Source organism: Kitasatospora sp. NPDC048298 (assembly GCF_043201465.1).
Taxonomy (GTDB): Bacteria; Actinomycetota; Actinomycetes; order Streptomycetales; family Streptomycetaceae; genus Kitasatospora.
Map to the genome: position 1 here is coordinate 1 of NZ_JBICYZ010000034.1, position 55,384 is coordinate 55,384.

Consider the following 55,384-nt stretch of genomic DNA (forward strand, 5'->3'; position numbering starts at 1 on the left):
CACCCTCGCCATGGCCGCCCACGCCTACCTCACCGTCCTACGGGCCGGACAGCTCGAAAAGGGGCTGGACCAGATCGAACGCCAGACCTGATACCTCTGACCGTCCCCGAAATCCGCCGACTGGTCACCCACCTCACCCGCCCAGTCCGCCGCAGCATCGCCCACGTCCTGCACTGGTCCCGCTGGCGCCGCCGACGCCAGCACCAGGCCCGGATCAGCCACTACAAGAGACGAGGCCACAGCCCAAGAGCTGAGGCCTCGTCACAGTAAGGACCGTTGCAGTACTAGTACTCCAGCTGTAGATCGTGATCTTCATGGTTGTTGGGCAGCTTGTCGCTGGTAGTGGCTGGTGCGGGAGCGTGCCTGGTGTAGACGTCGCCAGGCAGACCAGCGCAGTCGGTGAGCGAGGTCGCGGACAGGCTGGGCGAGCAGGGCCGCGAACAGTCGTTGGATCTCGTTGCAAGTCAGCGGGCTGAGTTCGGTGTCCGCAGTGGTCGTGCCGCGTTCGATGGCGGCGGTGACGGCAAGGAAGGCGTGCGCGAGCATGGCCAGGGTGGTCCAGCGGTGCCAGGAGGCCCAGCGGCGGACCTGGTGCTGGTCCAGTCCGGCCAGGCCCTTGGCGGCCTGGAAGGTCTCCTCCACCGTCCAGCGGCGACCCGCCACCTTGACCAGCGTGGACAACGGGACCGGACGGGGCGAGTAGCAGCGGTAGTAGGCGAGTTCGCCGGTGCGCCGGTTGCGTCGGACGAGCAGCCATCGATGGCCCGTGCTGCCTGGCGGGTTGTCGATGTCGACCTGGGCCCAGTCGTAGAAGCGGTGGCCCTTGGCTCCGGTTCCTGCGGACAGCTGCTGCCAGGCGTTCTTCGGCAGGCCGTGTGCCAGCACGCCGGCTCGAAAGACGCCCGCGCGGGTGGTGGTCGGCCGTTTGCGTGAGACAGCGAGGACGTAGCCGATCTGACGTTGTTCCAGCTCGGCGCTCAGGCGAGGGTCTCCGCCGTAGACCTCGTCGCCGGTGACCCATCGGGCGGGAACACCGGCGTCCAGGGCCTGTCCGATCATCTCGGTGGCCAGGGCGGGCTTGGTCGCGAACCTGAGGTCGTCGGGGATGCCCGCCGCGCGGCACCGGTCGGGGTCCTGGGTCCACGAGCGCGGGACGTAGAGCCGGCGGTCGATGGCAGCGTGCCCGGCCGAAGTCGCGTAGACGAGGTAGACGGCGACCTGGGAGTTCTCGATCCGGCCCGCGGTGCCGGTGTGCTGGCGCTGGACACCGACGCTTGCGGTGCCCTTCTTCAGGTCCCCGGTCTCGTCCACGACCAGCACCGCGTTCTCGTCGCCGAGGTGGTCGACCACGAAGTCCCGTACGTCGTCACGGACCTTGTCGGCATCCCAGGAGGCCCGGCCGAGCAGGTGCTGCATACCGGCCGGACTCGCGTCACCGGCATGCTCGGCGATCGTCCAGCAGTTCTTCCTCGGCAGGTCCGCCAGCAGGCCCAGCACGAAGGCCCGCGCTCGGCGACGCGGTTCCACCCGGGCGAACCGGCCCGCCACCCGCGCCATCATGCCCTCGAATACTGACTGCCACCGGGCAGGGTCTACGCTGTGGCTCACGGCCACCGGCTGATCTTCGTTTGTCGACACAACTCACGATGATCAACGGTGGCCGCACCCGTTCCCGGACCGGCCCCGACCAGCACGATCAGGCTCTGGACCAGAGCCCCGACTCTGGAGTTTGATCGGCCGATGGAGATGCTGTCCCGAGACATCCGCATGCCCCTCAACGAGGTCGTCGCAGTCCTGCAGGACCTGAACGAGTTCGTGGTTTCCCTCGACCGACTCGGGTCCCGCCAGGCGTCCGGAACTGCCGACGAGTACACCGTCGGCAAGTTCGTCGCGGACTGGGATGTCGCTCGGCGGCTGGCTCGTGCCCGACGCGTCATCGATGACGCACTGTATGCGCAGCTGAGCGAGGAGGAGAACGCCGAGATTGACGCCCTGTGCGAACAGGGCCGCTTCTACGGCTCGGACGGCGCCAACAACCCCCATTGACCAGTCCAGCTGGGACAGCAAGCCCATCAGGCCAGCCCCACCAGGGCAGAAATCAGTTCAACCGAAACCTGACACTCGACCAAGATCACGATCTACAGCTGGAGTCAACACCGTTGAGTTTGGCTCGGCGGTGACGTGTCAAGGGGGTTGAACGACACAACGGAACCCCTGTAGATCAACTTTCGACCAAGAGAGTTGATCAAGGAGTTCCGTTGCAGGAGCATTCTGTCATCACGCGGGAGATTGCTGTAGCCAAGGGCATGTTCGCGCCGGGGCATCTCGGGGAGTTGACCCAGGTGGTGGACTTCGCGCTGGTCGACGCGGTGCTGGAGGAGACCCGGACCGTCCAGAAGCGGGTCAGGCTGCTGCCGTCGCGGGTGGTGGTGTACTTCGTCCTCGCGCTGGCGCTGTTCGAGCGGTGCAGCTACCGGGCGGTCTGGGGCAAGCTCGTCGCGAGCCTGGACGCTCTGGCCCTGGCGCGGCCGTGCACCTCCGCGCTGTGCCGGGCACGTCGTCGAGTGGGAGCCGCACCGTTCCAAGCACTGTTCGAAGTGTTGGCCGGCCCGGTGGCCCAACCGCAGACTCCCGGCGCCTTCTGGCGGGGTCTGCGGACGGTCGCCATCGACGGCACCAGCCTTCACCTGCCCGACAGCGAGCCGATCACCGCCCTGCACGCCAAGCGCAAGCGCAAAGGCGAGGACGTCCAGTTCGGCTACCCGCTGCTGCGACTGCTCACGCTCATCGAGTGCGGCACCCGCGCCGTGCTCGCCACTGCCTTCGGTCCGGAGACCGCGGGCGAGACCACATACGCAGAACGACTGCTCGACCGGGTGACGCACGGGATGCTCGTGCTGCTGGACACCGGCTTCGACGGCTGGCCTCTCCTGCTCCAACTCCGCTCCACCGGTGCCGAGTTCCTGTGCCGCTCCGGGGCCAGGCGCATCCCGCTGATCATTAGGCGGTTGCCCGACGGCTCATACCTGTCGACGTTCGGTATGGGGAAACTGCCGGTGCGGATCGTCGAGGCCTGGATCATCGTGACCTACCAGGACGGTACGGTCCGCCGCGAGCAGTGGCGCCTGGCCACCAGCCTGAGGGACCACACCCGCTATCCCGCCCGCGAACTGGTCGCTCTCTACCACGAACGATGGCAGGCCGAGACAACCTACTTCTCGATCAAGGCCACCATGCTGGACGGCCGCGTCCTGCGCTCGCACCGCCCGGAGGACATCGACCAGGAGGTGTATGCCCTGCTGACCGTCTATCAGGCGCTCGTGCGGATCACCGCCGACGCCGCGGCCAGCCGACCGGGTCTGGACTGCGACCGAATCAGCTTCACCGTTGCCCTGGAAGCCGCTCGCGACCAGGTCACCACCGCCAGTGGGGTTCTCCCACGCAAGGTCACGCTGGTGGGGACGATCGGCCGCCTCGTCCTGGAGAACCTCCTGCCCGCCCGCCGCCGCCAACGAGCCAAGGCCCGCACCCGGAAGAACCCGACCAGCAAGTACAGCAAGAACTCCCTCCAGCACCCTGCCACCGCTCAGCACTACACCCTCGAAGTCGAGGTCACGGTGATGGAAGAAGGCTTGAAGGCCAGATCAAAGCGCTAAATCAACGGTGTTGCAGCTGGAGTACTAGGGCCTGTGTGATGTTGTGATCAGTCTTCGGGTTCTGCCCTCTTCTGAGAGGGCGTTTGAAGTGAGTGGATTGCCCTTTATGTTCTAGTAGGTTCCTCGCCAGGTTGGTGTGGTCTCGTCCGTTATGCGTTTGGTGAGGTTGTCGATCGAGGCAATGTGGATCATGGCTTCGGAGCTGGCTGGCAGGGTCTCGTAGTCGCGAGCGAGACGGCGACGCAGCATGAGCCATCCCAGACTTCGTTCGACTACCCAACGTCTTTTCACGACGTGGAAGCCGCGGACGTCGGATTTTCTGGTGACGACTTCGACGTCGATTCCGAGGCCGGCGCCGTGCTCGATCATGGCGTTCTTGAAGCCGGTGTCGACCCAGCTTTTGGTGATGCTGGGGTAGGTCTTCTTGGCCTGGTTGAGGAGTTGTATGCCCAGGGCGTTCTCGGACAGGCTCGCGGCGGTGACGGCCACGGCGAGGATCAGGCCGATGGTGTCGGTGAGGATGCCGCGCTTGCGGCCGACGATCTTCTTCGCGGCGTCCGTTCCCTGGCTGGTCAGAGGAACGTTGGTGGAGGTCTTCACGCTCTGGGTGTCGATCACGGACCCGGTCGGCTCGGGCTTGCGCCCCTCCTTCACGCGGGCCAGGCCGGTCAGGTCGTAATTGAGTTCCGCGAGGATTCCCTCGTCACGCCAGGCCGCGTAGTAGGCGTAGACGGTGGAGTGGTTCGGGAAGTCATGCGGAAGGTACTTCCATGGGATTCCGGTCCGGTTGACGTAGAGGATCGCATTGAAGACGTCGCGCAGTTCGACCTGGGCCGGCTTGCCGGTGGGCCGGCGATCGAGCCGAGCTTTCCTCCAGGCCGTCAGTTTCGGTTCGATCAAGGCCCATCGGGCGTCGGACAGGTCACTGGGGTACGGCTTCCGCTGGCTCATGCCACAGTGTTGAGATGGACGCGGCGGAAGATTCGGTTCCGCTGCCACTGAGTGTTTCTATGCCATCTTTAGACCAGACGGATTTCAAAGCCCAGAAGCGGATGAGACGGACAGCTGAGTCGGCGATCGAGGGCGGAGCAATCTCCTCCTATTAGGCATAGCGTCACGAAAGTAGATAGGGATGAAAGCTGTATGTAGGAGCAGAGCTAACAAAACGCCCACTCAGAGCCTGTTTCGGAGGTCACTCTTGATCACGGAACTGTTTTGGATCGGCGTTGCCCGCCAGAATGATCGGCATGACCATCCGTGGAGTGCTGTTCGATGTCGATGGAACCCTGTACGCGTACGAGGAGGCCGAGGAGGTCGGTCTTCACGAGCACTTGGTGGCCGAAGGGCTCTCCGACCGGTTCGCGTCGCCAGCGGAGGCGCTGCGTGTGTGGCGGGAAGTCAGGGAGGACGAGTACCCGCGGTTCCTGAGCGGCGAGTTGACGTTCGCCGCCCAGAAGGCCGCACGGATACGGCGATTTCTCGCACAGGCCGAGGTGGTCGGCGCACTTGAGTTGACGGACGAGGCGGCTACGGCGTGGTTCGCGAGCTATGCGTTGCGAAGGGACGCGATCCGACGAGCGTTCGACGATGCTCAGCCGACACTGGGCGCGTTGGCGGGTCGATTCCGACTCGGTGTCGTGTCGAACTCGGTGACCGCGCACCAGCGCGCGAAGCTGGATTCGATCGGGCTGCTCGGCTACTTTACGGAGCCTTTGGTCTGCTCCCAAGAACACGGTTCCGCCAAGCCGGCGGCGAGCATCTTCCTGGCGGGCTGCGACGCCCTCGGGTTGGCGCCCGCCGAGGTGGCCTACGTGGGTGATGACTACGAAAAGGACGCGGTCGGGGCGCGGGACGCGGGGTTGCAGGCCATCTGGCTGGACCGCTCGGCTTCCGGAGACTCAGGTGCCGTGGACGCCGGTATCCGGGTGATCACCTCGCTGACGGAGCTGATGAGTTTGTGATCAGGCAGTCAGAATGAGGGATCAGAAGCAGGTACTCAACTTGTGATTTATCCAACGGGCTCGAACAGGGTGCGGATCGTTTGAAGGGAAAGGCCACGCGGGAACTGAAGCGTCAGCCCGAACGGAGGTCGGATGTCGGCTGCAGACACTAGTGTCCGTGCTCGCCGTTGATAGGAGAGCCGTGAACACGCACGTGGACTGGTCCGGAGTCCGGGAACGCGTCATTGCCATGGAGGAGGCCGAGCGTCGGGCGCGTGGCCGCGAGCCGTTGTCCCACTCGTTGTTCGAACCAGTCCTGACACTCGCTGAGATCGGCGAGGCAGAAGCGCAGTTCGGTGTCACGCTCCCCGAGGAGTACCGCACGTTCCTGGCGGAGGTCGGGGCCGGCGGCCCCGGGCCAGGCTGCCTCTCGCCGTTGTGCCGGATCGACGGGACATGGGGATGGCTCTGGGACACCGCAGGGCATCACTGGATGCTGGACCCGAGCGGGCCGTTCGTCGAGACGGACGGCTGGGCCGACCAGCAGAGAGCGACCCTTCGCGCCGCCGGGTACGAACCCACAACCCAGGACGAGGACACCGACTACCTGGACGACTACCGCGAGGCCTTCGGCGACGCCGGCGAAGAGGCCTGGCACCTGGAACGAGACCGGGGCGCGGTCCTCATCAGCGACAACGGCTGCGGGATGACCGGCTGGCTCATCATCGTCGGCCCGCACCGCGGCGAACTGCGCGACCGGGACTGCGAAACCAATCCGCCCTACGAGCCGTACCTTGACGCGAAGGGCAACCCCCACACCTTCCGCACCTGGTACCTCGAATGGCTTGAGCAACGCGAGAGTGCAGCACGGTGATCACGGGGTGGTGCCTTTGGCCCGGCTCACGCACCGCAGCTACACAAGCCTTCCCTTGAGGGGAGCTGCACCCACTCGAACAGGCGGACTCTGTGATCACTCGTCCGGGTGTTCACGAGACGCGAGAGCAGCCTTCGCGTGATCCTGAACTCGACCAAGAGACACAGGACTTGACGCGAAGGCCGTACTGGTGATTGTGGCGGAACAAGACGGGCAGTGCGATCCGTTCGCGGAACTGTCACGCTTCCGGGGCAACTTCTACGACTGACTGACCAGACGGCGCGACGCGTTGTTCGAGCTCACCGACGCGCTGCTGTGCACCGACGGCTCGGTGAAGGCCCTGGTCGGCCTGGCACTGGCGCCGGAGCACCGTCGCGGGCACGGAGCCCTCTACGGCGCGTTGAACAAGGGCGGCCTGGACGCGAGCCGACTGCGGCGCACGCTGGCGGGCCTGCCGCTGCCTCGCGCCGTCGACGGCCGCCTGGTCCTAGCGGTGGACGTCTCGCCCTGGCTGCGGCCCGACGCTGGGACCTGCCCCGACCGCTCGTTCTGCCATACCTACGGCCGCGTCGAGGCCAAGCGCCAGATGATCCCGGGCAGGCCGTACTCGTTCGTCGTCGCGCTTGAGACCGGCCGGACCTCCTGGACCGCGATCCTGGACGCAGTGCGACTGGGGCCCGGCGCCGACCTGGCTGCCGTCACCGCCGCCCAGCTCCGCGACGTGGTGAGCCGCTTGATCGAGGCCGGGCAGTGGAAGCCGGGTGACCCGCCAGTCCTCGTGGTCATGGACGCCGGGTACGACGCGCGGATCGCCCACCTGCTGGCCGGTCTGCCCGTCGAGGTCCTGGGACGGCTCCGCTCGGACCGGGTGATGCGTCGTCCGGCACCCACCCGCGCTCAGTTCGCCGCGGCCCACCCGGCTGGAGGCCGGCCACCCAAGCACGGCGGTGAGTTCGTCTTCGGCGACCCCGCGACCTGGGGTAAAGCCCAGACTTCAGCTACCCCCCGCTGACGTACACGCGATCAGCGAGAGCGATCTGCTGCCGCCCGTCTGACCCCGGGGAACGACACCGCGGTGCTCCTTGCGGCGACCTCGCTTCACCGGCGGACCGGGGTGACGCCGTTCATGCCGAAGCGGGCGGAGCACTGCTCGCTGGACTGGTTGTTCGCGTTCCGGACGCAGATCCACATCGTGTAGCCGGAGACCGGGACGAAGCTCGTCTTCGCGGCGCCCCAGGAGGCGCCGAAGGTGTAGGCCATGCCGTCGCTGCGGAAGAGTTCGGCGACACAGCTCTGGTACAGGGAGGTGTTGAGCACGCCCGCGAGCGAGCCGGAGCCGTTGTCGTCCAGCCAGGCGGAGCAGGCGGCGTCGTTGCCGAGCCAACTGGTGTCCGCCTCGGAGCCCCTGACCTGTGCCGGGTCCTCGCTGCCGTTGATGCCGCTGATCGATGACGAGGTCGGGCTGGGAAAGGCCGCCGAGGGGGTGACGGAGGCCGTGCCCGGCGGGGTGCCCGGGGGTGGGCCGGGTTTGCCGGTGGAGAGGGCCGAGGGCTTCAGGCTCGGGGAGGGTGTCCCCGTCGTGCCGGCCGGGGCGGTCGACGGCGGAGGAGAGGGCTCGGCGGTGGCGGTGGCGGTGGCGGTGGCGGAGACCGGGGCACTGGGGCTCGCGGAGGGCCCGTACGTCGTCCCGGCCAAGGGCTCGGCGCTGACCGGGACACCACCGGACACCTGCGTGTCGTGGTGCTGCGAGGAGGCGAACGGGTTGAGGACGAACGCCGCGACCGCGCCGAGGGCGATCGTCGCGGCGATCGGCAGCAGGACGAGGTGCTTGCGCCGGCGGCGAGGTGCTGCGAGGGCTGCGGTCCCGACGTCGGGTTCGGCGGCCGCGCTCGCATCCGGTGGCGGGACGGTCTCCAGCTTGCCGACCGGTGTCTCGGCGAAGGCACGTCGCGCGTCGATGCGTGACCCGACCTCGGGTGGCCAGGACGCGGTGGGGACGAGTCGGTGCGCGTGGGTCGCCAGGACGATCTCGTCGGCGGAGGGGCGTGCACAGGGGTCGGTGGCGAGACAGGGCGCGAGGAGCGCGGCGAGGTCGGCGTCCAGGGCGCGCAGCGGCTCCACGTCGGGGACGGCGCCGGGCGTGCGACCCGAGGCGGCGTGGAGCAGGAGCGCCGCGAGCGCGTAGACGTCCGCGGGCGCCGCCACGTCCTCCTCCCCGGCCTGCTGTTCCGGCGCCGAGAAGCCCGGCGTTCCGTAGCCGGCACCGCTCCGGGTGAGCCTCGCCTGGTCCGCGGCGCGCGCGATGCCGAAGTCGATCAGCTTCACGCCGTCGCGCACCAGCATGACGTTGGCGGGCTTGATGTCGCGGTGCGCGATCCCGGACGCGTGCACGGCCCGCAGTTGAGCCGCCGTTCCGGCCAGCAGCAGCCACAGCGCTTCGGCGGGCAGCGGGCCGTGCAGCCGGACCGCCTCGTCCACCGTGAGCCCGGGGACGTACTCGGTGGCGAACCACGGGCGTTCCGCGGTGGAGTCGCTCGCCAGCACCCGCGGTCCGGTGCCGAACGGCACACGGTAGAGGATGCCGAGCTCCCGTTCGAAGCGCTCGCTGGAGACCAGCCGCGGCCGGACTAGCTTGACGGCGGCGTACCCCCTGTCCGAGACCCCGAGGTAGACCTCGCCCATGCCACCGGTGCCGAGAAGGCCGATGATGCCGAAACTGCCGATCTCCTGCGGATCGCCCGGGCCGAGTGGTTCGGCGATCATGCTGTCGATCGCAGCGACTTGTCGGCGGATCGTGCTCACGGCGGGCAGGCTATCGAGCAAGTGCTCGCGGGGCAACCGGAGTTGACAGATCCTTGAGCCCGGTACAGCGCACGCCCGCAGGAGGACCGGTCCTCTCGCTGCGCTCCTACACTGGCGCGATCCGAGACGGAGGTATGTGAGATGGCGTACGGAGACTTCCCACCCCAGCTGCTGCCGCCGGGCAGCCCTTCCGACGGGGTGCCCTCGGCGCCACCCGGAACGATCTTCGTGCTCGGCCCGGAGGGCGGCTACGCCGTGCCGCCGCGCCGGTACACCCTGCTGTTCGGGCGCGACCGCGAGGACGTCCACGTACCGGTCGGCGTCGACGACCCGACCGTCAGCCGTCGGCACGGCGTCTTCACCCGCGCCGACGCGGACGGCGACTGGTGGCTAATCAACACCGGCAACCTGCCGATCGAACTGCCCGACGGCGTGCTCATGCTCACCGGCCACAAGCGCGTCATGGGGCCCGGATACACCCCACTGGTGATCAACTCGTCCAAGCGCCGGTCCCACCTCGTCGAGGTCCGCGTCGTCGACGGGGACGACCCGCAGCCCCGCTCCACGAGCGGCGCCGAGACCGCGGCCCCCGAGACGGTCTACGTGCTCTCCCTGCAGGAGCGACTGGTGCTCACCGCGCTCGCCCGGCGCTACCTGGAGGGCCAGGACGCCTTCCCGCTCCCCTCGGCCTGGGAGGAAACCGCCCGGCTGGTCAACGCCTCGCCCCACGTGACCAAGTCCTGGACCCACAAGTCGGTCGCCAACACGGTCGAGGACGTACGCGAGCGGCTGCGCCGGCGGGGCGTGCGCGGACTGACGCGCGACGAGGTCGGCGAGCCGGTCGGGTCGATGCTCAGCGTCAACCTGATCAGGGAACTGCTGAGGACGGCGACACTCAACGCCCAGGACCTGGAGTTGCTGGCCGACGACCGGGGGTGAACCGAGGACGGGACGCCTGCCCCGGTCGATCGTTCGACCGGGGCAGGCACGTGTTCGTCAGCGTTCCGCCCCGGACCCGGGCTCGGGTGCGGGTGCGGTGTTGTAGGTGACGTGCATGGTGCCGTGCTCCACCGCGAAGACGGCGGCCTGATCCTCCGCCGAGTTCTGCTGGCGCGGGCGGGGTTGCGGCTGCTCGGGGTGGTGCGTCGTGTTCGTCACGTGGTTGTTGTCGCCCATGATGAAGGTGCCGGAGACGTCTCCGGTGTGGATGTCGCCGGGGGTGGATTCCGCAGGCATGGTCGGCCTCTCTCGGTCGGTCTTGTGGGGTCAGGCTCGGCAGTGGGCTACCAGGCTGCGCCAGGCAGAGTTGTATGCCGTCGCCTGGTTCGTCGTGTCGATCGTGGCGCCGGACGGGTGGTCCCGGAACGAGCGGTACCGGCTCTCCTCCTCCTGGCGGGAAGTCAGCATGCGACTCAGGTCGGACGACACGGATCTGTCCCGCGCCTGCGACATGGCTCCCTGCAGCGTGGACTCGTGAGAGCGCAGGTCGTTGAGGACGGCATTGACGGCGGACTTCACCGCGCTGTCGTCGGGCCTGGTGGAGGTCCGTCCTGCGTTGTACGCGCGCACGGCATTGTTGTACGAGTCCATGGCGCTGGACGTGGCGGCACTGTCGGTGTTGTACTGCTGGGTCTCCCGTGCCAGGGCCGGGATCGCCGTTGCGCACACGGGATCGACGGAGCTGGTCGCGACGGCGTTGTCCGACTGTTTGGCGGCGTAGACCATGGCGCCCACGCCGAGCACGGCTGCGAGGCCCATCACGCAGGCGACGACGAGGGCCACGCCGCCCTTGGCAGCGGCCGCCCCGGCGGTGGCGACCGCCGTGTGGGATGCGCCGGTCGTGCCGGTCGTGGTGGTGTTCACGGCGTGCGTCGTCTGCGAGGCGGAGCCGTGTGCGCCCGAGAGGTCGATCTTCGGCGGCGTCGGCTGGGCGGCGGAGTTGTGCGTGCCCGAGAGGTCGATCTTCGGCGGGGTCGGCTGCGAGGCGGCATGTGCGCCGGGCATGGGGGAGGACGGCAGGGGCGGTTGGGCGGACTGGGACAGGTCGATCACGTTCGGTGTGCTCGGCGGTTGCACGGGCGTCGGGCCGACCACGGGGTGCGTGACGGGTGTCGGGCCGACCACGGGGTGCGTGACGGGCGTCGGGCCGACCACGGGGTGAGTCACCACCGGCGGGTTGACCACGGTGGGTGCCGGCGCAAGAGGAGCGACCGGCGCGGCCGACGGCACGGCGCCGGTCACCGCCGTGGCGGCGGCCTGGTGCACCGCCGAGTGCGCCTGCAGGGCGGCGAGTTCCTGCCAGAGCACCCCCGCCTCCAGGACCAGGGCCGTCGTCAGCGCCGCCCGGCCGATCGCCTTGCGGCGGGTGCGCGCCTCCCGCAGGAAGAACTCCTCGCCCGCGCTGTCCCCCGCGCTCTTCGCGGCGGCCCAGCCGGCTCCGAGGAGGGTGCCCCAGGCGTCGAACTGCCGGGAGAGCGCCAGTTTCGGCGAGGCGGCCCGGGCCAGCGCCACGCCGAGTTGTGCCTGTCCGCTCCTCTCCGCCCCCAGCACCGCGACGTCCAGGGCCTGGAAGTGGGCCGCGACCTCGTCCGGGGTGGTCTCCCGCGCCTCGACCCACGCGGTGAGCGCCCGGCAGAGCGGCGCGGCGGGGAACTGCGTCATCCGGCTGCCGAGCACGCACTGGGCGACGTCCGGCGGACACCCGTAGCCGGTTTCCGAGGCGACCAGCAGACCGTGCCGCACCAGGCCGTCGGCGAGCGCCTCGGTGTCCGTGCGGCCGAGCAGGGTGTTCAGCTGTCGTGCGGCCAACTCGGCGCCCGACAGCGAGCCGAGCAGGTGCAGCAGGTCGCGCTCCTCCGGCTTCAGCCTGTTGAGCAGCGCGGGAAGCAGTGCGGGGAGGTCGGCGATGCCCGGCAGGCCCCTGCCGGTCGCGGCCGACAAGGCGATGCGGCGCAGGCGGAGCGGATTGCCGTGCAGGGCGTCGCACAGTGCCGTCACGGTCCGTGCTTCGTCGGGCCGCAGCCCCCGGGCCAGGACGGTCTGCACCAGGTTCACCCCTGCGGGGGTCGCCAGTCCGTCGAGTCGGATCGTGTGTACGCCGGCGACCGACGACCGGTGCTGCGAGGTGAAGACGAACGTGGAGTGCTCGGCCAGGTCGAAGAGCCGGTGCAGGTCCTTCTCGTCGAGTCCCACGTCGTCCAGGTAGATCCGCAGCCGCAGGGTCTTCAGGTGCTCCTTCAGCACCTCCAGCGACGGCTTGTAGTTCGGCGCGTCGAAGCTGATGTCGAAGATCGCCTGCGCGAGGTCGTCGGCCGTCCGTCCGCCGGCCTCGATGTAGGCCGCGCCCTCGGGACCGCGCGGCAGGGTGCGGGCGAGGTGGCGCAGCAGCGCGCTCTTGCCGACCCCGGAGGTGCCCCAGATCTGCACCAACTGACGCTCGCCGACGGCCTGTTGCAGGACCCGGACCTCCCGCTCCCGGCCGATCAGCGGATCGCCGGCGGAACGCGGCAGGTGGGAGATCGGCTGACGCTTGACCGGGTCCGGCGGAGGCCCCGCGTTCACGGTGACGGACGAGCCGTTCCCGGCGGTGATGTTCAGGTTGGTCACGGTGTTCCGGTTGCCAACGATCATCGTTCCGGACACGTCGCCGGCCCGGGTCCGCACGGAGCCGTCCGGAGCACCGTTGTTCTCTGGCATCTGTTTTCCCGGTCCTCTCCAACGCTCGGGTTCCGGCACTCGGTCATGCTGGCGCCGGCCCGTCATCGAAACCCGGCGCTTTTACGTGTTTGGTGGGATCGCCGGTGAACCGGCCGGCTCGGCCGCGGCGGCGATCCGGGCGAGGTGGTCCAGGTCGAGGATGGTGATCCTGCGGTAGCCCGTGACGATCGCGCCCGACTCCCGCAGCACCCGCAGGGCCTTGTGGATCGACGACTCCGCGGCGCCGACCAGGGTGGCCATCTCCGGCTGTGACAGCGGGAGTTGGGCCTCGTTGCGGCCGGGGCGCCGGTAGGTGACGGCAAGGTGGTGCAGGATCCGGGCCAGTCGCCCGAGCACGTCGCAACCGGTGAAGTCGACGATCCGGCCGGTCGCCGTGCGCAGCTTGGCCACCACGCTCGCGTTGAGCGCGAGCCCGATGGCGGGGTGCTGCTTCGTGCACGCCACCAGTTCGGAGGGCAGGATGTAGCGGGCCAGCACCCGACCGCAGGCGGTCACGGTGCCGACGCGCGGCTGACCGTCGATCCCGGCGAGCTCCCCGACGAGGTCCCCGGCCATCCGCACGGCCAGCAACGCCTCCCGACCGTCCTGCGCGTGCGCGGTGACCTTCACCGTGCCGCCGATCAGGAGCAGCGCGAAGTCCGAGGTGTCGGCCTCGCGGATGGTGATCTGACCGGCCGGGTAGACCACGCCGTGGCCGAGCCCCAGCAGGACCCGGCGATCGGCCTCGCCGACCCGGCCGAGCAGCCCGGCGGGCGGCCAGTACGCCCCGGCCCCGCGCATCCGTGTGTTGCCCATCGGTCACCCCTCTTCCTCGTCCGGCCGAAGCCGGACAAGCCGTATTAGTAGCCGGTCTACCCGAGGACCCCTCCTCTACGGTCTCGGTAACCATCGTGTCGGCGCCGGGAATCCGGTGTCGACGGCAGCTCGGTCTTCGAACTGCCGGCCCCCGTCGTGATCGCGGAGGGAATGTGAATCCGAGGTACGAGTACCGAGCCCTGCTGGCCTGCGACATCGCGGGTTCCGCGGGCCGCGGCCAGCAGCCGCTGCAGGAGATCCGCGGTGTGCTGCGGTCCGCGCTGTTCGGCGCCCTCGGCGTCGCCGAGCTGGACCGGCGAGACTTCGCGTACGTGGACACCGGCGACGGCTGCCGGCTCGTCGCCCCGGCCGGGCTGCCCAAGGCCGGACTGCTGGTCCCGCTGCTGCCGGAGCTGTGCTCGCGGATCCGCGAGCACAACCGGCACGCCGGCCCGGTGACCCGGCTGCGGGTACGGGCCGCCGCGCACGCGGGGGAGGTCCGGCTCGATCCGGACGGCACCGTCTCCGGCACCCCGTTCGAGGCGCTCGCCCGGCTGCTCGACTCGCCCCCGCTGCGGCACGCGGCCCTGGCCGGTCCGGACGGCACCCCGGTGGCCGCGATGCTCTCGCGGCACTACTACGAGGAGACGGTCGGGCACGGCTACGAGGGGCTCGACGCCGGGGCCTTCACCGCGACCGAGGTCCGGGTCAAGGAGTACGCCGCACCGGCCTGGCTCTGGTACCCGGGCAGCCCGGTCGGGCCGCACGGCGGTCCCGGCCCGGAACCCGGCTCCCGCGAGCGGGGGGCGGAAGCCGAGCCGCGGAGCGTGGAGCAGCTCGTCCGGGCCACGGGGAACGGCACGGTCTTCGCCGTCGGCCGAGGTGGTCAACACATCCGCTACAACGAACGGGGCTGAAGCGTCGATGAACCAGGAACTCGCCGAACTGGCCGCGAGCGGAGCCACGGCTCTGGTGTCCGCGATGGGCACCGATGCGTGGAACGAGGCGAAACGACTGATGAGCGGCCTCATCGCCCGGGCCCACGGCAGCCGCCGCAGGGAACTCGCCGTCGCGCTGGAGTGGGGGTCGACGGCCACGAGGGGAGCGGTCGACCCCCAGGCCGTGGACTTCTGGACCGAGGCCCTGTTCCAGTTGCTCGACCGGGACCCGGCCCTCGCCCAGGACGTCATGGCCCTGGTGACGCTGCGGACCGCGCACCGGCCGGACGTCGCGGTCCAGGTCAACTCCGCCACCGGCTCCGGCGAGGTGTTCGCGGTGCAGCACGGTGACCAGCACTTCGCCTCCGGTCCGAGGTCCCGCGATCGTGAGGAACGGTCGTGAGCGGGGGCGACGGCCGGCGGGACGGCCTGACGGACGGCTGGGTGCGGGCGGGGCTGGTCGCGGCCGTCGTCATCGGCGCCTTTGCCGAGGTCAGCACGCCGCACCGGCACTACGGCTGGCTGGTGGAGGCGTTCGCCCTCGCGGCGGTGGGCGTGGTCGGCGCGGCGGCCGCGCTGGGGTCCGAGGCCGCCGCGGCGCCTGCCCGGCAGCGGGACCGGGCCGAACGGGAGTCCCGGCTCGTTCGGGAGCCGCGGCCCGACGCGACGGCCCCGGGCTGCCGCTTCGTCACGGCACCCGCGGCACCCGTGGCACCGGCGGCGCCGACGGCCCAACCCGGCAGGCCCCGGCCGTTCCTGCGCGAGAGGCCGACCGACCTGAGCGTGCCCCGCTTCGGCGACGGCGCGCGGGCCCAGGGCTACCCCTGGCTGCTGCCGGACCGCACCGTGCAGAACGGGATCGCCGCCGACGAAGCCACCGTCGGCGCCCTCACCCTCCGCGCGGCCTCCGTCGTCGGGCCCGGCCACCGCTGCGGACAGCCCGCCGAGCCGCGACAGGACTCCTACCGGATCGGGCGGAGCCCGGACAGCCGGTACGCGATCGTGGCCGTGGCCGACGGCCTGTCCAGCGCGGCCTGGTCCGACGTCGGAGCCACCGCGGCCTCCAGCCAGGCCGTCACCCTGCTGCGCGAGCAGATCGAGACGGTCGGCTTCGACCGGCTCGACGTCAAGGCGCTGTACCGGCGGATCGCGGAATCGATCGCCGCCCACGCGGCCGAACGCAAGGTCGGCACCTCGCACCTGGCCACGGTGCTGATCACCGCGGTGATCGCCGAACCGGACGCGAACGGCGTGGCCCGAGCATGGGTCGGATGGCTCGGTGACAGTTCGGCCTGGACGCTCGACCCGCGCGTCCCACGGTGGCAGTTCTCCGCCGGCGAAGCCAAGGACCGCGCGGCCGCGGTGGTCTCCAACGAGGTCGCCGGCCGTCTGCCGGACACACCGCACCTGGCCGTGGACCAGTACCTCACCCTGGCGGCCGGTGCCGCCCTCGCGCTGGTCACGGACGGCATCGGCGACGCCTGGGCGGACCCGACGGGCAACGTCAACGACTACTTCGCCAACGCCTGGCGCGCGCCCGTCCCGGCCACCCGGTTCACCGCCGACGTCGGATACGACGCACCGCAGTGCCTCGACGACCGCACCGCCGTCGTGGTGTGGAACGGCAGGGGGAAATGACCGACTCCGTTCCCCACGCGCGCGACGGCGCCCCGGCGGTGGACCCCCGGGGCTGGACGCTGCCGAGGACCGTGGCCCTCGCCGACCTCGGGCCGCTCGCCGACCCGATCTCCGAACACAACGGCCAGGCCATCGCCGTACGGCCGCTGACGGGCCACCCGGGCTGGCTCGCCAAGCTCTACCGGCCCGGCCTGCGCCAGGAGGACGGCCGCCGGATCGACCTGCTGATCTCGGCTCCGGACACGCTGCCCGCGGCGGAACGGGCGGCCCTGTACGCCGGAACGTGCTGGCCCGCGGCCCGGATCCACGAGCCCGGCAACCCGGCCGTCGGGTGCGTGATCCCGATGGCGCCCGAGCAGTACCGGTCCGAGCTGCGGCGCGGAAAGTTCAGCGAGCGCCGGTTCCTGGAGATCGACTGGCTGGCGAAGTCCGACGAGTCGATCCGGGGCATCGGCCTGCCGAGCCCCGGCTTCGAGGGCCGGCTGACGGCCTGCCGCCGACTGACGGAACTCGCCGCGATCCTGGAGGGCCTCGGCCTGGTCTACTCCGACTGGTCGTTCTCCAACGCCTTCTGGAGCCCGGAGGGGCGTTCCGTCTACCTGATCGACGTCGACGGCTGCCAGCCGAAGAAGATGCCCGACATCCACCAGCCGAACTGGGCCGACCCGCTCACACCACCGGGCTCCGACGCCGACCAGTACACCGACCGCTACCGGCTCGCCCTGCTCGTCGCCAAATGCCTCACCGGCCGGCGGGACGCGAGCACCTTCCACGGCGTCGCCACGTCCCAGTGGCCGAACCAGCCCGCCGTCTCCGAAGTCCTGCTGGACATGCTGCTCGCGGCGGACCGGGAACGCCGGCCCGCGGCCGCCCAGTTGAACCAGTCGCTGAACAACGGGCCCTACCTCAGGGCCGTGCCGCGTCCGACACGGACACCGCTGCCCCAACTGCCGCCGGTGCAGCCGACAATGACGTCACCTCAGCCCACGCCGTACACGGATCCGAAGTCCCCCGCCGTCACCGTCACCGCCGCCGACCGCATCGGCACGGTCGAGGAGAAGCAGAAGCCCACGACCGGCTCGTCCACCCAGTGGACCTGGGTGCTCGCCCTCGTCCTCGCCGTGGCCCTGGCCATCGCCATCGTCATCGCCTCCAACCACTAGCCCAGAGGTGCACACCATGTCACTCTGCCTGCCCACCTACGTGGTGATCGACGCCTCCTCGTCGATGAAGCCGCACGAGTCCGTGCTCAACGCGACCCTCTCGCGCCTGCACTACAACCTGGCGACCAACCCGCGCGTCTCGGAGTTCGCCAGGGTCAGCGTGATCGCCTTCTCCACCGACGTGCACGTGGTGATCCCCATGTCCGACATGGAACAGGTCCCGAGCATGCCCGAAGTGATCTGCGGCGGAGGCACCGCGTACGGCAAGGCCTTCGACCAGCTGCGGCAGAGCATCGAACAGGACGTCAGCACCCTGCGGGCGCAGCAGTACAGCGTGCTCCGGCCGGCGATCTTCTTCCTCACCGACGGCGCCCCGACCGACGTGAGGTGGCGGGACTCCTTCCGCACGCTCGTGGACCGAAACTGGCCGCGCCACCCGCACGTCATCGCCTACGGCTTCGGCGACGCCAGGCGCGAGGTGCTGAAGGAGGTGGCGACCAAGGCGCTGTTCATCGCCGACGGTTCGGACACCGAGTCGGCGCTCAGCGGGGCGATCACCGGCCTGCTCAACACCCTGATCGCCTCCTCGCAGACCGGTCAGATGCAGATCGCCACCGACGTCAAGGGCTTCGAGTACGTCCAGGTCGCCCAGGAATACGTGGACTGACCGGCCATGGACACCAACCCGCGCACCCCGGCACCCCGGGCACTGCGCGCCTCCGTCGGGCTGTCCGTACTGGCCGCGGTACTGCTCGCCTGCGGCGGCGCGCTCTCGGTGGCGGGCAACCTCCTCGGCCCCTCGACGAACGAGGGCGGAGGCGGCCCGCACCCGGCGACGTCGGCGCCGGTCCAACCGCCGGCGCCGGTCCAACCGCCCCCTGAGCTCCCGTCACCCACCGCGGCGCCGTCGCCGAGCAGCTCGCCCTCCGCCTCACCCACCCAGCCGCCCGAGCCCACGACCACCCCCACCACACCGGCGTCCTCCCCGGAGCATCGTCCAGGGCAAGGACCATCCCGGACGAGGACCCCAGCGACGAAGAACGCTGCTCCGTAGCCGCGACACCGGCGGAGTCGCCAAAAACACACACCGCGGCCCAGGTCCGGAACCCGATCCGGACCTGGGTCGCGGTGTGCGTCCCGGCGGACTCCACCGAACCGAGCACCGGATCAGCCGCCCAGATGGGTCAGCAGCAAGTCCGCCGGCGGATAGGAGCGTTCGGCGGGCAGCAGCCGCCGCGCGGCGTCCAACTCCCCGGCCCGCACACGGTCGCGCCCAGTTCCGGCCGGGTGGCTCGGCCCGCTTGTCTCGGTTGCCGGACGTTTGGTCACCTCCAACGAGCGGTAACGCAAGGATGCGCAGCCGACTTGGCACGGGAGGGCACGATGGCACTACGCTTCCACGGGATGGACCCCGAGACCCAGGGAAACGGCTCGCCAACGGTCTGGGTGGACGAGGAGAAGCGGGAGCTGGTGCTCCAGGGCTGGAAGCCGGGCGAGGAACTGCTGGCCGCCATCAGCACGACCGAGTGGGTTCCGGGTCACGCGACCGGCATCCCCGAGGGCGAGGACGTGGTCCGTCTTCCGCTCCGCATGGCGGCGATGATGAGGAAGGCGCTCGATGACGCAGAACGTTCCGGACTTCTCTGACCTGCTGAAGTCCGCTCGGCACTCGGCCGTTCACCTGGAGATGCGGGACTGGTACGGCGTGGGCGACGAATCGGCGGACTTCGCGACGTTCAAGCGGACCGGAGTCCACCCCGACCTCGACCCCGAGTCCGATGGCTGGGCCGGGTGGGCGCCGCTCGTCCGAGACGCCGTCAGCCGTGGCGTGATCATGCGCAGGGCCCGGATCGTCTCGGAGCCGGTGACCGACTACATCCGCTTCGAGCACGCCGGGACCCTCGTGAACATCGAGGCGGGTGAACAGGTTCGTTGGCTTCCACGCCGTGAGGCGTCGGACATCGCGTTGCCGGGCAATGACTTCTGGGTCTTCGACGGTCGGCTGGTCGAGTTCAACCACTTCACCGGCGTAGGGGAGTGGGCCGACCCCAGGTACGAGCTGTCCGAGGACCCGGCAGTGGTGAAGCTCTGCTCCTCGGCCTTCGAAGCGGTTTGGGAGCGCGGCATCGACCACGCGATCTACACCGTCTGACCTCCGCGATCACCGACCGGACCGACTGTTCATGCCCTCCTCGAAGGTCATGTCACGCGAATCAAGCTCCTCAAGCGCATGGCCTACGGACGAGCCAACCTCGACCTCCTACGCCAACGCGTACTCCTCGCCCCATGACCGTGCGACAGCGCACGTCCACAACACCCTTCAGATGTGGGCAGTGAGGCCGGTGACAGGGTCGTGGGAGATCAGCGTCGGCATCCCGGGGTCATACTGGACAACCTCGCCGGTCAGCAGGGCCCGTCGTTGACTGGCCGTCGCCACCTCGACCAGGAACCGCAGCACGGAGGCCACCCCCGCCCCGTCGAGAACGTCCTCGGGCCAGACGGAGAACTCGATCTCCTCCTCATCGCAGGGCAGGGCGAAGAACCACACAGCGCCCAAGCGGGCCCGGAAGGAGAAACTCGTCCCCCGGCCCTCAGGCTCGTCTGCCCAGACGCGGAAGAGGTCAGCGAAGTCCGGACGCACGGGATCGAGCCGGGGGTAGGGGTGCTCGACCTCTGTCTCGTCGGCTACAACACGCAAGCGTTCGAGGACCGCGATCCACTCGCCGCGGGTCGTGTCGAGGACCCGAATGTCCCTCAGGCTGCCGTCGACATGGAAGACATCGCACATCCACGGCTCGGGCAGGCACCGGGCGCGGGTATCGTGCTCATCGGCGTGGACGTCCTCGTGCGTCAACTCGACCTGCCGCCTCGCGTTCATCTCTCCCATGACACCAAGGTAAAACATCGCTACTGCAGGGAAGGACCTGCCCCGGCCGGTTCAGGGGTGGTGATCATATATCCCGGGTCCTGCGTCATCACAAGATCCCCGACAGAGCCCGTAATTCCCCATGGGCCACACATCACACGGTTCGCGTTGCAAGCCCTCCAGGGCTGATCACGACTACCACCAGTGCCGCCACCCAGGTGGTGATCAGCCCTGGATGGCTCCGTTTTCTGGGCCTGGGCCTCGGCCCGGGCCGGGGCGGGTGTCCCGGAGCGGCTCGCGGTCGAGGACCTCGACGTACACGATCCGCCCGTCCACGACGTCCAGGACGAGCATGCCCTCGGCCGGATCGAGCGGGACGCACCGGTGGCCCCGACCGTTCGGCCGGCCGTCCGGATGCGGATCCGTCCGGAAGCTCTGGCAGAAGTCGTCCCCGCAGCGGCACTCCGCGACCAGCCGCAGGCTCCAGGCGCGGGCGGCCAGTTCGGGCTCGCCCTCCCGCGTCAGGAGGTCGACCAGCTCCCCGACCAGATCGGGGAAGACCTCGCGGACCAGCGGGTGGCCCGCCGTCTGCGGCGCCGTCACGGGCGGGGTGCCTTCACGCCGTGGACGGCGGCGTACTCGGCGGCGAGCCAGGGGCCCAGGTCGTCGACGAGTACGGCCAGGGCGGCCTGGTCGGCGGTGGGGGTGCGGGCGATGGTGGCGGCGAGGCGCAACTGGGCGGCGCGTTCGGGGTAGTGGGCGGCGAAGGCCTCGGCGGAGGCGGTGAGGTCGCTGGTCCAGCCGCCCCAGCGCGGCATCACCAGGGTGAAGCCGGTGCGGACGAGCCGGCGCGAGATGCCGCGGGCGAGGCCGCGCAGTTCGGCGTCCGTGGCGGCGGCGGCCAGGCGCTCGCGCCACTGCGGGAGGACCAGGGCGAGGTCGCCGTTGGTCTCCCGGGCGAGCAGCGAGGTGGGGCGGTAGCGGGGGAGCCGGGCGGCGAGGTCCTCGCCGAGCAGCGGGGTGCAGAGGCAGGCGACGAACCAGCCGAGGTCGTGGCGTTCCAGCTCGCTGAGCAGCGTGCCGGTGTCGAAGAGCAGCACGCCGACCCCGTTCACCTGCGCGAACTCGGCGTCGAGCGCGGCCTCGACGGCGTCGGCCGCCGCCCGGTCCGCGGCGCTGGGCGCGTGGTGCAGGGCGAGCAGCAGGTCGAGGTCGGAGACGCCGGGTGTCGCGGTGCCGCGCGGAACGCTGCCGTAGAGGTAGGCGCTGTGCAGGCGGTCGGGGGTGAAGGCCGCGGCGATCCGCTCGCGGGCGGCCGCGACCACGGGCGCGAACGCCGGGGGCACGCGCTCGAGCGAGCCCTCCCGTGCGATGAAGCCGTCCCGGTCCAGCCCCTGAGTGGTGGTCATGGCGGCACTATGTCCCAGCAGCGCCCCGCTGACCAGCGAATATCCGTCGGCCCGCGGATTGTCAGTGGGGTGTGCAAGCATCCGTCGCACACGAACACGAAGACGAACACGAACGGCGTGACGGGGACGGCATGGGCACCTGGGACATCGGGCACTTCGACAACGACTCGGCGGCGGACTTCTGCAACGGCCTGGACGACGCGGCGCCGGGCGAGCGCGAGGCGCTGCTTCGGTCGGCGCTGCTGGGCGCCGTCCGGGCGGAGGAGTACCTGGACTCGGACGAGGCCGTGGAGGCGGTCGTCGCCGCCGCGCTGGTGGCGGCGCAGTGCCCGGGCGGCGTGGCGGTGACGAGCGCCTACGGCCCCGAGGAGCCGATACCGCCGCTCTCCGTCGAGCTGCGCCCGCTCGCGGTGGAGGCGTTGGACCGGGTGGTGGCGGAGGAGTCGGAGCTCGCGGAGCTGTGGGACGAGACGGAGAGCGGTCCGGCCTGGCGGCGGGGCATACGGGAGCTGTGCGACGTCATCGATCCGGTGCCGCCGACGATCGACGTGCCGTTGTTCGACATCTGAGCAGAGGTCAGCGGCGGGCTGCCGTCCACCAGTAGCCGAGTGCGGTGAGGCTGGTGGCGGCGCCGAGCAGGCAGACGGCCGTCCAGCCGCCGTGGTCGTAGACGACGGTGGACAGGATCGCGCCGGCGCCGCACCCGGCGGAGTAGAACAGCATGTAGCCGGCGGTCAGGCGGCTGCGCGCCTCCGGGCGGACCTGGTAGAGCAGGTGCTGGTTGGCGACGTGGACGGACTGCAGGCCGTAGTCGATCACCACCATGGCGAGCACCGGCCACCAGACCGAGTGCGGCAGCAGCGCGGCCGGGAGCCAGCCGACCAGCATGGCGAACAGGCCGATGCCGGTGGTGCGTTCGGCCCGGCCGCGGTCGGCCTGGCGGCCGGCGTACCCGGCGCCGAGCGCTCCGGCGGCGCCGGCGAGGCCGAAGAGCCCGATCTGGGTGTGGCTGAGGTCGAAGGGCGGCGCGGCGAGCGGGAGCACCATCGGGGTGAGCAGCACGGTGACGGAGGTGAAGCTGAGCAGCGCGAGGACGGCCCGGGTGCGGAGCACGCGCTCCTGGGCGAAGAGCACGAACACCGAGCCGACCAGGCGCGGGTAGCCGATCCGCTCGACCGTGCGGTGCCGTTCGGACGGGACGGCGGCCGCGACGGCGAGGGCCATGGCGGCGGTCGCGACGGCGGAGACCAGGTAGACGGCGCGCCAGCCGGCCAGGTCGCCGATGGTTCCGGCGACGGTGCGGGCGAGCAGGATGCCGACCACGATGCCGCTGGTCACGGTGCCGACCACGCGGCCCTGGTCGCCCGGGGCGGCGAGTTGGGCGGAATGGGCGACGACCACCTGGGCGACGACCGCGAGGACGCCGACGGCGGCCATCGCGGCGAGCATCAGCGGGGCGGAGGGGGCGAGCGCGACGGCGAGGAGGGCGAGGACGGACAGGCCGAGCTGGGTGGTGATCAGGGTGCGGCGGTTGACGTGGTCGCCGAGCGGTACGAGCAGCAGCAGTCCCAGGGCGTAACCCGTCTGGGTGAGGGTGCCGACCAGGCCAATGGTGGCCGGGGCGATGCCGTAGTCCCGGGCGATCAGGTCGAGCAGCGGCTGTGAGTAGTAGACGTTGGCCACGGCGAGGCCGCAGGCGACGGAGAGCAGCCAGGCGACGGCGGGCGACAGGCCGCGCGCCGGGGCTCCACCGGGGGTGTCGGGCGGTCCGGCCTCGGCGCAGGCGGCGGTTGTGCGGGCGGGAGAGGACATGGTGGGACTCCCTCGAAGGGCACGGTGGTTTCAAAGTGCTACCGGGAGACCATGGCATATTCTGGTTTTAATAAGCAACCACGCTCCGGTCGGTACGCTGGGCGCCGACCGGTGAGAGTCCGGAGCCGAGAGCCGAGAGGTGGGAGAAGTGCCGAAACGCACCACGCACGAGGAATCGAGCTGCCCCGTCGCCCGTCCGCTCGACGTCGTCGGCGACGGCTGGACGCTGCTGATCGTCCGTGACGCCTTCGACGGGCTGCGCCGCTTCGGACAGTTCCAGAAGAACCTCGGCCTGGCCAAGAACATCCTGTCGGCCCGCCTGGCCAACCTGGTCGCCAACGGCGTGTTCGAGCTCGCACCGGCCGCCGACGGCAGCCCGTACCAGGAGTACGTGCTCACCGAGAAGGGGCGCGCGCTGTTCCCGGTGATCACGGCGCTGCGGCAGTGGGGCGACGAGTGGTTCTTCGAGGAGGGCGAGCCCCGGGCCCGCCTGGTGGACCGCGAGTCCGGCGCGCCCGTCGCACCGGTCGAGGTGCGCTCGGCGGACGGCCGGGTGCTCGGACCGCAGGACGCGCGGGTGCTGCTGCCCTGAGACGCGCCGCCGCCACCGGCCGGGTGGCCGCTGGTGGTGGCGGGTGGCGGGTGGCCGGTGCCAGCGGTGGGCGGGGTGGCGGACGTCGGGTCAGCTCGGCGTGGCGGCGCTCGTGGTCGCGGATCTGGTCCCGGTTCCGGTGGCCGTCGTGACGGCGGTGGTCGTCGCGGGGCCCGCCGTCGTCGTGCCGGTCGCCGGATGGGTGGGCGTCGCCGTCGTCACGGTGGACGTGGGGGTGGATGTGGCGGTGGGCGGGGACGGGGTGCCGGTCGTCATGGTCGTCCCGGACGGCTGACCCGAGCCGGTCGACGGCGTGGCCTTGGAGGTCGTCGTGCCCGGGCTCGTCGCACCGGAGGCCGTGGTGCCCGGCGACGTCGTACCCGGGCTCGTCGCCGTGCCGGGTGAGGTCGTGCCGGGCGACGTGGAGGAGGTGGTCGTGGGCGCGGACGGCTCCCAGGGCGCCGGCGGCGGGATGCCGGGGGCCAGCGGCCCCGTCGGCGGTTCGACGGTCCGGTCCACGACCTCGTCCCGCCCGGTCAGCCGGGAGAACCACCCGCCGGTCTGGAGGTTCACCAGGACGATCTCGGTCACCGGCTGCGGTGCGGGCACCACCACGATCAGCGCGGTCGGCTGGAAGCCCGCCCAGGCCTTCCCGGTGTACCGGGCGTCGCTCACCGGCGTCGGCGGCTTCAGCGGATTGCCGCACGAGCAGCGCACCCGGGGCACGCCCCGGGCGTCCACCAGGACGGCGGTGCCCGCCTGGAGCACGGACTGGTACGCGACCACCGCGCCGCTCCGGTAGCTGTGGTTGGTCACCCGGGTGTCCACCCGCAGGTAGGCGGAGGTGAGCGAGCGCAGGTAGCCCGGGATGTCGGCCTGCGCGATGCCGGCGGCCGAGGCCCAGGCACGCCCGGCGTCCCCGGTCGAGACCATCCCGATCAGGCGCTCGGTGTCGCAGCTCGGCTTGCTCATCGTCCCGGCGTACAGCCCGGCCGAGCTGCCCTCGACGCTGTGGAGAACCGCCGTGGGGCCGCTTCCGGGCGAGGTGCCGCCCGGATGCTGCGCCGTCGGGGTGACGGGGGCGGGCGCGGGGGCGCTCACCGCCTGGGTCTCCACCGACGGGGTGAACGGGTCCGGCCCGGGATCGGCCGGGGCCTGCAGGGCGACCTCGTTCGCCGTCGGCACGGTCGAGTGGTGGCCGCCCTGGTTGCCGGCGATCAGAACGGCGGCCACCGCGGCCACCGCCACCGTGCCCGCCGCCAGGGCCAGCCCCTTCCCGGAGCGCCACCAGGGCCTGTGCGCACCGGGCCCGGGCCCGCCGGCTCCGCCTGGTCCGCCCGTGCCGCCGGGGCCACTCGCACCCCCGGCACCACCCGTCCCGGATGCCTCGTACGGGCCCGAAGGCGGAGGAGGTGTGGACGGCGGTCCGGCCGCGTCACCGCCGGACGGCGGCCCGGCCAGCGGTCCGGAGGGCGGCCCGGACGGAGGCCCGGACGGCGGACCCTGCGAAGGCTCGCCGGGCGGACCGGACGGAGGCGGCTGGGAGGACATCGAGGCTCCGTTTCGCAGGCGGTCGGCCGACCGGGGCCGGCCCCGGAAGCTCCGGCCGTCGGCTTCCCTTTCTCCCCCGCGGCCCCGTCCGCCGCAACAGCAGGTGGGCCGGGCGTCGCCGAGCGTGCCCGCCGACCGTCGGCCACCCTGGAAGCCCCACCGGCAACCGGTCGGCTGCCGGCCGGAGCCCAGGCACCCCGCGCACGACGAGGAGGCGGCATGCAGCAGCCCACCACCCGGGCCGCCGGCCCACCCGGTGCCGTCCGCGGCTGGCTGGAGGCGCTCGCCGTCGTGGTGGCCGGGCTGGTGGCGATGGCGGCGGTCGCCGCACTCGGCCTCTGGCTGGCCGGCGCCGACGACCTCCCGGACGGCGGCGTCCCTGCCGTGCTGGCCGCGACGCTCGCGCTCGCCGTCGGCGGCACCGTCCGACTCGACGGCGGCGCGGGAGACTTCGCGGCCGTCGGGGCCGAGATCAGCGCGATGCCGCTGAGCGTCTCGGTCGCCGGCGCGGTCACCATGGCCGAGGTGTTCCTGCGCCAACTGCGCTTCCGCGCCGTCGCGGGTGGCGGAGAGCTGCTCGGGCGGATCGGCCGGACGGTGCTGCTCTGGCTGCTCGCCCTGGTGCTGATCACCCTCGGCGCCCGGCACACCTTTGTCGTCCCGCTCGGCGACGACCTGGCGCAGTCGATCGGCGGCGCGCTGGGGCTCACCCCGGAGGTCGGCTTCCACGCGGACGGCCCGACCACCGTCGGCATCGGGCTGGCCTGGCTGCTGGTGGTGCTCGCGCTCACCTTCGCGGTGTCCCGGCGGGCCCCGCTGCCGGCCGCCCTGGTGCGCCACCAACTCGCCGTCCGCCCGGCGGCGTTCGCGCTCTGGCTGGTCCTGCTGGCGTACCTGGCGATCGGCGCGGTGGTCGGGGTGCTGACCGTGATCGTGCACGGCAACGCCCGGCAGACCCTGGTCGTGCTGCTGCTCGCACTGCCCAACCTGGCCTGGCCGGCCTTCGGCGTCGGGCTCGGCGCCGAGTGGCACGGGCGGCTGATCGGCGCGCTCGGCCTGCCCGTCCCCGAGCCGCTCAGCGCCGTGCTGCGCACCTCCGAGGGCGGGCAGGCGACCGTCGACCTCGGCACCCTCGCGGAGCAGGACGCGCGCAGTTGGTGGCTGCTGCCGCTGGCCGCCGTCCTGCTGCTCGCGGCCGCGTTCCTGGCGGCCGCCCGCTCACCGCGCACCGTCCGGCTCTGGCAGCACGCCGTCCGGTTCGCGCTCGCCGCTGCCGTCACCATGCTGCTGGTGGGCCTGTGGACCCGGGTGGACGCCGACTACGGGCTCTCGGTGCTCGGCGTCGGTCTCGGCCTGGGCGGCCTGGGCGACCTGCTGGGCGCCGTGCTCGGCGGCACCAGCCCGCCGGCCGCGCTGGGCAGCGGCAGCCTCACCCTGAGCCCGGTGCTCTGGACGGCGGTGCCGCTCGCGGCGGGTTGGGGGCTGTTGACCGGCGCGCTCGGCGCCCTGCTCGCCACCCGGGTGCGGCACCGCGGCGAGGTCGCCGGAGGCGGGGAGGAGGCGCCCACGGGTGGGCCTGCCGGTTGACGGGATCACCCGGGCGGTTCACGTCGGGGGCCTGCTCCGGGTGGGGGCGCGCCAGCGGTCGGTGGGCGCCCCGGCTGCGGTGCCCGCCTGGGGCGGCCGGGTTCAGAACGCCTCTGCCAGGAGGATGACGGCCGCCGGTACCGCCTGGCCGAGCGCGCCCCGCCAGAGCTTCGGCTCGGAGCAGAACAGGGTGATCCCGCCCGCGAGCATGAACGCGGCGACGTAGAGCACCAGCGCCCGTCCGGCCCCCGGGTGGCCGGCGTGCAGCAGGACCAGGCCGGTGACCAGGCCGAGCGCCAGGAACAGGTTGTAGAAGCCCACGTTGACGCGCCACAGCCGGACCTCCGGGGCGTCCGCCGTGCTGCCGGTGAGCAGCCGGCGCACCCGCGGGTGCCCGTACAGGAAGCTCTCGAGCGGCCAGACGATCAGGTGGATCGCCGCGGCGACCACGGCGAAGACCTGGCTCACGGCGTTCACGGCGGACGGCTCCCTCCGGGCGGGGACGACCAGGACGGTTGGACGACCGGTGCGGCCCAGGCGGGCGGCCGGGGCACCGCCGGCGGGTCGGGGGCGAGTGCCGGGACGACCCGGGTGGGCGGCCCGTCCGCGTGCCACGGCTCCGGTGCGGCGGCGGCGGCCGCCGCGCGCAGTTCGGTGACGAAGCCGAGGCAGCTCGGGTACCGCTCCCCGGGCGTCTTGGCGAGCGCCCGGGAGACCACCGCCCCGACGGCGGCCGGCAGGTCGGGCCGGTGTTCGCGCAGTGCGGGCGGCGGGTCGTTGAGGTGTGCCCAGAGCAGCGCGAGGTCGCTCTCGCGGCGGAACGGCGGGGCGCCCGCGAGCATCTCGAACACCACGCAGCCGAGTCCGTACTGGTCGCAGCGCCCGTCCAGCGGCTTGCCGGAGATCTGCTCCGGCGCCGCGTAGTCGAGCGTGCCGACGATCTGGCCGACCCCGGTCAGCCCGCTGAGCGACAGGGACTTCTTGGTCAGCCCGAAGTCCGCCAGGTACAGGTGCTCCGGGTGCTCGCTGTCCGTCCCGGCGGCGACCAGCACGTTGCCCGGTTTGACGTCCCGGTGCACCAGGTCGTGGGCGTGGGCGGCGTCCAGTGCCGAGGCGATCTGGAGGGCGAGCCGGACGGCGCGCTCGGCCGGGAGCGGTCCGGAGCGGGTCATCAGGGCGCGCAGGTCGCCGCCCTCGACGTAGCGCATCGCGAGGAACAGGATGCCGTCCTGCTCGCCCGCGTCGAACACCGGGATGATGTGCGGGTGGTCGATCGCGGCGGCGGCCTCCGACTCGTGCATGAAGCGCTGCCGGAACACCTCGTTGCGTGCCAGTTCGGGGGCGAGCAGTTTGACGGCGACGGTCCGCCCGAGCCGCAGGTCCTTGGCCCGGTAGACGACGGCCATGCCGCCGCGCCCGATCTCGGTCTCCAGCCGGTAGCCGGCGACCTGCCGCCCGACCAGCCCGACCAGCCCGGCGGGCAGGCCGGGCAGACCGGACGGCTCGGCGGGCGGCTCGTCGGCGGGCGGCCCGGTGGGTGGCAGCTCGGCGGAGGTCACGGCTCACCGGTCCGGGTGGGGGCGGACGGGCTGTGCGCGGACGGGTCGTTCGCGGCTGGGCCGGGCACGGGCGGAGGGCCCGACCACGGGGAGGTCGGCGGCACCGGCCGGTCGGTGGCCGCGTACGTCTGGAGCTGGAGCCCGTCGCCGTAGCACCAGCGGTCGTGCAGCGGGTCGAACAGCCAGAGCGCCCCGCCGTCCACCACCAGGCCGATCCGCAGGCCGCGGGTGCGCTCCCGGAAGGTCTCCAGGTCGAGGGCGCCGGTGGCGAGGTCCTCCAGGAGGGCGCGGTAGCGGTCGAGTGCGCCCCCGGCGTCGGCGAGCGCCGGGCGCGGGTCGGCGGTCCGCGCGGGCGGGCCCCCGGCGGCGGGCGGCGGCTGCGGCAGGGCGACCAGCAGCCGCCCGTCCACCCAGGCGGTCCAGCCGTTGGAGCAGAGGATCCGCGCCCAGTCCCCCCGGCGGTCGAGCAGTCGCAGCGGCAGCAGCGCGTCGAGCCGGGCGGTGGGTTGGGTCGGGTCCGGCGCCGCCCAGGAGGCCATCCCGTCCGGTGGGGCGACGTGGGTGGGGCGGAACGCGAACTCGTCCATGGGCGGCTACATTTCCTCCGCCGCGCGATCCCCGCCGCGCGCGGCACGACTCGCACCACAGGTCGCCTCCCACTCTACCGGCGCCGGCCCGAGCCCGCGGGGCTCACCGGTCACTGGTCACTGCCCGATGCCTTGTGCCCAACGCCCGTTGTCCGTCGGGCCCGTCGGGCCCGGCCGGCAGGCCCGGGCGTCGAGGCCGTCAGCGCCGCATGATGCTCGGCTCGTGCCGCCGCAGCAGGACCAGCACCACCAGGCCGTACAGCAGCGAGAGCGCGGGCAGCAGCACCATGCTCAGCACCCAGCCGGACCGCTGGTGGCGGAACATCGGGTCGGCGGTGATCGCGTTCGGGAAGATGCCGTGCAGTTCGACGGTGCGTGCCATCGCCGACATGCCCCAGCGGGACGGGATCAGCCAGGCGAACTGCTCCAGCCCCGGCACCCCGTGCAGCCTGAGCATCAGGCCGCTGAAGACGATCTGCACCACCGAGAGGAGCACCAGCAGCGGCATGGTGGCCTCCTCCTTGTCCACCAGCGCCGAGACCACCAGGCCGAGCATCATCGCCGAGAAGGCGAGCAGCGCGACCGCGATGATCAGCTCGGGCAGCTGCGGCATCACCACTCCGGTCGGCACCGCGAAGGACAGGTTCACCCCGGCCAGGCCGACCACGGTCAGTACCGCGGCCTGGGCCACCGTGACCGTGCCCAGCACCACCACCTTGGAGACCAGGTAGGCCGATCTGGACAGCCCGACCACCCGCTCCCGCCGGTAGATCGCGCGTTCCTTCACCAGTTCGCGCACCGAGTTGGCGGCGCCGGTGAGCAGACCGCCGATGCAGAGCGTGAGCAGGCAGTTGACGGCGTTGTCGGGGGAGAGCCGGGAGCCGGCCATCGCCCGGCACATCAGGCCGATGACGAAGGGCAGCACCACCATGATGGTCAGGAAGAGCCGGTCGGCGGCCAGCACCGAGGTGTACCGGCGCACCAGCGTGCCGAGTTGGGAGAACCAGCCCTGCGGCTTCTCCCAGGCGATCGGGGGAGTGGCGGACACCGGAGGGCCCTGGTCCGCACCGGGGTGCAGTGCCTGGCCGACGTACGGGGCTTGACCGGCGCCCGGTGCCGGACCGTGGTGCGGCGCGGGCCAGGCCTCGGCCGCGATGTAGTGCGCGTACTGCGGGGAGTCGCGGAAGCGCTGCTGCCAGGCGGCGTGGTCCTCGTGCTCGAAGGCCTCGAAGGCCTCCGGCCACTCGTCGAAGCCGAAGAACTCCAGCGCCTCGCCGGGCGGCCCGTAGTACGCCGTCCGCCCGCCCGGGGCCAGCACCAGCAGACGGTCGCAGACGTTCAGGCTCAGCACGCTGTGCGTCACCACGACCACCGTCCGGCCGTCGTCGGCCAGCCCGCGCAGCATGCGCATCACCGAGCGCTCCATGCCCGGGTCCAGACCGGAGGTCGGTTCGTCGAGGAAGAGCAGGGACGGCTTGGTGAGCAGTTCCAGGGCGACGCTGACCCGCTTGCGCTGACCGCCGGAGAGGCTGGCGATCACCTGGTCGGCCCGGTCGTCCAGGCCCAGCTCGTGGATCACCTCGCGGACCCGGGCCGCCCGCTCCTGCGGGTCGGTGTCGCCGGGGAAGCGCAGCTCGGCGGCGTAGGACAGGGCGCGGCGGACGGTGAGCTGGGTGTGCAGGATGTCGTCCTGCGGGACGAGGCCGATCCGGCGGCGCAGCTCGGCGTAGTCGCGGTAGAGGTCGCGTCCGTCGTACAGCACCGTGCCCAGGTCGGCGGGGCGCAGCCCGGTGAGGGCGTTGAGCAGGGTGGACTTGCCCGCGCCGCTCGGACCGGCCACCGCGAGCAGCGCCTTCTCGGCGAGCGGGAAGCCGACGTCGTCCAGCAGCACCCGGTGGTCGGGGCCGACCCGGACCACCAGGTGTCGGACGTCCAGGGAGATCTCGCCGGTGTCGGTGTACTCGACCAGCCGGCCGTCGGCCAGGCAGAACGCGGAGTGGCCGATGCCGACGATGTCGGCAGGGCCGACCGGGGCGCGTTGGACGGGGCGGCCGTTGAGGTAGGTGCCGTTGTGGCTGTCCAGGTCGACGATCTCGTGCCCGCCGCCGGGCAGGGCACGCAGTTCGGCGTGGTGGCGGGAGACCACCAGGTTGTCCAGGACCAGGTCGTTGTCGTCGGAGCGGCCGATCCGGACGCTGTGACCGAGCAGCCGGTGGACGGCGCTCGGGCGGCGGAAGGTGCCGGAGGCGTGCGGGGCGACCAGTGACGGCCGCCGGTGCGCGGTGGGGGCCGGGAGGGCGGCGAAGGTCGCGGACAGGCCGTCGGCCGGATCGCCGAAGCGCAGCCGGGTGCCCGGGCCGACGTTCTCCTGGTGGACGCGGCGGCCCTCGTCGTAGGTGCCATTGGTGCTGCCCACGTCCTCCAGCAGCCAGTGGCCGTCGTCGGCGCGCAGGATCGCGTGGTGCCAGGAGACCCGGGGGTCGTCCAGCACGATCTCGCTGGTCGGGTCGCGGCCGAGGTGGTAGGCCCGGCCCGGGTCGATCAGCTGCGAGTCGCTGTCGGTGACCAGCACGAGGGGCGGCGCGGTGGGCGCGCCGGGGCGCTCTCCCATGGTGGGCATTCTATCGCCGCCGCTGTCGCCGCGGCGGTCGAAGTGCCGTTCCGGAGTGCGGGATTGGACTGGACCACTGCCTTCGCGCAGCACTATCGTTCGGCGTGCCCGCGGAGCGCGCGCCGCCGCGACGGCCTGCGTGCTGCCCCGCGCGCCGCCCCCGCGCGTCGCCGGACGTCGTCGAGTGCTTCGGAACGGATCCCATGAGCATCTGGCCGCAGTTGCGAAGATCCCGGACCGTCCGGGCCGGGCGCGCCACCGACCGGGTGCTGCGCTGCGGGCTGATGGACACCATGCTCGCCGACCTCGCCGTCTCGGTCGTGCTCTGCTTCGAGCAGCCGCTGGACGACGACCGGCTCGCCGCCGGCCTGGCCCGCGCGCTGGAGCGGGTGCCGGTCTTCGCCGGTCGGCTGCGCACCGTCGAGGGCGTCCTGGAGGCGGTCTGCGACGACACCGGCGTGCCGTTCGAGGTCTACACCGCGGAGGGCACGCTCGCCGAGGCGATGGGCCGGGCGACGGTGGCCGGCTCCGAACTGGTCGCCCCGTTGGACGCCCCCGCCGCGCGCGAGGGCGGCGTCCCGCTGCTCACCGTACGGGTGACCCGTACGGCCGACGGCGGCACGGTGCTCGGCTGCTCCTGGCACCATGCGATCGGCGACCTGCACAGCTTCATGATGCTGCTGCGGATCTGGTCCGCGGCGGTCGAGGGGGAGCCGCTTCAGGAGGCCGAACTCGTGGACGACCAGGACGAGTTGCTGGCCGAGGTGCTCCCCGACGAGGACTGCGGTCGGCCCGGATTCCGGGTGCCGACGACGGCGGAGGCGGAGCTGCTGGCCCGCGAGGTGGCGGCCGGTCCGCGGGCCAACCGGATCGTCCAGATCGCCTTCACCGAAGCCGAAGTGGCCCGGATGCGCGCGGAGTTCGGTGCGGCGACCGGGCGGCGGCTCTCCTCCGGGGACGTGCTCTGCGCCCACCTCCTCAGCACCCTGCGGGAGTTGGACGGGGACGACGCCGAGCGGATGCTGACCGTTCCGGTCGACGTGCGCCGCCGGCTGGGCCTGTCGCCCGCGCTGGTGGGCAACCTGCTGAGCGAGATCCACGTACCGCACCGGCCCGAGGAGGGCCCCGCGGTGCTGGCGGGCGCGCTGCGCGCGGCGGTCGAGGAGTTCCCGACCGCGCACCTCAACCTCCGGGCCAACCTGTGGTTCCTGGCCACCCTCGGCCGCTCGCGGCTGCGCGACTGCGTGCCACTGGGCTTCGACCCGGGGGCGCGCCGGTTCAGCTTCTCCAACTGGAGCGGCTTCGGCGCCTACGCGGTGAGTTTCCAGGGGTGGCGTCCGGTGTTCTTCAGCCCGGCCGCCAACTATCCTATCCCCTGGGTCAGTTGGACGGTCGAGGGGTTCCGGGGCGAGGGCCGGCTGGCCACCGTGGTGCTGCCGGCCCGGCTCGCCGCCCGGGTGCGCGGGGCGGAGGGCCGGGCGGCGGTGCACCGCTTCCGGCGGGCCGAGGACCGGCCGCCCGCGTCGGCGGCCGTCCTGCCCAAGGTGCTCTGAGGACCTCTCCTGCGTACGGTCAGCGGTGCCTCGTCACGAGGTCCAGCGCGTGCCGCAGCTGCTCGCGGCCGGGCTGGACGGCGCGGTCGAGGGCGGGGGCGAAGGGCAGCACGGCGCCGTCCGGGCGGGTGATCCGGCGGGGCGGGGCGACCAGGCGCATCTCCTCGGCGGCGGTGGCCAGCACCTCGGCGCCGAAGCCGCAACTGCGGTTGGAGTCGTCCAGGACGACCAGCCGTCCGGTGCGCTCCAGCGACTCGGCGAGGGCCGGCCAGTCGAAGGGGTACACCGTGCGCGGGTCGAGGACCTCCACCGAGAGGTCCGGTGCCAGCTCCTCGGCCACCGCGAGGGCGTCGTGCACCAGGTGCCCGAGGGCGACCACGGTGACGTCGGTGCCCGGCCGGTGGATCCGGGCCCGGCCGAGCGGGACGGGGACGAGGTCCCAGGTCACGGTCTCGCGCACCGGCATCGCGGCGGCGGGCGCGAACACCACCACCGGGTCCGGGTCGCGGATCGCCGAGCGCAGCAGCCCGTAGGCGTCGGTCGGGGTGGCCGGCACCACGGTCTTCACCCCGGCGTGCGCGAACAGGCTGTACGGGTGGTCGGAGTGCTGCCCGGCCCAGCCGTCCCGGGAGCCGGAGCCCGGCACCAGGCAGGTCAGCGGGACGGCGGCCTGACCACCGGTCATCAGCGAGAACTTGTGGGCCTGGTTGACGAGTTGTTCGAAGACCAGGAACAGCAGGGAGGGGATCTGGAACTCCAGCACCGGACGCCGGCCGGCCAGCGCGGCGCCGACCGCCATCGAGGTGAAGGCCTGCTCGGACAGCGGGGTGTCGACGATCCGCCCCGGGCCGAAGCGGTCCAGCAGGCCGACGGTCGGCCCGGCCAGACCGGCGCCGATGTCCTCGCCGAAGACGCAGACGGCCGGGTCGGCGGCGAGTTCGTCGGCCAGCGCCCGGTTGAGCGCCTTGGTGTACGAGAGCCTGGTCACGGCGCCACCCCCGCCCGGGGCCGGAGCCCGTCGGCGTACAGGTGGTCCAGCGCCCCCGCGGGGTCCGGGTGCGCCGAGGCGAGCGCGAACTCCTCGGCGGCGGAGAGCTGTTCGGCCACCGACCGGTCCAGCTCGGCGACCGCCGCCGGAGTGAGCAGGGCGGCGGCCCGGGGGAGCGGGTCGCGCTCGCGCCAGGCCCCGACCTCCTCGGGGGAGCGGTAGCGCAACTTCATCCGGCGCTCCATGGTGTGGTGGCCCTCGTAGCGGTAGGTGCGGCAGGTCAGGAAACCGGGGCCGCCGCCGTCGCGGGCCCGCTGGACGGCGCGCAGCGCGGCGGCGCGGACGGCCTCGGTGTCCATGCCGTCCACCTCCTCGGCGGGGATGCCGAAGGCGGCCGCCCGGCCGGTGGCGCTGCCCGCGACGGCGGTGGCGGCGGGCAGGGTGGTGGCGTAGCCGTTGTCCTCGCAGACGAACAGCACCGGAAGGCGCCACATCGCGGCGAGGTTGAGCGACTCCAGCAGGACGCCCTGGTTGAGCGCGCCGTCGCCGAAGAAGGCCACCGCGACCGGGGCCCGGCGGACCGGGTGTCCGACGGTGGGGCCGTCGGTCGGCCCCCGTCGGGCGACGAGGCCCTCGGCCGGTCCCCGTCCGGCGGCGGGGCCGTCGGCCGTCGCCCGTTCGGCGGACACCCGTTCGGGGGAGGCGGCGGCCCAGGCAGCGCCGACCGCGATCGGGGCTCCGGCGCCGACCATGCCGTTGGCGCCGAGGATGCCCAGGGAGAGGTCGGCGGCGTGCATGGAGCCGCCCCGGCCGCCGTTCGACCCGCCGACCCGGCCCAGGAGCTCGGCGAGCAGCCGGTGCGGCGCGGTGCCCCGGGCGAGCACGTGGCCGTGGCCGCGGTGGGTGCTGGCGAGCCGGTCGCCCGGGCCGAGCGCCGAGCAGACGCCGACCGCGACGGCCTCCTGCCCGATGTACGGGTGGATGCCGCCGGGGATCGCGCCGGACTTCACCAGGTCGAGCGCCAGCTCCTCGAAGCCGCGGATCAGCCGCAGCATCCGGTAGCGCTCGGCGGGAGTGTCCAGCGGGGCGGGGCGGCCCTGGGCGGGGCGGCCCCGGGCGGCGGGGACGCCGGGCGGTGTCGCGCCGTCCCCGGCCGGGTGCGCGGGAGCGGTCACGGCCGTCCCCGCCAGATGGCCGGGCAGAACCGCGGGTCGGCGTAGTCCGGCCGGCCGTCGTCCGTTCGGCGCACCAGCACGTCGTGGTTGTACACCACCGGCTCGCCGTCCGGCCGGTCGTGCCGGCGGTACTCGTTGGCGCCGTCCTGGAGGTGCAGCGAGATCGCCCGGCGCGGGTGGGAGGCGAGGTTGGGGCCGCTGCCGTGGTAGGTGCGGCAGTGGTGGAAGGACACGTGGCCGCGCGGGATCCGGATCGGGACCTTGTGCACCCGCTGCCCGTTGTGGGCGGCGTTGGCGGCCAGGATCTCCTCCAGCTCGGCGCCGTCGCGGTCGGCGAAGTGCCGGGTGGAGTCCTCGCCGGAGGGCAGCTCCCGCCAGCGGTGGCTGCCGTCGACCATGGTGATGGTGCCGTTCTCCTCGCGGCAGTCGTGGAAGGGGATGAAGGCGGTGAGCATCTCGTCCGAGGTGCAGGTCTGCCAGTAGTGCTTGTCGAAGTGCCACGGCACCCGGTTGCTGGGCTCCTCGGGCACCGGGGGCTTGTAGATGAGGGTCGACTGGAAGATCCGGATCTCCTCGGTGCCGGCCAGCAGCGCGGCCACCGCGCCGATCAGCGGCTTGCGCAGGATCGCGCCGATCGCGTCGCTCTCGTGGTGCACGTAGTCGTTGTGCCGTTGGACCGGCCCGTCCTCGGGCCGCCAGGAGGCCAGCCGGGGCGGCCGGACGGGCAGCTCGTGGTCGCGGTGGCCGGCGTAGTACTGCTCGGTGGCGGCCTGGAGGCTGTCCAGTTCCTCGTCGCTGAACAGCCTGCGGGAGAGGTACCAGCCGTGCTCGCGGTAGTGCGCCACCTCTTCGGGGGTGGGCAGCAGGGCGCGTTCGGCCTCGGTGAGCCGGAACTCGCGGGGTGCGGTCATCGGACGGGCCTCCTTCGGATGTGCGGGGGCGGGCCGGTCGGTGGCCGTAGGCCGGTCGACGGCGCCGGACCGGTCGTCGCCGGTGGGGCTGTGCCGTTCGACGGCCTCGTAGAGGGCCTTGATGTTCGCGGTGCCGAAGGTACCCGCTCCGCGCCGTTCGATCAGTTCGAGGAAGAAGGTGCGCCGGGGGTGCGTCGAACGGGCGAAGATCTGGAACAGTCGGCCGCCGTGGTCCTGGTCGACCAGCACGTGCAGCTCGCGCAGCGTCGCCACCGGGACGGCCGCGCCGCCGAGGCGCTCGGCCAGGGCGTCGAAGTAGGCGCCCGGGGTGGTCAGGAACTCCACGCCGTGCTCCCGGGCGGTCCGGACGGCGCGGGCGATGTCACGGGTGCCGAAGGCCAGGTGCTGGACGCCGGCCCCGCCGTGGGCGGCGAGGAACTCGTCGATCTGGCCGGGACGCCGGGTGGAGTCGGGCTCGATCAGGGTGAAGGTGACGGCGCCGGAGGCGCTCTGCACCACCGCGGAGTCCATCGCCTGCTCGCCGACCTCGATGTACTCCTCGAAGACCGTACGGAAGCCCAGTGCCGCCTCGCAGAACCGCACGGCGTGCGCGAGGGCGCCGGCCGGCAGGCAGATCGCGACGTGGTCGAGGTCGTCCAGCAGACGGGGTTCCGGGGTGGGCTCGGCATCCGGCAGGTGCACCAGGCGCAGCGCGGTGTCGCCGAAGCCCTCGATCAGGGCGCCGGCCCGGTCGAGCACCCGGGCGCCGTGCCGTTCGGCCCGTTCCAGCGCGGCCGCCGGGTCGGCGCAGCCGAGCGCGAGCACGGCGACGCCGTCCCCGTGCCGGGCGACGTACTCGGCCACCGGGTGCTCCGGGTCGGCGGCGGAGGTCAGGTGCAGCCGGATGGTGCCCTGACGCACCGCGACGGTGCGGGCGCCGTCCGGTGCGGTGACCGGGGAGTCGGCGGTGAAGCCGTGGTCGGCGCTGAGTCCGGCCGCGGTCTTGTCGGCGTCCGCGCAGTGGAACTCGACGTGGGTGATGGTCTGGATGGACAACGGGATCTCCCCCGGAGGGATGGTGGATCGGGGATCGGCGCGCTGCCACCGCACGGCGGTGTGCGGCGACGGGTGGCGGTGCGCGGCGACGGGTAGCGGTGCGCGGCGATGTGTGGCGGTGCGTGGTGGGTGGCCGCTAGCGGGCGGCCCGGGTGGAGGCCGGGCCGAGGATCAGGCTGAGGTTGTGGCCGCCGAAGGCGAAGGCGTTGCTCAGCGCGGCGCGCACCGGGCCGGGCCGGGCGGCGCCCCGGACGTGGTCCAGGTCGCAGGCCGGGTCGGGGTCGGTCAGGTTGAGCGTCGGCGGAAGCGTGCCCCGCGCCACCGCCAGGGCGGTCACCGCCGCCTCCAACGCCCCCGCGGCGCCGAGGAGGTGGCCGGTGGCGCCCTTGGTGGAGCTGACCGCGGGCGGCTGTGCGCCGAACACCGCGCGCAGCGCCGCGGTCTCGGCCGCGTCACCGAGCCTGGTGCCGGTGCCGTGGGCGTTCACGTAGTCGATGTCGCCCGGGGCCAGGCCGGCGTTGCTCAGCGCGGCGCGCATCGCGTCGGCGGCTCCGGCGCCGTCCGGGCGGGGCATGGTCGGGTGGTGGGCGTCGGTGGAGGCGCCCCAGCCGAGGACGTCCGCGTACCCGGCGGCGCCGCGGGCCTCGGCGTGCTCGGCCCGTTCCAGGACCAGGACGGCGCTGCCCTCGCCCAGCACGAAGCCGTTGCGGCGGGCGTCGAAGGGACGGCTGGCCTGCTCGGGATCGTCCCAGCCCTGCGCCAGCGCACGGGCGTTGGTGAAGGCGGCGGCGATGGTCGGATGCAACGAGGACTCGGTGCCGCCGCACACCACCACGTCGGCGTCGCCGGCCCGGATCAGCCGTAGTCCTTCGGCGATCGCCTGGGCGCCGGCCGCGCAGGCCGTCACCACGGCGGAGCTGTAGCCCCGGATGCCGTGCTTGATGGCGATCCGGGCGGCGGCCATGTTGGAGAGCATCCCGGGCAGCAGGTACGGGCTGACGCCGGGCCGGCCGCGCTCCAGCCGGCGGTGCGACTGTTGCTCGAAGGTCTCCAGCCCTCCGCCGCCGGTGGCCAGCACCACGGCGGTGCGGTGCGGATCGGCGTCCCGGCCGACGGCCAGTCCGGCGTCGGCGAGCGCGTCGTCGGCGGCGGCCAGGGCGAGCAGCACGAAGCGGTCCACGCACCGGGTCTCGGTGGGCGGCAGCACCTCCCGGCCGTCCACGGCGGGGGCGATCCCGGCGGCGGGCAGCCAGCCGTGCGCGGCGTGGCCCTCGGGGACGGCGCGCAGGCCGGAGCGGCCGGCGGTGAGCGCCTCGAACACCTCGGCGGGCTCGCGGCCGAGCGGGGAGACCAGGCCGATGCCGGTGACGACGGCGCCGTGGCCGCTGCGCCGGCTCATGCCCCCACCGCCGCGAGGTGGAGCTGCCGCAGCAGGACCTTGCGGACCTTGCCGGTCGGGCCGAGTGGGATGTCCTCGGGGGAGACGACCAGCACCCTGCGGACGGTCGCGGCGGCGGCCTCGTCCAGCGCGGCGAGGACCGCCTCGGTGCGGGCCGCCTCGGTGCGGTCCGCGGCCTCGTCGGTGTCCGCGGCTCCGTCGGCGTCCAGGGCCTCGTCGCCGTCCGTGGCTTCGTCGGCGTTCGCGGCGAGGAGCAGCAGCACGTCGGTGACCACGCGCTCGCCGTCCCGTACGGCGACCACCGTGCAGTCCAGCACGTCCGGGCAGGCGGCCAGCACCCGCTCCTCCGACATCGCGGTGAACAGCCGTTTGCCGCCGTCGAGTTCGACCGAGTCGACGGCCCGGTCCACGTGGTAGTAGTAGCCCTCCTCGTCCCGGTACATCAGGTCCCCGGTGAGGAAGCGGCCGCGCAGCCGGGTGCGGAAGGTGGTGGCCGAGTCGTTCCAGTAGCCGAGCGCCAAGGTGGGTGAGGCGGTGGCGAGTTCGCCGACCTCGCCGGGGCCGAGCGGCTCGCCGTCCGGGCCGACCACCTCGCAGTCGACGAAGGCGTGCGGCCGGCCCACGCAGCGGCCGTAGCGTTCGGTGCCGGGGCCGTGGGTGATGAAGAAGTGCGAGTGGCCCATCTCGGTGGAGCCGAGGCCGTCCACGAACTGCGAGCCGGGGACCCGGGTGCGGCCGGCCCGGGTGACGGTCTCCCGGCTGCCGGTGGCGATCAGACGGCGGATGTGCACCTCGTGGGCGCAGTCGCCGGTGTTCCACCAGAGCGCGACGGAGGTCAGGTCGCGGGCGGCGAGGTCGTGCCGGGCGAGGTCGGCCCAGGTGGCCGCGAAGCCGACCACCCCGGTGGGCCGCCACCGCTCGACGGCCGCCAGCACGCCGTCGCCGGACTGCCGGGAGAGCAGGGCGAGTTCGGTGTGCGAGCTGAGCGCGAGGTTGAGCGCGATCAGGGTGGCCGCGTGCGGGGCGGGCAGCGCGCTGAGCATCCGGTCCTGGCCCTGCGGGCGGGGCAGCCGCAGCCGGTGGCGGATCGCCGCGTACAGGCTCGCGTGGGAGTGGACGACGGCCTTGGGCATGCCGGTGGTGCCGGAGGAGTGGGTGATCGCCACCGGGTCGCCGGACCAGTGCCGGTACGGCTCGGGGGCGGTGTCCGGGTCGCCGGAGCCGAGGGTGGCGATCTCCGGCAGCAGCGGCGCGCCGGGCTCGTGGTCGGCCAGTGCGGCCAGGTGGGCGGCGTCGGCGAGGACGCCGGCCGCGCCGAGGCGGGCGATGTAGCGGGCGGCGCGCTCACCGTCCAGGTTGGGGTTGAGCAGCGCGGGGATGGCGCCGAGCCGGGCCAGGGCGAGGAAGCAGAGCACGTGGTCGGCGGCGTCGCTCGCGTACACCACGACCGGGTCGCGGCGGGTGATGCCCAGGCGGTGCAGGGCGGCGGCGCGGGCCCGGACGGCGCGGTCCAGCTCGCGCGGGGTGAACGGCTGCCAGGCGGGGTGGTCGTCCACCGGGGTGTCGAAGCTGAGCAGCGGCACGTCCAGGTCAAGCCCGAGGGCGATCCGGGCGGTCAGGACGTTGCCGGCGCCCACGTCGGGGTCGTCCGCGAGCTGGGTGCGGAGGCTGCGGATGGTCACGGGGGTGGATCCCTCCCTCGGGGCCGGTGGACGGCCCGGGCGGCTGGTCGGGTGGCGGGGCGGGCCGCGCGGGCGCGGCGGCGGGGTCGGTCGGCCGCACCCGCGGGAGGCGCGGTCGGCCGCTCGGGCGATGGGCGATGGGCGACGGGTGTCGGGAGCGAGGCGATGCCCGGGAGGGGCGCTGGTGTGCCGGGTGCGGCTGCGTCAGGCGCCGGGCCTCGATGGTTCCTACGGCCGGTGGTGGCCGGCGGGTTCAGGCCGAGCGGGTTCCGTGGCCGGCGGGTTCGGTCCGTGCGGGCTCCGTGGCCGGACCGGCGAGCAGGGCGGCCGCGGCCCGGTCCCCGTCGGGTGTCCGCTCGACGGCCACGGCCAGGACGAGGTCGGCGTCGCCGTCCGCGAGCAGCAGCGCGGCGAGCTCGAACGCCTCGGCCGGTACGCGGCCCGGTTCGGCCTCGGCCGGGCAGATCGCCACGACGGGGCCGGTCAGGCCCCAGCGTGCGGCGATGTGCCCGAGGACGGCGTTGGGGTTGGACTGGAAGAACAGCAGTGGGCCGGTCCGCTGTCCGGCCTCGGCGCTGCGCTCGATGGCCCGCGCGGTGTCGAGGTCGCCGCTCGCGCTGGCGAGCAGCAGGGCGGTCCGCCCGGGGGCGGGCGGCTCGCCGTGGTGGGCGCGCAGGCAGTGCTCGGCGGTGTCGGCGACGAGCGGGTTGAAGCCGGAGGCGGCGAAGCCGGGCAGCGGTGGCGGGGGGCCGTCACGGCCGGGCGCGGGGCGGCGGGCCTCGGCGAGGATCCGCAGTCCGTGGGTGTGGGCGGCAGGGGTGGTCATGGCAGGGCTGTCATCCCGGGGACAGCAGCAGCGCGGTGTTGGCGCCGCCGAAGGCGGAGTTGAGGCTGAGGGCGTACGACGGGCGGGCGGCGTGCGGGCCGTCCAGGACGAGGTGCAGCGCGAGGTCCGGGTCCGGGCCGAGCCAGCCGGCGTTGACCGGGAGCAGTCCGCTTCCCAACGCGCCTATGGTGACGGCGAGTTCGAGCAGGGCGGAGGCCTCCAGGGCGTGCCCGTGCACGGACTTGCCGGAGCTGACCGGCAGCCGGTCGGTGTGCGGGCCGAACACCCGCCGCAGGGCGTTGGCCTCGGCCCGGTCGGCGAGGGTGGAGCCGGTGCCGTTGGCGTTGACGTAGCCGACCTCGGCCGGGTCGACGCCGGCGCGGGCGAGCGCGGCCTCGATCGCCCTGGCCGGCCCGCCGCCCTCCGGCTCCGGGCGGCAGACGTGGTGGGCGTCCCCGGACCGGCCCCAGCCGGCCAGCCGGGCGAGCGCGGGCGCACCGCGCCGTTCGGCGGCCGGGGCGGCCTCGACCAGGACGGCGGCGGCCGCGTCGGCGAGCAGGGTGCCGGTGCGGCCGGCGCTGAACGGGCGCACCTCGCCGTCCCGGGCCAGTGCCCGTCCGGCGTCGAAGACCGCGAAGACGCCCGGTTCGACCAGGTGCCCGGCCGCGACCAGGACCCGCTCGTGCCGTCCGGCGGCCACCAGGGCGCCCGCGTCGGCGACGGCGGTCGAGGCGGCCACGCAGGCGCCGTTGTACACCCGGGTGACACCCGGCGCGCCCCAGCCGGAACGGACCCCGGCGGCCACCGCGTCGGCGGTCGCGCGGGTGCGCTCGTCACTGTGCAGGGCGAGCAGCACGGGCAGCCCGGCGCCCTCGGCGGCGGTCAGTCCGGCCTGCCGGCAGGCCTGGTCGATCGCGTCGAGCACGGCCCTGGCCAGCGGGAAGGTGCCGGCCGGTGGCACGGTGTCGGGGAACAGCGCGGCCCGGGTGGTGCGGCGGGCGCTCACGTCGAAACGGGTGACGGGGCCGAACAGGGCCTTGCCGTGGGTGGCGGCCTCGGTCAGCGCGGCGAGCCCGCGCCCGGCGGCGCTGAGCACCCCGACGCCGGTGAGTACCGGGTGCCCGGCCACCCGGCCCGGTGGGCCTGTGCCCGTGCCGGCGGGGATCACGGCCGTGCGCCCACACGGTCGGCGAGGACGGCCTCGCGCAGCAGCTCGGTGGCGTCGTCGACGGTGCGCACCGCGCCGAAGCGCTCGTCGTCCAGGTCCAGCAGGAGCTCGTAGCGTTGCTCGAACTCGGCGACGAGCCAGGTGAGTTCGAGCGAGCCGAGTTCCTCGGGCACGGTGTCGACGGCGCGCTGCCCGAACGCCGCCAGCATGGCCAGGACCTCGGCCCGGTCCGGCAGGGCGTCGGGGAGCGGGGAGCCGGTCACGCGGCGCTGCCGGAGGTGACGGAGGCGGCGGAGGTGGCGGCGAGGGCGTCGATCCGGCGGGCGACGTCGGCGGTGAACTCGTCCAGTGTCATCAGCGCGGTGGTCTCCATCTCGTCGAGGTCGAACTTGATCCCGAACTCGTCCTCGACCTGCACCGAGAGGTCGGCCAGCGCGAGCGACTCGAGGTCCAGCCCGGCCGGGCCGAGGTCGGTGTCCCCGGTGACCTCGGAGACGTCGTACTGCATCTCGGCGAGTGCCGCCAGGACGAAGGCGCGGATGCGGTCCTGCATGGTGGTGGGCTCCTTGTCGGGTGGTGCGTGTCGGGGTGGTGGTGCGGGCGGACCGGGGTGCGTCCGTGCCGTGGTGGACGCGGTCAGCCGGCGGCGGTCGCGCGCAGGGCGGCCGGGTCGCGCAGCAGCTTTCCGGTGGCGGTCCGGGGGAGCCGGTCCAGTCGGGCGAGCCGACGCGGCCGCTTGTAGGCGGCCAGGCGGCGGGCCAGCCCGTCCTGGACGGAGGCGAGGTCGGCCTCGGACTCGGTGGCCAGGTAGGCCTCGATCGCGCCGCCGTCGAAGACCACCACGGCCTCGCGGACCTCCGGCAGCGCGGCGAGCGTCTGCTCGACCTCGGTGAGGTCGACCTTCAGGCCGCCGATCGAGACCTGGGAGTCCAGTCGGCCCAGGACGGTGACCAGGCCGTCGGCCTCCAGCCCGGCCGCGTCCCGGGTGTGCAGCCAGCCGTCCGACCAGCGGGTCGGATCGTCCGGCCCGGGGTACGGGGAGGAGGCCGCGCCGATCTGCAACTCGCCCTTCACCAGGCGGAGTTCCATGCCGTGCACGGGCTGTTTGGCGGGGTGGAGCGTACCGGAGAGGTCGGTGGCGATCACCCCGGTCTCGGTCATGCCGTACATGGTGCCGAGCGGGACGCCGTAGCGCTCGGTGAACAGCGCGGGCAGTCCCGGACGGACGAGTTCGCCCGCCACGACCATCCGCCGCAGCCGGGGCAGCGGCGGGGGAGTGACCGCCCCCGCCAGCAGTTCGGCGTGGAAGGGCACCCCGATCACGGTGGTCGGCCGGTCGCTCGCGGCGACCTCGGCGAGGATGCCCGCCGCCGTCATCCGCTCCGGCACGGTGAGCGCGACCCGGGCGTGCAGGCTGTTGAGCAGCCCGCCGACCAGACCGAGCACGTGCACCACCGAGGAGAGCAGGACGACCCGCTCGCCCTCGCCGGGGAACTCCACGAGCCTGCGGTAGCAGTCGAGTTCGCGCAGCAGGTCGGCCGCGGTGCGGGCGATGACCTTGGCCGGACCGGTGGATCCGGAGCTGAGCTGGATCAGCGCGTGTCCGGTGCGGGCCGGGCGTCCGTCCGCCAACGGGACGGCCACCGGATCGACTTCGGAGAAGCCGCGCAGGGCCGCCGCGGACCGATGGGCGGAGCCTACCAGCACCTGCGGGGCCAGCCGCGCCACCGCCGCGTCGACCTCGTGGTCGGTCAACCGGTGATCGAGCAGGGCGACTTGGGCGCCGAGGCGCCAGCATGCCAGCAGCACGGCGACGAACGCCACCGAGGGCGGCAGCCGCAGTGCCGCCGTCCCGCCGGGGCCGAGCCCGGCGGCCGTCAGCCGGTCGCACTGCTCCTCGACCAGGGCGCGCAGGGCGTCCCGGTCGAGCGGTGCGCCGAGGTGCAGGCACTCCTCACCGCCGGGGCCGGCCAGCAGCAGCCGGTCGACCCAGGAGTCCGGGGCGTCGGAGTGCGGCAGGAGGGCAGCCGGAGGTACGGAGGGGGAAAAGCCGGTCAACGCGGCTCCACACGAGTGAGGGGATTTGACATGACCGTCGCTGACAAGCCCGAACGGCCAATTCCGTGGCCAGACCTTGGCACAGACGTTTGGTCAAATCAAGGTCTATACCAATGCGGTTGTTGCTCCTACGCTGCCCAGCCGGGAGATGTCCGGACGCCACGCGCCGTGCCCGTGCCCTGCCGGCCGGCGCCCGGCCCTCCGGCCCCCGCGCGGCCGTTGAACCGCGCCGCACCCGCACCGCGTTCTCCCACCAGGAGGTCCGACAGATGACCGAGCAGAACCGAGGATTCCCGGGCTGGGACTGGGACGACCCGGACGGGCTGGCACCGCGCCTGGACGCCTTCAGCGCGCAGGTCGCCACCTGCGACACGCTCGAAGCGCGCCCCGGCGCCCTGCCGCACACCCGCGCGGAACTCCGCGAACTCGGCATCACCGGAATCGAGTTCGCCGCCTTCAGGACCGCCCACCCGGAGGGCCTCGGCACCGACCTCGCCACCCTGCGCAGCCCCGGCACCGCCACCGAACCCGGCACCCTCTACCGGGTCGACGGAGACCGCTGGTTCACCCAGCTCGACATCGCCGAACCACTGCCCCTCGCCGACGCCAGCGTCGACTGGGTGTACGCCGAGCACCTGATCGAGCACGTCACCATGCCCGTCGCCGTCGGCTGGCTGCGCGAGGCCCGCCGGGTGCTGCGGCCCGGCGGCGTCCTGCGTCTGACCACCCCCGACCTCGCCCGCTACCTGGTCGGCTACGCCACCGGCGACGGTTTCCTCGCCAGGCACCGGCGCCGGCTGACCACCCTCGGCTTCGGCCCGCCGATGCCCGCGCGCCCCGCCTTCCTGGTCAACCAGATCTTCCGCCACTTCGGACACCAGTGGATCTACGATGTGGACGAACTGCGGCACGTCCTCACCCAGGCCGGCTTCGACCCCGACCGGATCCGCCCGTGCGCCTACCGGCAGGGCACCCGTCCGGACGTCGCCGACCTCGACACGGCCTTCCGCACCGACGAGACCGTCTACGTCGAGGCGGACCGCTGAGCCCGTCGCCTGATCCGCCGCCGAGCCCTGCGCACCGAACGGACCCGCCCATGCCCCTGCACCCCCAGGCCGAGGCGCTGCGCGCCCGGCGCGCGAGCAGCGGTGCCCCACCGCTCTACACCCTGACCCTCGCCGAGGCCCGGGCCGCCGACCTCGCGGACATCCGCGCGGCGGCCGGCGCGCCCGAGCCGGTCGCCGCCGTCGAGGAGCACCGCATCCCCGGCCCCGGCGGAGAACTCGCGCTACGGCTCTACCGCCCCGAGCCGCCCGGCCGCCGACTGCCCGCCCTGCTCTACCTGTTCGGCGGCGGCTGGACGCTCGGCTCGCCCGACACCAGCGACGCGATCTGCCGCCGGCTCACCAATGCCGCCGGCTGCGTCACCGCCTCCGTCGGCTACCGGCTCGCCCCGGAGCACCCGTTCCCCGCGGCGCTGCACGACTGCCGCGCCGCACTGCTGCAACTCGTCGAACGCGCCGCGGAGTTCGGCGTCGACCCGGGCCGGCTCGCGGTCGGCGGCGACAGCGCCGGCGGCAACCTCACCGCCGCGCTCACCCTCCTGCTGCGCGCCGACGGCGGCCCCGCCCTGCGCCACCAGCTGCTGGTCTACCCCAACACCGACCACGGCGCCGACACCCCGTCGCTGCGCGAGAACGACGACCCGGCGCTGTTCAACCGCCGTTCGGTGGCCTGGTACTGGGGCCACTACCTGGCCGACGAGGGCGAGGGCGCCAGCCCGTACGCCTCCCCGCTGCGCGCCGCCACCCTGGCCGGCCTGCCGCCCGCGACCGTCCTGACCGCCGAGTACGACCCGCTGAGGGACGAGGGCGAGCAGTACGCCGAGGCGCTGCGCGCCGCCGGGGTCCCGGTGGAGCTGCGCCGCTACCGGGGCATGCCGCACGGCTTCTTCGCCATGGCCGGCACCCTGGAGGCCGCCGCCGAGGCCCAGGACTTCGCGGCCGACCGGCTCCGGGCGGCGCTGTGGTGAAGCCCGCCCCGGACGGCCTGCACGCCTCACCGGCCGATCCGCTGCCGGACGCCGTGTTCTGAAGGCGCGGAACGCCGCCGAGGGGCCCGGCTCGTCGCGAGCCGGGCCCCTCGGCGGTCCGTCAGCGCACCCGGGTGGAGAACAGTCGGGCCGACCAGTACACCGCCAGGACGGTCATCAGCACGACCACCAGCAGCCCCTGCCACACCACGCTGTCCCCGGCGTGGCCGGAGAACAGTGCGCGCATGCCCTCCACGGCCCAGTAGAAGGGGTTCCACCTGGCCGCCTGCTGCAGCCACTGCGGCGCCAGGGTGAGCGGCAGCAGCACCCCCGACAGCAGCGCGATCGGCTGCGCGATGGTGTTGACCACCGGCGACATCGCCGCGTCGGTCGGCACCATCAGCGCGATGCCGAAGGAGATCGCCGAGGTCATCAGCGCCAGCAGACCCAGCAGCAGGTAGGCGAGCAGCAGGTTCAGCGGGCTCACCCGCAGCCCGAACGGCAGCGCGATCAGGGTGATCAGGACGGCCTGCACCAGCAGCGCCACCATCTCCCGCATCGCCCGCCCGAGCAGCAGCGCGAGGCGGCTCACCGGGGTCACCCGGGAGCGCTCGATGATGCCGGCCTTGAGCTCGCCGAGCAGGCTGAAGCCGGTGAACAGCCCGCCGAAGATGCACAACACCGCCAACAGGCCCGGCACGTACACCTGGTAGGCGTCGGCGTAGCTGTTCGCGCCCTGCGGGGCGAGCACCTTCTTCAGCAGCGGGGCGAACAGCAGGAGGTAGAACACGGGCTGGATGATGCCGACGGCGATCCAGACCGGAGTGCGGATCATGAGCAGCAGCTGGCGCTGGAAGACCAGCCAGGTGTCGCGGGCGAGCTTCACGGTCTCCCCAGGGGGTTGTGCGGGTTCGGGGTCAGGACTGCCGCAGCGAGCGGCCGGTGCGGGCCAGGAACACGTCGTCCAGGCTGGGTCGTTGGAGCTGTACGGTGCCGGGCCTCAGGCCGGCCGCGTCGAGGGCGCGCAGCAGCTGCGGGATGGCGGCGGCGCCGTCCTCCAGGTACAGCCGTAGGCCCTCGTCGCCGTTCAGCTCCAGCCGGTGCAGGTACGGCTGGGGGCGCAGCACCTCGGCCGCGCGCTCGAGGGCGGCCGCCCCGGCGTCCAGCCCGACCAGCACGACGTCGCCGGAGATCTCGCGCTTGAGCGCCTCGGGGGCGCCCTCGGTCACCACCTGGCCGTGGTCGACGATCGCGACCCGGTCGCAGAGCGCGTCGGCCTCGTCCAGGTAGTGGGTGGTGACGACCACCGTCATGCCCTCGGCGCGCAGTCGGCGGATCTCCTCCCAGACGTACGCCCGGCTCGCCGGGTCCAGGCCGACCGTGGGCTCGTCCAGGAACAGCACCCGCGGCTGGTGGATCACCCCGAGCGCGATGTCCACCCGGCGGCGCTGGCCGCCGGAGTAGCCGGCGCACGGGCGGTCGCCGAACTCGGTGAGGTCGAAGGCCTTGAGCGCGTCCGCGGCGGCCCGGACGGCCCGCGCCTTGGCCGCGCCGTACATCCGGGCCTGGAGCACCAGCTCCTCGCGGGCGCTGACGTTGTCGGTGGTGCCGCCGCCCTGGGCGACGTAGCCGATCCGGCGGCGGACCCCGGCGGGGTCGGTGAACAGGTCCGCCCCGGCGATGGTGGCCCGTCCGCCGTCCGGGCGGATCAGGGTGGCCAGCATGCGCAGGGTGGTGGTCTTCCCGGCGCCGTTGGGGCCGAGGAAGCCGTAGATCTCGCCGGCGGCGACCGACAGGTCGATGCCGCGGACGGCGTCGACGGTGGGGTTCTCGCCGCTGCGGCGGGGGGTCTTCTTGCGGTAGGACTTGCGCAGTCCCGTGGTCTCGATCAACCGGAACTCCCGTGCGGGGATGGGCTGCCACGGCGCCCGGGAAGGCGGGGCTCGGCACCTGCGGAGGGCGGTGCTGCTGCGACACCCTAGGGTCAACCCCGCCCGGAAACAATGGCCTAGACCAATGGACGTGCGAACTCCCGGTCTGCTAGAGGCCGTCGGCGGGCCCGCTCAGCCGAGCGCCTCCAGCCGGTCCGCCGCGGCCGCCGCACCGCCCCCGGCCAGCAGTTCCCCACCGACCTGAACCGCCCGCTCCCGGTGGTCCGTCGAATCGAGTACGGCCCGCAGCGCGTCCGCCAGCCGCTCCGGCGTGACGCGCGCGAACGGCACCCGCAGCCCGGCGCCCGCCGCCGCCACCTGGGCGGCGACGACCGGCTGGTCGTGCCGGATCGGCGCGGTGACCAGCGGCAGGCCGTGCGCCAGCGCCTCGCCGACGGTGTTCATGCCACCGTGGCAGAGCACCGCGTCCAACTCGCCGCGCGCCATCAGCTCCAGCACCGGCGCCCGGTCCACCGCCACGGCGCGGGAGGGGAGTTCGGGCAGCAGCTCGCGCGGCGCGGCGAACACCGGCTGAACGTCGCCACCGCACAGCTCCAGCGCCAGGACGGACCGGGCCAGGAAGTCCGCGCCCAGCCCGCCGGCCAGCGTGCCCATGGTGACCAGCACCCGCCGCCGGCCGGGCAGCAGCCGCTCCCACGGGAAGTCCGGATCGTGCGGCCGCGCCGACAGCACCGGCCCGACCAGCGCCTGCTCCGGCGTCGGGGCCGCGCCGGTCAGCGCCGGTCCGGTGGTCGCCAGCACCAGGGCGGGGGAGAAACGCGGGTCCCGGTACTCCTCGGCGGGCAGTGCGGCGCGCTCCCACAGCCCGCGCAACAGCCCGGTCATCCAGGCCTCGACCTGCGGCAACGCCCGGTAGGGGCGGCCCAGTTCCATCGCCCCGGGCGCGAACGACGCCCATGGCAGGCCGTGCCGGTGGGCGACCAGCGCGCCGGCCGGGGTGTGCTGGTCGACCAGCAGGACGTCCGGCCGCCACTCCCGCACGATCGCGTCCAGCGGCCTCGCGGTGAACCGCGCGTACGGGACGATGAAGCCCTCCCAGAGCGAGCGCAGCGCGGCGAGCCCGTGTCCGCCCTGGGCCCGGAACGCCCGGGTCCCGGTGCCGAAGACCAGGGCCCGCGGGCCGAGCAGCGGGCGCAGCGCCGACTCCGTGCCGGTCCAGGCGACCTGGTGGCCGCGCGCGGTCAGCTCGGCGGCGATGCCCGCGGCCGGGTTGACGTGGCCGGTCAACGGCGGCACCACCAGCAGGAACCGGGTCATCGGGCGCACTCCTCGGGGATCAGTCGCTGCACGTCGGCGACGGTCAGGGCCTCCAGGGCGGCCAGGTCCAGTCCGGCGCGCAGGGCGGCCAGGTCGGCCGCCGGGCCGAAGCGCCCGCGCAGCCGATCGGCGAGTTCGGCGAGTTCGCCCTCGTCCAGCAGCAGGTCGCCGTCCAGTCGGGCGTCCGGCGTGACCTGCCGAGCCCAGCCGGGCGGCGCGCCGGCCACCTCGACCAGCAGGGACACCAGCGCCGGACTCAACGGGCTTGCGGGGGTGGACGGTTCAGGATTCGACATGAGAGATCTCCCACCTGCTCGACGGCACGGGGGTGAACGCGGCCGTACCGGAGCGCAGTTGGCGGCTTCCGGGGAACGGCGGCGACGGAGGAGGGCCCGAGATCACTTGTGCGACCCGGCGGGCGTCGGAATACTAGCCCGCGTGACCGCACTGGAGGCAGTGGCCGTTCACCTCCCCCCACACGCCGTGCCCATCGAGGCGGTGGGCGAGAGCATCGGCCTGACCCCACGTCAACTCCGTCTCTTCCGCCGCTTCCACGGCCTGGACCAGCTGCGACTGGACCCGGCCGGGACGCTGCCCGACCTGCTCGAAGCCGCCCTGGACAACCTTCCGGAGCTGCGCGGACGCGAACACGACATCCGCTTCGTGATCCACGCCCGCAGCATGCCGGTGGCGGTGCCCCACCCGCTCAACCCGCTGCACGACCTGCTCGACGCCCGTGGACTGGCGAATGCCAACGCCTTCACGGTGACCCACCACGCCTGCGCGGTGGGCCTGCTGGCCGTCGACCTGGCCGGCCGGCTGCTCGCGGGCGACCCCGACCCGGCGGCGCTCGCGCTGGTGCTGACCGGCGAGAAGACCTTCACCAGGGACGCCCAGGTGGTGCCCGAGACGGGCATCTTCGCCGAGGGCGCGGCCGCCTGCCTGGTCAGCGCCGGCGGCGAGCGTCACCGGGTGCTGTCCTTCGTGGTGCGCCAGCGCCCGGAGTTCGACGGCCGGCTGGCCGAGGACCCGGACCTGCTCGCCCGCTACCAGCGCGAGTACCCGAACGTGATGGTGGAGGCGATCGAGGCCGCCCTGAAGGAGGCCGGTCTGGACCTCTCCGACCTGGCCGCGATCCTCCCGCACAACGTCAACCAGGCGTCCTGGCGGATGATCGCGCGCCGGATCGGCTACCCGGTCGAGAAAGTCGTGCTGGACAACGTGCGGTCGGTGGGGCACAGTTTCGCCTCGGACGGCCTCATCAATCTCCACACCGCCACCACGCGGGGGCTGCTCCGCCGCGGCGACCACTACCTGATCGCCGCCGCCGGTGTCGGGGCCACCTTCTCCGCGATGGCGATGCGGTACTGACGGACCGCCGATTCCACCGGGAACCGCCGTCCGCACGCTGACGCCGCACCCCCGGACCACCCCTCCAGGCCACCTCAGAACCCCGGCGCACCCGCAAGCCCCGGGGCACACATCCCACGAACGACGGGACGGGACACCCATGTCAGAAGCCGCGGCCCAGACCGCCACCGACCCCGAACTGCGCGAGCGCGTCCTGCACGGCATCGGCGAGCTCCTGCCGCGCGTCCTCAAGCGCGAACTGCCCGAGATCCCGCAGGACGCCTGCCTCTTCGACGACCTCGGCCTCACCTCGGCCGGCACCATCGAGCTCATCCTGGAGCTGGAGGAGTCGCTCGACATCCAGGTGGACGTCGAGCAGATCACCGAGGACGACCTGCGGTCGGTCACCAGGCTGGCCGACTACGTTGCCGGGCACGTCATCCCCGAGGACTGACCGGGTGGCCCCCGGCCCCACCGGCCTGCGGATCACCCGGGCGCTGGCCCGCAGCTTCGACGGCCGCTCGGAGACCTCGCTCGACCCGGACCTGCGGGTCTTCGTCTCCGACCTCGTCCGCCCGTACGGCCTGCCGCTGCGTGAGGACCTGCTGGGCGCGGGCGTCGGCCACTCCTACGAGGAACTGGCCGCGGGCCCGCTGCGCGAGGCGCTCGCCGAGGACGAGCCGGCGGACCTGCTGATCCTGGCCTTCGACACGCCGGACGTCCGGCCCGGAGCACCGTCCTCGCTGGCGCTCAGCCGGTCCGTGCCGGGTGGTCCGCTCGCCTTCGCGGTCTGCGACCAGGGCGGCGCGGCGGCCTTCACCGCGCTGCGGCTGGCCGCCGGCCACCAGCGCACCGGCGCCTGCCGCCGGGCCGTGGTGGTGCTCGCCGAGCAGAGCGCGCTGCACTACGAACCGCCCGCGCCGGTGCCGTTGCCGGAGCGGCACGCGGTGGTGGTGCTGGTCTGCGAGGAGGCTCCGGGCGAGGGCCTGGCCGTCCGGCAGACCCGGGGCGTGGCCGCACCGGCGGAGACCGTCCGGGCGGAGGCCGAGCAACTGGGCCCCGGGGTGGCGCTGCTGCTCGGCCCCGGCTTCGGCGGTCCCAGTGGCTCCAGCTCCGGCGGTTCCAGCTCCAGCGGTTCCAGCTCCGGCAGCTTCGGCGCGGAGGAAACCCCGTCGGCCCAGCCGTTCACCGGGCTCTGGGCAGAGCTCGCCGAGCACCTGCCGCAGTGGCGGGCGGAGGGCCGGCCCGCCCTGCTGGCCGGGTACGACCGGCGGCTCGATGTGCTCAGTACGCTGGTCCTGCCGTGACGGCGATCGACCTCTGGTTGATCAATGCGCGTCAACCGGAGGCCATAGCAGCGAAGTTGGGGCAACTGCTCGACCCGGACGAACGGGCCCGGGCGGCGCGGATGGGCCCGGGCCCGGGCGACCGCTTCACCGTGGTGCGCGGAGCCGTCCGGCAGGTGGTCGCCGCCCGGCTCGGCACGCACCCGGCCGAACTGGTCTGGGAGTACGGGCCGCACGGCAAGCCCGAGGCCGCCGAGGCCGGTGGGCTACGGGTCAGCTGGTCGGCCTCGGGCGCCCTCGCGGTGCTGGCCCTCGCCGAGGGTCGGGCGGTCGGCGTCGACGTCGAACGGCTCCACCACCCGCGCACGGCCGAGCGGATGGCCGCGCGCTGGTTCCCGTTCGAGGAGGCGCGGTTCGTCGCCGAGCCCCTCGAACCGGCCGAGCGGGCGGCGCGGTTCACCACGCTGTGGTGCCGCCGCGAGGCCTGCGTGAAGGCGTACGGCGGGCGGCTCGCGCAGTCCTTCGGCGTGCCCGTGGCCGGCCCTTCGCCCGTACTGGTGGCCGACCCGGGCGGGCTCGGCGCCGGCCCGTCCCTGCTCTGCGACGTTCCCGTCGCGGTGCCGTTCCGGGCTGCCGTCGCGGCCCTCGGGGAATCGCCGATGCGAGTCAACGTTCGTGAGTGGAAGGTAAATTGACGTGACACCGGAGCCGCCGCTCTCGGCGACGCGATGGACGGTGACCCGGCTGACCGCCGCCGACCCGTCGTTCGGTCCGGCCGAGGCCCACCACGCCGTGGTCGCCAGGCTCTCCGCGCTCACCTGAAGGGATGATCACGGCAGCCCGTGGGCTGCTCACCCCCACGGGGCGTCATGATCGTCCGCCGCCCCCCACGGAACGCCCTCCCAGGAGCAGGCGGAGGTCGCCCCCGAGGTGAGCCCCCACGGGCTCGGCACCTCCTCCTCGTCGCCGTCCTGCACCGGCAGCCGGTCGATCACCGCGACCAGCGCCGGCGGCAGCTGCGGCGCCAGCCCCCGGTGCACCCGGGAGAGGATGTCCCGCCGCACGTCGTCCGGCAGCAGCGGCCGGTTCATCCGCAACACCCTCGGCCCGGGCGGCCGTTCGGCCGTCGCCAGCTGGTCCGACCAGGCCCGCCAGTAGTCGGCGTCGTCGGTCTCGCCGAGCATCAGGTGGTGCAGGTGCAGGCAGTACGCGGCCGTCCCGCTGCCCGAGCCGGCCGCGAAGCGCCACCAGAACTCGGCGCCCTCCTCCTTGCCCGTGGCGTACAGCAGCGCGCCGAACACCTCGGCCCCCTCCGGCTCGATCCGGCGCGCGTTCACCAGCAGGTCGAGGCCGCGCGAGGCGTCGGGCGCGCCCAGCACGAGGGCCACCACCAGGCCGAGTTCGAAGGCGGCCTGCTCGTGCTCCGACGGCAGGTGGACGGGCGCGGCCGTGAGCCGGGCCCGGCGTACGGCGGCGATCCGTTCCGCATGGGTGCGTTCGGGCCGCGGGACGCGGAACACCGTGCGCACGCCGTCGGCCGGATCCGCTCCGGCCGGGGCCCCCTCCTCGGGTCTCGCCGTCACAGTTCGCCACCACCGTCCGGGAGTTCGCCCACCCCGAGCCGGCGGGCCAGTCGCTCCCGGGCGTGCCGGAGGTTGGAGTGCACGGTCGCCACCGGCCGCCCCAGGTACGCCGCGATCACCTTGACGTGCAGGCCGAGCAGGTACCGCAGGATCACCACGTCCCGCTGCCGGTCCGGCAGTTCGAGGATCGCCGCGTACAGCCGCACCTCGTCCGCCTCGCTGCGCAGCAGCCCCTTCGCGACCTGCTTGAAGGCGCCGATCACCGCGGCGAAGGTGACCGCCTCCACCTCGACCGGCTCCTCGACGGCCACCCAGTCCGAGACGTGCCGGTTGGCCAACCGCCAGGCGTACGCGGCCGGTTCCTCGAACCGCAGCACCTGTGGCCAGCAGCGGGCCAGGTCGGACTTCACCGCCGCGACCACCAGGGCCGCGTCGGCCCGGTTGCCTATGCGGGTCATGGCGAGGGCGCGCCAGGCCGGTTCGTGTGTCTCGCAGAAGGCCACGTACGGCAGGCCCAGGCGGAGTTCGGCCTCGGAGCGGGTTCCGGTGTCGGCGGTGGCCGTCGGTTCCGCCTCGGTCCCGCGGAGGTACGACACGGCCGTTGCGCCCCCGTGCCCGCGCTCCGGGGCACCCCTGTCGATCGTCATCGAGCCTGCTTTCCGTGGCCGTCGGCTGCTCGCCCGGGCCACCCGAGGGTCGGGCTGTCTGCGCCCATCCTCATTCCATCAGGCCCGTCACTCCAGGATGCAATCCGAATACAGATTGTCATCTCATGGGAGTCGGTGGTTGGTTGAAACACTCGAAGACGGCCGGAACATGACGGTCCGCGCCTATCGTGGGCGGCGGGGACCGGCCGGAAACGGAAGCGGAAGAGGAACCGGAGGGAGAACACGATGGGCCTCTACGACGGGGTGGACCTGCGGCTCAACGTCCCGCACTCGGCCCGGATGTACGACTACTTCCTCGGCGGGTTCACCAACTTCGCCGCGGACCGCGAGGCCGCCGGCCACG

Annotated in this window: 55 protein-coding genes and 1 pseudogene (1 of these 56 cut by a window edge); 25 read left to right on the plus strand and 31 right to left on the minus strand. The window is 73.1% G+C overall.

Annotated elements, in window-relative coordinates; genetic code table 11:
- Window positions 1-312 precede the first annotated feature (312 nt).
- Window positions 313-1,557, minus strand: a complete 1,245-nt coding sequence (locus ACGF0D_RS24165; protein ID WP_392919623.1) for an IS701 family transposase — start codon at window positions 1,555-1,557, stop codon at window positions 313-315.
- Between the two features lie 183 nt (window positions 1,558-1,740).
- On the opposite strand from ACGF0D_RS24165, the gene ACGF0D_RS24170 reads away from it, so the two are divergent.
- Window positions 1,741-2,046, plus strand: a complete 306-nt coding sequence (locus tag ACGF0D_RS24170) for a hypothetical protein (RefSeq protein WP_392919437.1) — start codon at window positions 1,741-1,743, stop codon at window positions 2,044-2,046.
- A 212-nt stretch (window positions 2,047-2,258) separates the two neighbouring features.
- Window positions 2,259-3,656 (plus strand): IS4 family transposase, encoded by a 1,398-nt coding sequence (locus ACGF0D_RS24175; RefSeq protein ID WP_392919439.1) that lies wholly within the window; start codon window positions 2,259-2,261, stop codon window positions 3,654-3,656.
- Between the two features lie 111 nt (window positions 3,657-3,767).
- Here ACGF0D_RS24175 and ACGF0D_RS24180 read toward each other — a convergent pair whose 3' ends face one another.
- Window positions 3,768-4,607, minus strand: coding sequence for an IS5 family transposase (locus ACGF0D_RS24180; protein WP_392919442.1), 840 nt, complete (start codon window positions 4,605-4,607; stop codon window positions 3,768-3,770).
- A 296-nt stretch (window positions 4,608-4,903) separates the two neighbouring features.
- Here ACGF0D_RS24180 and ACGF0D_RS24185 point away from each other — a divergent pair, with 296 nt between their 5' ends.
- The 3 genes and pseudogenes from ACGF0D_RS24185 to ACGF0D_RS24195 form a co-directional block, all read left to right on the plus strand.
- Entirely contained in the window at window positions 4,904-5,617 is a 714-nt protein-coding gene (locus ACGF0D_RS24185) for an HAD family hydrolase (protein ID WP_392919445.1), read from the plus strand.
- A 181-nt stretch (window positions 5,618-5,798) separates the two neighbouring features.
- Window positions 5,799-6,470, plus strand: coding sequence for an SMI1/KNR4 family protein (locus ACGF0D_RS24190; protein WP_392919448.1), 672 nt, complete (start codon window positions 5,799-5,801; stop codon window positions 6,468-6,470).
- Between the two features lie 268 nt (window positions 6,471-6,738).
- A pseudogene (locus ACGF0D_RS24195) lies at window positions 6,739-7,458 on the plus strand (transposase); the annotation flags it as partial.
- A 110-nt stretch (window positions 7,459-7,568) separates the two neighbouring features.
- Here the strand turns inward: ACGF0D_RS24195 and ACGF0D_RS24200 are convergent.
- Complete coding sequence (locus ACGF0D_RS24200) at window positions 7,569-9,272, minus strand: serine/threonine-protein kinase (protein WP_392919451.1); 1,704 nt, start codon at window positions 9,270-9,272, stop codon at window positions 7,569-7,571.
- 141 nt (window positions 9,273-9,413) lie between these two features.
- On the opposite strand from ACGF0D_RS24200, the gene ACGF0D_RS24205 reads away from it, so the two are divergent.
- Window positions 9,414-10,211: an FHA domain-containing protein gene (locus ACGF0D_RS24205; RefSeq protein WP_392919453.1), complete on the plus strand. Its 798-nt coding sequence runs from the start codon at window positions 9,414-9,416 to the stop codon at window positions 10,209-10,211.
- A 57-nt stretch (window positions 10,212-10,268) separates the two neighbouring features.
- Here ACGF0D_RS24205 and ACGF0D_RS24210 read toward each other — a convergent pair whose 3' ends face one another.
- The 3 genes from ACGF0D_RS24210 to ACGF0D_RS24220 form a co-directional block, all read right to left on the minus strand.
- On the minus strand, window positions 10,269-10,508 hold the full coding sequence (locus ACGF0D_RS24210) for a hypothetical protein (protein ID WP_392919456.1): 240 nt from the start codon (window positions 10,506-10,508) through the stop codon (window positions 10,269-10,271).
- 30 nt (window positions 10,509-10,538) lie between these two features.
- On the minus strand, window positions 10,539-12,968 hold the full coding sequence (locus ACGF0D_RS24215) for a hypothetical protein (RefSeq protein ID WP_392919459.1): 2,430 nt from the start codon (window positions 12,966-12,968) through the stop codon (window positions 10,539-10,541).
- Between the two features lie 81 nt (window positions 12,969-13,049).
- Entirely contained in the window at window positions 13,050-13,784 is a 735-nt protein-coding gene (locus tag ACGF0D_RS24220; protein ID WP_392919462.1) for a Crp/Fnr family transcriptional regulator, read from the minus strand.
- 173 nt (window positions 13,785-13,957) lie between these two features.
- Here ACGF0D_RS24220 and ACGF0D_RS24225 point away from each other — a divergent pair, with 173 nt between their 5' ends.
- From ACGF0D_RS24225 to ACGF0D_RS24255, 7 genes are all read left to right on the plus strand, one after another.
- Window positions 13,958-14,701 (plus strand): hypothetical protein, encoded by a 744-nt coding sequence (locus ACGF0D_RS24225; RefSeq protein WP_392919465.1) that lies wholly within the window; start codon window positions 13,958-13,960, stop codon window positions 14,699-14,701.
- Between the two features lie 7 nt (window positions 14,702-14,708).
- Entirely contained in the window at window positions 14,709-15,125 is a 417-nt protein-coding gene (locus ACGF0D_RS24230) for a hypothetical protein (RefSeq protein ID WP_392919467.1), read from the plus strand.
- Window positions 15,122-16,360, plus strand: a complete 1,239-nt coding sequence (locus ACGF0D_RS24235) for a protein phosphatase 2C domain-containing protein (protein WP_392919470.1) — start codon at window positions 15,122-15,124, stop codon at window positions 16,358-16,360. Before ACGF0D_RS24230 ends, ACGF0D_RS24235 begins: the two co-directional genes overlap by 4 nt.
- A complete protein-coding gene (locus ACGF0D_RS24240; RefSeq protein WP_392919473.1) occupies window positions 16,357-17,523 on the plus strand; it encodes a hypothetical protein in 1,167 nt (388 codons plus the stop codon). Before ACGF0D_RS24235 ends, ACGF0D_RS24240 begins: the two co-directional genes overlap by 4 nt.
- A 16-nt stretch (window positions 17,524-17,539) precedes the next feature.
- Complete coding sequence (locus ACGF0D_RS24245) at window positions 17,540-18,190, plus strand: VWA domain-containing protein (RefSeq protein WP_392919476.1); 651 nt, start codon at window positions 17,540-17,542, stop codon at window positions 18,188-18,190.
- Between the two features lie 716 nt (window positions 18,191-18,906).
- Window positions 18,907-19,170: a hypothetical protein gene (locus ACGF0D_RS24250; RefSeq protein WP_392919479.1), complete on the plus strand. Its 264-nt coding sequence runs from the start codon at window positions 18,907-18,909 to the stop codon at window positions 19,168-19,170.
- Window positions 19,142-19,675 (plus strand): DUF6879 family protein, encoded by a 534-nt coding sequence (locus ACGF0D_RS24255; protein ID WP_392919482.1) that lies wholly within the window; start codon window positions 19,142-19,144, stop codon window positions 19,673-19,675. Before ACGF0D_RS24250 ends, ACGF0D_RS24255 begins: the two co-directional genes overlap by 29 nt.
- Before the next feature lie 168 nt (window positions 19,676-19,843).
- On the opposite strand, the gene ACGF0D_RS24260 is transcribed toward ACGF0D_RS24255, so the two are convergent.
- The 3 genes from ACGF0D_RS24260 to ACGF0D_RS24270 all read right to left on the minus strand — a co-directional run bounded on the left by ACGF0D_RS24260 (window position 19,844) and on the right by ACGF0D_RS24270 (window position 21,798).
- Complete coding sequence (locus tag ACGF0D_RS24260; RefSeq protein ID WP_392919485.1) at window positions 19,844-20,410, minus strand: hypothetical protein; 567 nt, start codon at window positions 20,408-20,410, stop codon at window positions 19,844-19,846.
- Window positions 20,411-20,614: 204 nt separating this feature from the next.
- Window positions 20,615-20,992, minus strand: a complete 378-nt coding sequence (locus ACGF0D_RS24265) for a hypothetical protein (RefSeq protein ID WP_392919488.1) — start codon at window positions 20,990-20,992, stop codon at window positions 20,615-20,617.
- The gene (locus ACGF0D_RS24270; protein WP_392919491.1) at window positions 20,989-21,798 is read right to left on the minus strand and encodes a nucleotidyltransferase domain-containing protein; all 810 of its coding nucleotides are present in this window, start codon (window positions 21,796-21,798) and stop codon (window positions 20,989-20,991) included. The genes ACGF0D_RS24265 and ACGF0D_RS24270 overlap by 4 nt, the downstream gene beginning before the upstream one ends.
- A gap of 131 nt (window positions 21,799-21,929) precedes the next feature.
- Between ACGF0D_RS24270 and ACGF0D_RS24275 the strand changes: the two genes are divergently transcribed.
- Entirely contained in the window at window positions 21,930-22,367 is a 438-nt protein-coding gene (locus ACGF0D_RS24275) for a DUF4259 domain-containing protein (protein WP_392919493.1), read from the plus strand.
- 7 nt (window positions 22,368-22,374) lie between these two features.
- Here ACGF0D_RS24275 and ACGF0D_RS24280 read toward each other — a convergent pair whose 3' ends face one another.
- Window positions 22,375-23,610, minus strand: a complete 1,236-nt coding sequence (locus ACGF0D_RS24280; RefSeq protein ID WP_392919496.1) for an MFS transporter — start codon at window positions 23,608-23,610, stop codon at window positions 22,375-22,377.
- Window positions 23,611-23,758: 148 nt separating this feature from the next.
- Between ACGF0D_RS24280 and ACGF0D_RS24285 the strand changes: the two genes are divergently transcribed.
- Entirely contained in the window at window positions 23,759-24,202 is a 444-nt protein-coding gene (locus ACGF0D_RS24285) for a winged helix-turn-helix transcriptional regulator (protein ID WP_392877843.1), read from the plus strand.
- A 90-nt stretch (window positions 24,203-24,292) separates the two neighbouring features.
- On the opposite strand, the gene ACGF0D_RS24290 is transcribed toward ACGF0D_RS24285, so the two are convergent.
- The gene (locus ACGF0D_RS24290; protein ID WP_392919497.1) at window positions 24,293-25,435 is read right to left on the minus strand and encodes a DUF6777 domain-containing protein; all 1,143 of its coding nucleotides are present in this window, start codon (window positions 25,433-25,435) and stop codon (window positions 24,293-24,295) included.
- A gap of 537 nt (window positions 25,436-25,972) precedes the next feature.
- Between ACGF0D_RS24290 and ACGF0D_RS24295 the strand changes: the two genes are divergently transcribed.
- Complete coding sequence (locus ACGF0D_RS24295; protein ID WP_392919500.1) at window positions 25,973-27,340, plus strand: streptophobe family protein; 1,368 nt, start codon at window positions 25,973-25,975, stop codon at window positions 27,338-27,340.
- Window positions 27,341-27,442: 102 nt separating this feature from the next.
- Here the strand turns inward: ACGF0D_RS24295 and ACGF0D_RS24300 are convergent, their stop codons facing one another.
- The 4 genes from ACGF0D_RS24300 to ACGF0D_RS24315 form a co-directional block, all read right to left on the minus strand.
- Window positions 27,443-27,817 carry a DUF1304 domain-containing protein gene (locus tag ACGF0D_RS24300; RefSeq protein WP_392919503.1) on the minus strand — a complete coding sequence of 125 codons (375 nt, stop codon included), beginning with the start codon at window positions 27,815-27,817 and terminating at the stop codon, window positions 27,443-27,445.
- Window positions 27,814-28,833, minus strand: a complete 1,020-nt coding sequence (locus ACGF0D_RS24305; protein WP_392919626.1) for a serine/threonine-protein kinase — start codon at window positions 28,831-28,833, stop codon at window positions 27,814-27,816. Before ACGF0D_RS24305 ends, ACGF0D_RS24300 begins: the two co-directional genes overlap by 4 nt.
- Before the next feature lie 62 nt (window positions 28,834-28,895).
- Window positions 28,896-29,486: a hypothetical protein gene (locus tag ACGF0D_RS24310; protein ID WP_392919506.1), complete on the minus strand. Its 591-nt coding sequence runs from the start codon at window positions 29,484-29,486 to the stop codon at window positions 28,896-28,898.
- Window positions 29,487-29,685: 199 nt separating this feature from the next.
- Window positions 29,686-32,097 carry an FHA domain-containing protein gene (locus ACGF0D_RS24315; RefSeq protein WP_392877833.1) on the minus strand — a complete coding sequence of 804 codons (2,412 nt, stop codon included), beginning with the start codon at window positions 32,095-32,097 and terminating at the stop codon, window positions 29,686-29,688.
- 203 nt (window positions 32,098-32,300) lie between these two features.
- Here ACGF0D_RS24315 and ACGF0D_RS24320 point away from each other — a divergent pair, with 203 nt between their 5' ends.
- Entirely contained in the window at window positions 32,301-33,650 is a 1,350-nt protein-coding gene (locus ACGF0D_RS24320; RefSeq protein ID WP_392919508.1) for an acyltransferase, read from the plus strand.
- 19 nt (window positions 33,651-33,669) lie between these two features.
- On the opposite strand, the gene ACGF0D_RS24325 is transcribed toward ACGF0D_RS24320, so the two are convergent.
- From ACGF0D_RS24325 to ACGF0D_RS24370, 10 genes are all read right to left on the minus strand, one after another.
- Window positions 33,670-34,638 carry an alpha-ketoacid dehydrogenase subunit beta gene (locus ACGF0D_RS24325; RefSeq protein ID WP_392919510.1) on the minus strand — a complete coding sequence of 323 codons (969 nt, stop codon included), beginning with the start codon at window positions 34,636-34,638 and terminating at the stop codon, window positions 33,670-33,672.
- On the minus strand, window positions 34,635-35,813 hold the full coding sequence (locus tag ACGF0D_RS24330) for a thiamine pyrophosphate-dependent dehydrogenase E1 component subunit alpha (protein ID WP_392919513.1): 1,179 nt from the start codon (window positions 35,811-35,813) through the stop codon (window positions 34,635-34,637). Before ACGF0D_RS24330 ends, ACGF0D_RS24325 begins: the two co-directional genes overlap by 4 nt.
- Window positions 35,810-37,780 carry a 4-hydroxyphenylpyruvate dioxygenase gene (hppD, locus tag ACGF0D_RS24335; protein WP_392919516.1) on the minus strand — a complete coding sequence of 657 codons (1,971 nt, stop codon included), beginning with the start codon at window positions 37,778-37,780 and terminating at the stop codon, window positions 35,810-35,812. The genes ACGF0D_RS24330 and hppD overlap by 4 nt, the downstream gene beginning before the upstream one ends.
- Before the next feature lie 136 nt (window positions 37,781-37,916).
- A complete protein-coding gene (locus tag ACGF0D_RS24340; protein WP_392877826.1) occupies window positions 37,917-39,179 on the minus strand; it encodes a beta-ketoacyl-[acyl-carrier-protein] synthase family protein in 1,263 nt (420 codons plus the stop codon).
- On the minus strand, window positions 39,176-40,861 hold the full coding sequence (locus ACGF0D_RS24345) for a class I adenylate-forming enzyme family protein (RefSeq protein ID WP_392919519.1): 1,686 nt from the start codon (window positions 40,859-40,861) through the stop codon (window positions 39,176-39,178). The genes ACGF0D_RS24340 and ACGF0D_RS24345 overlap by 4 nt, the downstream gene beginning before the upstream one ends.
- Before the next feature lie 253 nt (window positions 40,862-41,114).
- Entirely contained in the window at window positions 41,115-41,687 is a 573-nt protein-coding gene (locus tag ACGF0D_RS24350) for a beta-ketoacyl synthase N-terminal-like domain-containing protein (protein ID WP_392919522.1), read from the minus strand.
- Between the two features lie 10 nt (window positions 41,688-41,697).
- Complete coding sequence (locus ACGF0D_RS24355) at window positions 41,698-42,816, minus strand: beta-ketoacyl-[acyl-carrier-protein] synthase family protein (RefSeq protein ID WP_392919525.1); 1,119 nt, start codon at window positions 42,814-42,816, stop codon at window positions 41,698-41,700.
- Window positions 42,817-42,851: 35 nt separating this feature from the next.
- Window positions 42,852-43,118 (minus strand): acyl carrier protein, encoded by a 267-nt coding sequence (locus ACGF0D_RS24360; RefSeq protein WP_392877818.1) that lies wholly within the window; start codon window positions 43,116-43,118, stop codon window positions 42,852-42,854.
- The gene (locus ACGF0D_RS24365) at window positions 43,115-43,408 is read right to left on the minus strand and encodes a phosphopantetheine-binding protein (RefSeq protein WP_392877816.1); all 294 of its coding nucleotides are present in this window, start codon (window positions 43,406-43,408) and stop codon (window positions 43,115-43,117) included. The genes ACGF0D_RS24360 and ACGF0D_RS24365 overlap by 4 nt, the downstream gene beginning before the upstream one ends.
- Before the next feature lie 83 nt (window positions 43,409-43,491).
- Window positions 43,492-44,913 carry a class I adenylate-forming enzyme family protein gene (locus ACGF0D_RS24370; RefSeq protein ID WP_392919527.1) on the minus strand — a complete coding sequence of 474 codons (1,422 nt, stop codon included), beginning with the start codon at window positions 44,911-44,913 and terminating at the stop codon, window positions 43,492-43,494.
- A gap of 269 nt (window positions 44,914-45,182) precedes the next feature.
- Between ACGF0D_RS24370 and ACGF0D_RS24375 the strand changes: the two genes are divergently transcribed.
- Together ACGF0D_RS24375 and ACGF0D_RS24380 are read left to right on the plus strand one after the other, a co-directional pair.
- On the plus strand, window positions 45,183-45,959 hold the full coding sequence (locus ACGF0D_RS24375) for a class I SAM-dependent methyltransferase (RefSeq protein ID WP_392877812.1): 777 nt from the start codon (window positions 45,183-45,185) through the stop codon (window positions 45,957-45,959).
- A complete protein-coding gene (locus tag ACGF0D_RS24380; protein ID WP_392919529.1) occupies window positions 45,866-46,945 on the plus strand; it encodes an alpha/beta hydrolase in 1,080 nt (359 codons plus the stop codon). The genes ACGF0D_RS24375 and ACGF0D_RS24380 overlap by 94 nt, the downstream gene beginning before the upstream one ends.
- A 121-nt stretch (window positions 46,946-47,066) precedes the next feature.
- Here ACGF0D_RS24380 and ACGF0D_RS24385 read toward each other — a convergent pair whose 3' ends face one another.
- The 4 genes from ACGF0D_RS24385 to ACGF0D_RS24400 form a co-directional block, all read right to left on the minus strand.
- Window positions 47,067-47,831: an ABC transporter permease gene (locus ACGF0D_RS24385; protein WP_392877809.1), complete on the minus strand. Its 765-nt coding sequence runs from the start codon at window positions 47,829-47,831 to the stop codon at window positions 47,067-47,069.
- Window positions 47,832-47,862: 31 nt separating this feature from the next.
- The gene (locus ACGF0D_RS24390; protein WP_392919532.1) at window positions 47,863-48,837 is read right to left on the minus strand and encodes an ATP-binding cassette domain-containing protein; all 975 of its coding nucleotides are present in this window, start codon (window positions 48,835-48,837) and stop codon (window positions 47,863-47,865) included.
- Window positions 48,838-49,008: 171 nt separating this feature from the next.
- Window positions 49,009-50,154, minus strand: coding sequence for a glycosyltransferase (locus tag ACGF0D_RS24395; RefSeq protein WP_392919534.1), 1,146 nt, complete (start codon window positions 50,152-50,154; stop codon window positions 49,009-49,011).
- The gene (locus ACGF0D_RS24400) at window positions 50,151-50,450 is read right to left on the minus strand and encodes a hypothetical protein (RefSeq protein WP_392919536.1); all 300 of its coding nucleotides are present in this window, start codon (window positions 50,448-50,450) and stop codon (window positions 50,151-50,153) included. The genes ACGF0D_RS24395 and ACGF0D_RS24400 overlap by 4 nt, the downstream gene beginning before the upstream one ends.
- A gap of 142 nt (window positions 50,451-50,592) precedes the next feature.
- Here ACGF0D_RS24400 and ACGF0D_RS24405 point away from each other — a divergent pair, with 142 nt between their 5' ends.
- The 5 genes from ACGF0D_RS24405 (at window position 50,593) to ACGF0D_RS24425 (ending at window position 53,612) form a co-directional block, all read left to right on the plus strand.
- Window positions 50,593-51,525: a 3-oxoacyl-[acyl-carrier-protein] synthase III C-terminal domain-containing protein gene (locus tag ACGF0D_RS24405; RefSeq protein ID WP_392919539.1), complete on the plus strand. Its 933-nt coding sequence runs from the start codon at window positions 50,593-50,595 to the stop codon at window positions 51,523-51,525.
- 139 nt (window positions 51,526-51,664) lie between these two features.
- Complete coding sequence (locus ACGF0D_RS24410; protein WP_392877799.1) at window positions 51,665-51,958, plus strand: phosphopantetheine-binding protein; 294 nt, start codon at window positions 51,665-51,667, stop codon at window positions 51,956-51,958.
- Between the two features lie 4 nt (window positions 51,959-51,962).
- Complete coding sequence (locus tag ACGF0D_RS24415) at window positions 51,963-52,811, plus strand: hypothetical protein (protein ID WP_392919542.1); 849 nt, start codon at window positions 51,963-51,965, stop codon at window positions 52,809-52,811.
- Window positions 52,808-53,485, plus strand: coding sequence for a 4'-phosphopantetheinyl transferase family protein (locus ACGF0D_RS24420; RefSeq protein ID WP_392919545.1), 678 nt, complete (start codon window positions 52,808-52,810; stop codon window positions 53,483-53,485). Before ACGF0D_RS24415 ends, ACGF0D_RS24420 begins: the two co-directional genes overlap by 4 nt.
- Before the next feature lies 1 nt (window position 53,486).
- Window positions 53,487-53,612 carry a hypothetical protein gene (locus tag ACGF0D_RS24425; RefSeq protein ID WP_392877793.1) on the plus strand — a complete coding sequence of 42 codons (126 nt, stop codon included), beginning with the start codon at window positions 53,487-53,489 and terminating at the stop codon, window positions 53,610-53,612.
- A 29-nt stretch (window positions 53,613-53,641) separates the two neighbouring features.
- Here the strand turns inward: ACGF0D_RS24425 and ACGF0D_RS24430 are convergent, their stop codons facing one another.
- Together ACGF0D_RS24430 and ACGF0D_RS24435 are read right to left on the minus strand one after the other, a co-directional pair.
- Window positions 53,642-54,373, minus strand: a complete 732-nt coding sequence (locus ACGF0D_RS24430) for a hypothetical protein (protein WP_392919548.1) — start codon at window positions 54,371-54,373, stop codon at window positions 53,642-53,644.
- A complete protein-coding gene (locus ACGF0D_RS24435; RefSeq protein ID WP_392877789.1) occupies window positions 54,370-55,020 on the minus strand; it encodes an RNA polymerase sigma factor in 651 nt (216 codons plus the stop codon). The genes ACGF0D_RS24430 and ACGF0D_RS24435 overlap by 4 nt, the downstream gene beginning before the upstream one ends.
- Window positions 55,021-55,266: 246 nt before the next feature.
- Between ACGF0D_RS24435 and ACGF0D_RS24440 the strand changes: the two genes are divergently transcribed.
- Window positions 55,267-55,384 carry the start of an SAM-dependent methyltransferase gene (locus ACGF0D_RS24440; protein ID WP_392877787.1) on the plus strand. The gene runs 686 nt beyond the window's last position, so only the first 118 of its 804 coding nucleotides appear in the window; the start codon lies at window positions 55,267-55,269; the stop codon falls past the right edge of the window.

What these genes read in the sequence shown, in the direction of transcription:
- ACGF0D_RS24205 (WP_392919453.1), top strand. Translation starts at nt 9,414, where the DNA reads ATGGCGTACGGAGACTTCCCACCCCAGCTGCTGCCGCCGGGCAGCCCT.
- ACGF0D_RS24185 (WP_392919445.1), top strand. Translation starts at nt 4,904, where the DNA reads ATGACCATCCGTGGAGTGCTGTTCGATGTCGATGGAACCCTGTACGCG.
- ACGF0D_RS24315 (WP_392877833.1), bottom strand. Translation starts at nt 32,097, where the DNA reads ATGGGAGAGCGCCCCGGCGCGCCCACCGCGCCGCCCCTCGTGCTGGTC.
- ACGF0D_RS24340 (WP_392877826.1), bottom strand. Translation starts at nt 39,179, where the DNA reads ATGAGCCGGCGCAGCGGCCACGGCGCCGTCGTCACCGGCATCGGCCTG.
- ACGF0D_RS24260 (WP_392919485.1), bottom strand. Translation starts at nt 20,410, where the DNA reads ATGGGAGAGATGAACGCGAGGCGGCAGGTCGAGTTGACGCACGAGGAC.
- ACGF0D_RS24375 (WP_392877812.1), top strand. Translation starts at nt 45,183, where the DNA reads ATGACCGAGCAGAACCGAGGATTCCCGGGCTGGGACTGGGACGACCCG.
- ACGF0D_RS24275 (WP_392919493.1), top strand. Translation starts at nt 21,930, where the DNA reads ATGGGCACCTGGGACATCGGGCACTTCGACAACGACTCGGCGGCGGAC.
- ACGF0D_RS24350 (WP_392919522.1), bottom strand. Translation starts at nt 41,687, where the DNA reads ATGACCACCCCTGCCGCCCACACCCACGGACTGCGGATCCTCGCCGAG.
- ACGF0D_RS24400 (WP_392919536.1), bottom strand. Translation starts at nt 50,450, where the DNA reads ATGTCGAATCCTGAACCGTCCACCCCCGCAAGCCCGTTGAGTCCGGCG.
- ACGF0D_RS24230 (WP_392919467.1), top strand. Translation starts at nt 14,709, where the DNA reads ATGAACCAGGAACTCGCCGAACTGGCCGCGAGCGGAGCCACGGCTCTG.
- ACGF0D_RS24245 (WP_392919476.1), top strand. Translation starts at nt 17,540, where the DNA reads ATGTCACTCTGCCTGCCCACCTACGTGGTGATCGACGCCTCCTCGTCG.
- ACGF0D_RS24410 (WP_392877799.1), top strand. Translation starts at nt 51,665, where the DNA reads ATGTCAGAAGCCGCGGCCCAGACCGCCACCGACCCCGAACTGCGCGAG.
- ACGF0D_RS24215 (WP_392919459.1), bottom strand. Translation starts at nt 12,968, where the DNA reads ATGCCAGAGAACAACGGTGCTCCGGACGGCTCCGTGCGGACCCGGGCC.
- ACGF0D_RS24170 (WP_392919437.1), top strand. Translation starts at nt 1,741, where the DNA reads ATGGAGATGCTGTCCCGAGACATCCGCATGCCCCTCAACGAGGTCGTC.
- ACGF0D_RS24365 (WP_392877816.1), bottom strand. Translation starts at nt 43,408, where the DNA reads ATGCAGGACCGCATCCGCGCCTTCGTCCTGGCGGCACTCGCCGAGATG.
- ACGF0D_RS24250 (WP_392919479.1), top strand. Translation starts at nt 18,907, where the DNA reads ATGGCACTACGCTTCCACGGGATGGACCCCGAGACCCAGGGAAACGGC.
- ACGF0D_RS24220 (WP_392919462.1), bottom strand. Translation starts at nt 13,784, where the DNA reads ATGGGCAACACACGGATGCGCGGGGCCGGGGCGTACTGGCCGCCCGCC.
- ACGF0D_RS24165 (WP_392919623.1), bottom strand. Translation starts at nt 1,557, where the DNA reads ATGGCGCGGGTGGCGGGCCGGTTCGCCCGGGTGGAACCGCGTCGCCGA.
- ACGF0D_RS24435 (WP_392877789.1), bottom strand. Translation starts at nt 55,020, where the DNA reads ATGACGATCGACAGGGGTGCCCCGGAGCGCGGGCACGGGGGCGCAACG.
- ACGF0D_RS24310 (WP_392919506.1), bottom strand. Translation starts at nt 29,486, where the DNA reads ATGGACGAGTTCGCGTTCCGCCCCACCCACGTCGCCCCACCGGACGGG.
- ACGF0D_RS24180 (WP_392919442.1), bottom strand. Translation starts at nt 4,607, where the DNA reads ATGAGCCAGCGGAAGCCGTACCCCAGTGACCTGTCCGACGCCCGATGG.
- ACGF0D_RS24210 (WP_392919456.1), bottom strand. Translation starts at nt 10,508, where the DNA reads ATGCCTGCGGAATCCACCCCCGGCGACATCCACACCGGAGACGTCTCC.
- ACGF0D_RS24240 (WP_392919473.1), top strand. Translation starts at nt 16,357, where the DNA reads ATGACCGACTCCGTTCCCCACGCGCGCGACGGCGCCCCGGCGGTGGAC.
- ACGF0D_RS24395 (WP_392919534.1), bottom strand. Translation starts at nt 50,154, where the DNA reads ATGACCCGGTTCCTGCTGGTGGTGCCGCCGTTGACCGGCCACGTCAAC.
- ACGF0D_RS24320 (WP_392919508.1), top strand. Translation starts at nt 32,301, where the DNA reads ATGAGCATCTGGCCGCAGTTGCGAAGATCCCGGACCGTCCGGGCCGGG.
- ACGF0D_RS24280 (WP_392919496.1), bottom strand. Translation starts at nt 23,610, where the DNA reads ATGTCCTCTCCCGCCCGCACAACCGCCGCCTGCGCCGAGGCCGGACCG.
- ACGF0D_RS24270 (WP_392919491.1), bottom strand. Translation starts at nt 21,798, where the DNA reads ATGACCACCACTCAGGGGCTGGACCGGGACGGCTTCATCGCACGGGAG.
- ACGF0D_RS24295 (WP_392919500.1), top strand. Translation starts at nt 25,973, where the DNA reads ATGCAGCAGCCCACCACCCGGGCCGCCGGCCCACCCGGTGCCGTCCGC.
- ACGF0D_RS24255 (WP_392919482.1), top strand. Translation starts at nt 19,142, where the DNA reads ATGACGCAGAACGTTCCGGACTTCTCTGACCTGCTGAAGTCCGCTCGG.